General features: G+C 71.2%; 37 protein-coding genes (1 of these 37 only partly in view). 10 read left to right on the top strand and 27 right to left on the bottom strand.

Going from position 1 to position 40,727, the window contains the following annotated elements:
* Positions 1-618 precede the first annotated feature (618 nt).
* The 6 genes from rdgB to ACFYL4_RS19150 all read right to left on the bottom strand — a co-directional run bounded on the left by rdgB (position 619) and on the right by ACFYL4_RS19150 (position 5,080).
* The gene (gene rdgB / locus ACFYL4_RS19175) at positions 619-1,224 is read right to left on the bottom strand and encodes an RdgB/HAM1 family non-canonical purine NTP pyrophosphatase (protein WP_387519642.1); all 606 of its coding nucleotides are present in this window, start codon (positions 1,222-1,224) and stop codon (positions 619-621) included.
* A 14-nt stretch (positions 1,225-1,238) separates the two neighbouring features.
* Entirely contained in the window at positions 1,239-1,964 is a 726-nt protein-coding gene (gene rph, locus ACFYL4_RS19170) for a ribonuclease PH (RefSeq protein WP_357758362.1), read from the bottom strand.
* A gap of 205 nt (positions 1,965-2,169) precedes the next feature.
* Positions 2,170-2,916, bottom strand: a complete 747-nt coding sequence (locus tag ACFYL4_RS19165; protein ID WP_357758359.1) for an MBL fold metallo-hydrolase — start codon at positions 2,914-2,916, stop codon at positions 2,170-2,172.
* Between the two features lie 366 nt (positions 2,917-3,282).
* On the bottom strand, positions 3,283-4,230 hold the full coding sequence (locus ACFYL4_RS19160; protein ID WP_357758356.1) for a cysteine synthase: 948 nt from the start codon (positions 4,228-4,230) through the stop codon (positions 3,283-3,285).
* A gap of 7 nt (positions 4,231-4,237) precedes the next feature.
* Positions 4,238-4,516: a MoaD/ThiS family protein gene (locus ACFYL4_RS19155; protein WP_357758353.1), complete on the bottom strand. Its 279-nt coding sequence runs from the start codon at positions 4,514-4,516 to the stop codon at positions 4,238-4,240.
* A 141-nt stretch (positions 4,517-4,657) separates the two neighbouring features.
* Positions 4,658-5,080, bottom strand: a complete 423-nt coding sequence (locus ACFYL4_RS19150; RefSeq protein WP_357758350.1) for a M67 family metallopeptidase — start codon at positions 5,078-5,080, stop codon at positions 4,658-4,660.
* A 133-nt stretch (positions 5,081-5,213) separates the two neighbouring features.
* On the opposite strand from ACFYL4_RS19150, the gene ACFYL4_RS19145 reads away from it, so the two are divergent.
* Together ACFYL4_RS19145 and ACFYL4_RS19140 are read left to right on the top strand one after the other, a co-directional pair.
* Positions 5,214-6,515: a nicotinate phosphoribosyltransferase gene (locus ACFYL4_RS19145; RefSeq protein WP_357758346.1), complete on the top strand. Its 1,302-nt coding sequence runs from the start codon at positions 5,214-5,216 to the stop codon at positions 6,513-6,515.
* 95 nt (positions 6,516-6,610) lie between these two features.
* On the top strand, positions 6,611-7,183 hold the full coding sequence (locus ACFYL4_RS19140; RefSeq protein WP_387519629.1) for a nicotinamidase: 573 nt from the start codon (positions 6,611-6,613) through the stop codon (positions 7,181-7,183).
* A 115-nt stretch (positions 7,184-7,298) separates the two neighbouring features.
* Here the strand turns inward: ACFYL4_RS19140 and ACFYL4_RS19135 are convergent, their stop codons facing one another.
* The 8 genes from ACFYL4_RS19135 to ACFYL4_RS19100 form a co-directional block, all read right to left on the bottom strand.
* Positions 7,299-8,306: a tryptophan--tRNA ligase gene (locus tag ACFYL4_RS19135; protein ID WP_357758340.1), complete on the bottom strand. Its 1,008-nt coding sequence runs from the start codon at positions 8,304-8,306 to the stop codon at positions 7,299-7,301.
* Positions 8,307-8,402: 96 nt separating this feature from the next.
* Positions 8,403-9,431: a zinc metalloprotease gene (locus tag ACFYL4_RS19130; RefSeq protein ID WP_387519627.1), complete on the bottom strand. Its 1,029-nt coding sequence runs from the start codon at positions 9,429-9,431 to the stop codon at positions 8,403-8,405.
* Between the two features lie 104 nt (positions 9,432-9,535).
* Positions 9,536-11,254, bottom strand: a complete 1,719-nt coding sequence (locus tag ACFYL4_RS19125) for a DEAD/DEAH box helicase (protein WP_387519625.1) — start codon at positions 11,252-11,254, stop codon at positions 9,536-9,538.
* Positions 11,255-11,471: 217 nt separating this feature from the next.
* Positions 11,472-11,723: a hypothetical protein gene (locus tag ACFYL4_RS19120; RefSeq protein ID WP_357758334.1), complete on the bottom strand. Its 252-nt coding sequence runs from the start codon at positions 11,721-11,723 to the stop codon at positions 11,472-11,474.
* Positions 11,724-11,739: 16 nt separating this feature from the next.
* Positions 11,740-12,522 (bottom strand): class E sortase, encoded by a 783-nt coding sequence (locus ACFYL4_RS19115; protein WP_357758332.1) that lies wholly within the window; start codon positions 12,520-12,522, stop codon positions 11,740-11,742.
* 6 nt (positions 12,523-12,528) lie between these two features.
* Positions 12,529-13,500 (bottom strand): heme ABC transporter ATP-binding protein, encoded by a 972-nt coding sequence (locus tag ACFYL4_RS19110; RefSeq protein WP_357758329.1) that lies wholly within the window; start codon positions 13,498-13,500, stop codon positions 12,529-12,531.
* Positions 13,497-14,597 carry a FecCD family ABC transporter permease gene (locus tag ACFYL4_RS19105; RefSeq protein ID WP_387519622.1) on the bottom strand — a complete coding sequence of 367 codons (1,101 nt, stop codon included), beginning with the start codon at positions 14,595-14,597 and terminating at the stop codon, positions 13,497-13,499. Before ACFYL4_RS19105 ends, ACFYL4_RS19110 begins: the two co-directional genes overlap by 4 nt.
* Positions 14,594-15,685, bottom strand: coding sequence for a hemin ABC transporter substrate-binding protein (locus ACFYL4_RS19100; protein WP_387519621.1), 1,092 nt, complete (start codon positions 15,683-15,685; stop codon positions 14,594-14,596). The genes ACFYL4_RS19105 and ACFYL4_RS19100 overlap by 4 nt, the downstream gene beginning before the upstream one ends.
* 245 nt (positions 15,686-15,930) lie before the next feature.
* Here ACFYL4_RS19100 and ACFYL4_RS19095 point away from each other — a divergent pair, with 245 nt between their 5' ends.
* Both ACFYL4_RS19095 and ACFYL4_RS19090 read left to right on the top strand, forming a co-directional pair.
* Positions 15,931-17,358 (top strand): cell wall protein, encoded by a 1,428-nt coding sequence (locus ACFYL4_RS19095; protein WP_387519619.1) that lies wholly within the window; start codon positions 15,931-15,933, stop codon positions 17,356-17,358.
* A gap of 180 nt (positions 17,359-17,538) precedes the next feature.
* Positions 17,539-19,419 (top strand): HtaA domain-containing protein, encoded by a 1,881-nt coding sequence (locus ACFYL4_RS19090; protein ID WP_387519617.1) that lies wholly within the window; start codon positions 17,539-17,541, stop codon positions 19,417-19,419.
* A 97-nt stretch (positions 19,420-19,516) separates the two neighbouring features.
* Here ACFYL4_RS19090 and ACFYL4_RS19085 read toward each other — a convergent pair whose 3' ends face one another.
* The 7 genes from ACFYL4_RS19085 to ACFYL4_RS19055 form a co-directional block, all read right to left on the bottom strand.
* Complete coding sequence (locus ACFYL4_RS19085; protein WP_357758318.1) at positions 19,517-19,759, bottom strand: DUF3039 domain-containing protein; 243 nt, start codon at positions 19,757-19,759, stop codon at positions 19,517-19,519.
* A gap of 76 nt (positions 19,760-19,835) precedes the next feature.
* Positions 19,836-20,417 carry a YqgE/AlgH family protein gene (locus ACFYL4_RS19080; protein WP_387519615.1) on the bottom strand — a complete coding sequence of 194 codons (582 nt, stop codon included), beginning with the start codon at positions 20,415-20,417 and terminating at the stop codon, positions 19,836-19,838.
* A gap of 60 nt (positions 20,418-20,477) precedes the next feature.
* Entirely contained in the window at positions 20,478-21,875 is a 1,398-nt protein-coding gene (locus tag ACFYL4_RS19075) for an NAD-dependent malic enzyme (protein ID WP_357758312.1), read from the bottom strand.
* A 394-nt stretch (positions 21,876-22,269) separates the two neighbouring features.
* Complete coding sequence (locus ACFYL4_RS19070) at positions 22,270-22,971, bottom strand: cytidylate kinase-like family protein (protein WP_357758309.1); 702 nt, start codon at positions 22,969-22,971, stop codon at positions 22,270-22,272.
* A 197-nt stretch (positions 22,972-23,168) separates the two neighbouring features.
* Positions 23,169-24,119: a tetratricopeptide repeat protein gene (locus tag ACFYL4_RS19065; protein ID WP_357758306.1), complete on the bottom strand. Its 951-nt coding sequence runs from the start codon at positions 24,117-24,119 to the stop codon at positions 23,169-23,171.
* A gap of 77 nt (positions 24,120-24,196) precedes the next feature.
* The gene (locus ACFYL4_RS19060) at positions 24,197-25,924 is read right to left on the bottom strand and encodes a methylmalonyl-CoA mutase family protein (protein WP_357758303.1); all 1,728 of its coding nucleotides are present in this window, start codon (positions 25,922-25,924) and stop codon (positions 24,197-24,199) included.
* A 77-nt stretch (positions 25,925-26,001) separates the two neighbouring features.
* A complete protein-coding gene (locus ACFYL4_RS19055) occupies positions 26,002-26,523 on the bottom strand; it encodes a MarR family transcriptional regulator (protein WP_357758391.1) in 522 nt (173 codons plus the stop codon).
* 466 nt (positions 26,524-26,989) lie between these two features.
* On the opposite strand from ACFYL4_RS19055, the gene ACFYL4_RS19050 reads away from it, so the two are divergent.
* Both ACFYL4_RS19050 and ACFYL4_RS19045 read left to right on the top strand, forming a co-directional pair.
* Positions 26,990-28,939, top strand: a complete 1,950-nt coding sequence (locus ACFYL4_RS19050) for a glycosyl hydrolase family 18 protein (protein WP_387519612.1) — start codon at positions 26,990-26,992, stop codon at positions 28,937-28,939.
* Positions 28,940-29,279: 340 nt separating this feature from the next.
* Entirely contained in the window at positions 29,280-30,959 is a 1,680-nt protein-coding gene (locus ACFYL4_RS19045) for a glycosyl hydrolase family 18 protein (RefSeq protein WP_387519610.1), read from the top strand.
* Positions 30,960-31,200: 241 nt separating this feature from the next.
* Here the strand turns inward: ACFYL4_RS19045 and meaB are convergent, their stop codons facing one another.
* Together meaB and ACFYL4_RS19035 are read right to left on the bottom strand one after the other, a co-directional pair.
* Entirely contained in the window at positions 31,201-32,154 is a 954-nt protein-coding gene (meaB, locus tag ACFYL4_RS19040) for a methylmalonyl Co-A mutase-associated GTPase MeaB (protein WP_387519608.1), read from the bottom strand.
* Positions 32,155-32,266: 112 nt separating this feature from the next.
* Entirely contained in the window at positions 32,267-33,454 is a 1,188-nt protein-coding gene (locus tag ACFYL4_RS19035; RefSeq protein ID WP_357758292.1) for an acetyl-CoA C-acetyltransferase, read from the bottom strand.
* Positions 33,455-33,539: 85 nt separating this feature from the next.
* Here ACFYL4_RS19035 and mce point away from each other — a divergent pair, with 85 nt between their 5' ends.
* Complete coding sequence (gene mce, locus ACFYL4_RS19030) at positions 33,540-33,998, top strand: methylmalonyl-CoA epimerase (protein WP_357758289.1); 459 nt, start codon at positions 33,540-33,542, stop codon at positions 33,996-33,998.
* A gap of 432 nt (positions 33,999-34,430) precedes the next feature.
* The gene (locus ACFYL4_RS19025; RefSeq protein WP_357758286.1) at positions 34,431-35,720 is read left to right on the top strand and encodes a DivIVA domain-containing protein; all 1,290 of its coding nucleotides are present in this window, start codon (positions 34,431-34,433) and stop codon (positions 35,718-35,720) included.
* 343 nt (positions 35,721-36,063) lie between these two features.
* Here the strand turns inward: ACFYL4_RS19025 and ACFYL4_RS19020 are convergent, their stop codons facing one another.
* The 4 genes from ACFYL4_RS19020 to ACFYL4_RS19005 all read right to left on the bottom strand — a co-directional run bounded on the left by ACFYL4_RS19020 (position 36,064) and on the right by ACFYL4_RS19005 (position 39,732).
* Positions 36,064-36,798 (bottom strand): alpha/beta hydrolase, encoded by a 735-nt coding sequence (locus ACFYL4_RS19020; protein ID WP_387519605.1) that lies wholly within the window; start codon positions 36,796-36,798, stop codon positions 36,064-36,066.
* A gap of 17 nt (positions 36,799-36,815) precedes the next feature.
* Positions 36,816-37,145 (bottom strand): ATP/GTP-binding protein, encoded by a 330-nt coding sequence (locus tag ACFYL4_RS19015; RefSeq protein ID WP_357758280.1) that lies wholly within the window; start codon positions 37,143-37,145, stop codon positions 36,816-36,818.
* A 92-nt stretch (positions 37,146-37,237) separates the two neighbouring features.
* Positions 37,238-38,446: a 3-hydroxybutyryl-CoA dehydrogenase gene (locus tag ACFYL4_RS19010; protein WP_387519603.1), complete on the bottom strand. Its 1,209-nt coding sequence runs from the start codon at positions 38,444-38,446 to the stop codon at positions 37,238-37,240.
* Positions 38,447-38,502: 56 nt separating this feature from the next.
* Positions 38,503-39,732 (bottom strand): MFS transporter, encoded by a 1,230-nt coding sequence (locus ACFYL4_RS19005; RefSeq protein ID WP_357758274.1) that lies wholly within the window; start codon positions 39,730-39,732, stop codon positions 38,503-38,505.
* A gap of 94 nt (positions 39,733-39,826) precedes the next feature.
* Between ACFYL4_RS19005 and nucS the strand changes: the two genes are divergently transcribed.
* Together nucS and ACFYL4_RS18995 are read left to right on the top strand one after the other, a co-directional pair.
* The gene (gene nucS / locus ACFYL4_RS19000; RefSeq protein ID WP_357758271.1) at positions 39,827-40,504 is read left to right on the top strand and encodes an endonuclease NucS; all 678 of its coding nucleotides are present in this window, start codon (positions 39,827-39,829) and stop codon (positions 40,502-40,504) included.
* Positions 40,505-40,597: 93 nt separating this feature from the next.
* A protein-coding gene (locus tag ACFYL4_RS18995; protein ID WP_357758268.1) for an ABC transporter ATP-binding protein crosses the window boundary here: on the top strand, positions 40,598-40,727 show its 5' portion. The gene runs 737 nt beyond the window's last position; the window shows 130 of its 867 coding nt (coding positions 1-130); it begins with the start codon at positions 40,598-40,600; the stop codon falls past the right edge of the window.

The following is a 40,727-nucleotide window of genomic DNA, read 5'->3' as shown; positions in this document are numbered from 1 at the left end:
CAAGAAACAATCACTCTTCCCGTACAAGCGCCAGAGTCTGAACTCTGTCTGCTCTTCCGGAGAAGGCTTCTGCTTTTCCGCCGCTTTCGCGGCGTGTCCGCTTTATTGTGTCTTTACTTTATCAGGTGTTCCGCGCCCCGCCAAATCGGCGTTTTCGCTTTCCAGCTGATCCGGGGAAAGAATTCCCGGTGCTTTTCCTGGCCCGTGTTTCAGTGGGCCTTTCGAAGCAACTCCCTGAGCTTACCTGCTCCGAGCGACTGCTCGAACCACGATGCTGTGGAGAGGGTGTCGATGGTCGCGGCCCGGTTCCGAGTCGAGGCCTGGGCCCCGCTCGCCGTCCCGCAGCGACTCGGTGAGTCTAGGTAACTGGTCGGGAGACGTCAAATCGGCCCGGTCCCGGGGTCAGACCCGTGTGGTCCGGGCGTTCCGCGCGGTCGTGGAAGCCCCTGGTCTCGGGGTCTTCCTGCCTGCGCGGGACGGCGTCCATGTCCGTACAACGGTGATCGTGCCCGGGACGCCTGGGTTCAAACACGGGTCGCGGAACTTCCTGGAGGTACGTCCCCGTCGCGACCGGGGCGGGTACGGGAGATCCCGTACCCGCCCCGGTCGCGGTCTCCGCTAGACCATCTCCGCGAGTTCCTTCGCGAGCTGTCGGAAGGCGATCCCCCGGTGGCTGATCACGTTCTTCTCCTGGGGGGTCAGCTCCGCCGCCGTGCGGCTCTCCCCCTCGGGGACGAAGACCGGGTCGTAGCCGAACCCGTTCGTGCCCCGGCGCTCACCGACCAGGCGACCGCGCAGGATGCCTTCGGCGACCGCCTCGGTCCCGTCGGGCATCACGAGGACCGCGGCGCACACGAACTCCGCACCCCTGCGGTCCGGCGGCGTGTCCGCGAGCTGGTCCAGCACCAGGTCGAGGTTGGCCCGGTCCTGGTCCCCCTCACCGAAGCGCCCCGCCCAGCGGGCGGAGAGCACCCCGGGCATCCCCCGGAGTTCGTCCACGCTCAGGCCGGAGTCGTCCGCGACGGCGGGCAGACCCGTGTGTTCGGCGATGGCCCGGGCCTTGAGCAGCGCGTTGCCGATGAAGGAGGGCTCGGTCTCGGGCACCTCGGGCGCGTCCGGGAACGCGTCCAGGGCGAGGACCTCGGCCGTCACCCCGGCCTCGGCCAGGATCGCCCGCATCTCCGGCACCTTCTTCGCGTTGCGCGTCGCGAGGACGATCCTCACCGCGTCCGCGCCGCTCATTCCGACAGGGCCTTCTTCTGGAGGGCGGCCAGTTCCTCGCACCCGCCGGTGGCGAGGTCGAGCAGCTTGTCCAGCAGTTCGCGGTCGAAGGCGGCGCCCTGCCCCTCCGCAGTGCCCTGCACCTCCACGAACTTGCCGTCCCCGGTGAGCACGACGTTCATGTCGGTGTCGGCGACCGAGTCCTCCAGGTAGTTCAGGTCGAGCCGGGGCTGGCCCTGCACCACGCCGACGCTGACCGCCGCGACCGATCCGGTGAGCGGGTTGTTCTTGAGCTTGCGCCGCTTGCGCAGGTGCTTCATCGCGTCGGCCAGGGCCACGTACGCGCCGGTGACCGCCGCGGTGCGGGTGCCGCCGTCGGCCTGGAGCACGTCGCAGTCGAGGGTGATGGTGTGTTCGCCCATCGCCTTGAAGTCGACGACGGCGCGCAGGGAGCGGCCGATGAGGCGGGAGATCTCGTGGGTGCGGCCGCCGATCTTGCCGCGCACGGACTCGCGGGCGCCCCGGGTGTCCGTGGAGCGCGGGAGCATCGCGTACTCGGCGGTGACCCAGCCCTCGCCGGTACCCCGACGCCAGCGGGGCACACCGTCCTCGACGGTGGCCGCGCAGAGCACGCGGGTGTCCCCGAACTCGATGAGGGCGGAGCCCTCCGCGTGGCGGAGCCAGTTGCGGTGGATGTTCACAGGGCGGAGTTGGGTCGGAACGCGTCCGTCAGGTCGAGCCATGGACACGAGCGTATATCGGCGGGGTGTTCCCCGGTGCTGGAGTCCGGACCTACCGCACGTGGTGGGACCGGCACCACACGCGGCCCGCTGCCACGCACCGGTGAGGCCCCCGCGTCCCCCGGGCACCGTCCGTCCCGTGGTGGCACGGCCGCGATGGGTCACCCAGCGTGTCCGTGACCCGGCGTGTTTCGGACGGGGACGACCCTCAGATCTCCCGGACCTCGCCGCCCCGGGCCAACTCGATGGGGCCGTCGTAGGTGCTGCGGGCCTCGGCCATGGTGACCCCGTCGTCGTTCCACGGCACCAGGTGGGTCAGGAGCAGTTTGCGCGCCTTGGCCCTGGTGGCGTGGTCGCCCGCCTCGCTTCCCGTGAGGTGCATGTCCTTGGGGTGCTCGACGTGGTCGTGGAAGGCGGCCTCGCACAGGAACACGTCGGTGTCGCGGGCCAGGTCGACGAGGGAGTCGCAGGAGCCGGTGTCGCCGGAGTAGGCGAGACTCGACCCGCCGTGCTCCAGGCGGATGCCGAAGGCGTCGACGGGGTGGTTGACGCGGTCCACGCGCGCGGTCATGGGACCGATCCGGAACTCACCCGGGACGAGCTCGTGGAAGTCGAAGACCTCGGTCATGCCGGGGTCGGGGTCCAGACCGTAGATCTCCGCGAGCCGGTCCGCCACTCCCGGGGGGCCGTAGACGGGGATGGGCGACTTGGCTCCTCCGGGCGGGTACATCCGGGCGACCCAGTAGGCGCACATGTCCGCGCAGTGGTCGGTGTGCAGGTGGCTGAGGTAGACGGCGTCGACGGAGTACAGGTCGGCGTGGCGCTGGAGGGCGCCGAGGGCGCCGTTGCCGAGATCCAGCAGGAGCCGGAAGCCGTCCGCCTCCACCAGGTAACAGGAGGCCGGACTGTCCGGCCCGGGGAAGCTCCCGGAGGACCCGATAATCGTGAGTCGCACGTCGTCGTCGCCTTTTCGATCGGCCGCACTGCTTCCGTGGCCCCTTGGTGACGTGTGCGGGGTGAGCGGTGGGCGGCTGGTTCTGCGGATGTCCCGTTGTTACGGGTGTACCCCAATGGCCGCCCGGGTGGTACAAAATGTGTCCCGCATCTCAGGCGACGTGCATCACGTGTGAATTTTTCACACCGATTGACCAGATATGACCGTTTCACCGCTCCGGAGTTCGGGACAGGATCTGACCTGCGCCCGACCGCGCACGCGGAAGGCGGGACCGAGGGCGGGCGGACCGGAGGCCGGTCCCCCAGGGAACCGGCCTCCGCCAGACGACGCGGCCCCGCGCCCCGGGAACACGTCCCGGGGACGGGCTCACGCCCAGAGCTGACCGTCCAGGCGCTCCTCCGCCTCCTCCAAGGTGCCGTCGTAGGCTCCGGTGGAGAGGTACTTCCACCCGGCGTCGGCGATCACGAACGCGATGTCCGCGCGCTCCCCCGCCTGCTCCGCCTTGCGCGCCATACCGAGAGCGGCGTGGAGCGCGCCGCCGGTGGAGATACCGGCGAAGATGCCCTCCTTGTTGAGCAGCTCGCGGGTCCGGCGCAGCGCGGCGTCCGAGGGGACGGAGAACCGCGTGGTGAGCACGGACTCGTCGTAGAGCTCCGGGACGAAACCCTCGTCGAGGTTGCGCAACCCGTAGACCAGCTCGCCGTACCTCGGCTCGGCCGCCACGATCCGCACATCGGGCCTGTGCTCACGCAGGTACCGGCCCACCCCCATGAGGGTCCCGGTCGTGCCGAGCCCCGCCACGAAATGGGTGATCCCGGGGAGGTCCGCCAGCAGCTCGGGCCCGGTGGTCTCGTAGTGGGCCCGGGCGTTGGCGTGGTTGCCGTACTGGTACAGCATCACCCAGTCGGGGTGGGCCGCGGCCATCTCCTTGGCGACGCGCACCGCCTCGTTGGAGCCGCCCGCCGCGTCCGAGTAGTGAACCTCGGCCCCCCACATCGCGAGCAGCTTCTTGCGTTCCTCGGAGGTGTTCTCCGGCATGACGCAGACCATGCGGTAGCCGCGCAGCTTGGCGACCATGGCCAGCGAGATACCGGTGTTCCCCGACGTCGGCTCAAGGATGGTGCACCCCGGGGAGAGCAGCCCGTCCTTCTCGGCCTGCTCGATCATGAAGAACGCGGCGCGGTCCTTGATCGAGCCGGTGGGGTTGCGGTCCTCCAGCTTCGCCCACAGCCGGACCTCCGGCGAGGGCGAGAGCCGAGGCAGGCCGACCAGCGGCGTGCCTCCGAGGGAGTCGAGCAGGGAGTCGTAGCGCATGGCTTCCTCAGCGAGAGCCGCCCGCGACGGCGGGCAGAACGGTCACGTTGTCGCCGTCCGAGAGCTCGGCTTCGAGGCCGCCGACGAAACGGACGTCCTCGTCGTTCAGGTAGACGTTGATGAACCGGCGCAGCTTGCCGCCGTCGACCAGGCGCTCCGCGATGCCGGGGTACTGCTGGTCCAGGTCGGCGACCAGGGCGCTGAGGGTGTCGCCGGACCCCTGGACGACCTTCGCGTCGTTGGTCAGGTTGCGCAGGATGGTGGGGATGCGGACCTCGATGGCCATGAAGGTGACTCCGTAAACGGTCGTTGGTTGTGCGTTCAGGTCCAACAGGCGGTCCGGCGTCGGCATTCCGCGGACCGCCGTGCCCGGGCTCCCCGGGCGACGGCCACGGAGACGTCGTCCGTGACCGTGACGCGGGGGTTCCTACCGGTCGGTGCCGGCGCCGACGATCTCGACGGGTTCCTCGGTGACCTCGCCGTCAATGATGCGGAAGGACCGGAACTCGGCGGTGTCGGGCTCCCGGGTGGACACCAGGACGTAGTGCGCCTGCGGCCACTGGGCGTACGTGATGTCAGTACGCGACGGGTAGGCCTCGGTCGCGGTGTGGGAGTGGTAGATCACGACGAACTCCTCGTCGCGGTCCCACAGTTCGTCGTAGACCTTCTTGTACTCGGTCGAGTCGAACTCGTAGAACGTGGGCGAGCGCGCCGCGTTCAGCATCTCGATGACCCGCTCCGGACGGTCGGAGCCCTCGGGGCCCGCGACGACGCCACACGCCTCGTCGGGGTGGTCGCGGCGCGCGTGGGCGACGATCTGGTCGTGGATGGAGCGGTCGATCCTCAGCATGGCTCCAGGGTACCCATAACCGCTTCTCTACCAACCAAGTGGGTATTCATGCGTTCAACGTCACTCCGGACACCGCCCCGACGCAGGTGGGGCGCCCGTACCGGGACGGATCGGAACACGTAGGCTCGCCCCTATGAGCGAGGACAGCAGCAGCGCGCTGCTCACCGACCACTACGAACTGACGATGCTCCAGGGAGCCCTGCACAGCGGGGCCGCCGCACGCCGGTCGGTGTTCGAGATGTTCGCCCGGCGCCTGCCGGAGGGACGCCGCTACGGGATCGTCGCGGGGACCGGTCGTTTCCTGGACCTGCTGGAACGCTTCCGCTTCGGCGGCGCCGAACTGGACTTCCTCTCCGATCACGGTGTGGTGGACGAGACGACCCTGAACTGGCTCTCGGAGTACCGCTTCTCCGGGAACGTGTGGGGCTACGGCGAGGGAGAGGCCTACTTCCCGGGGTCGCCGATCCTGGTCGTGGAGGGCACCTTCGCCGAGTCCGTGATCCTGGAGACGCTCGCGCTGTCGGTGTACAACCACGACAGCGCGATCGCCTCCGCCGCGACCCGGATGACCGTGGCCGCCGGTGACCGGCCCCTCATCGAGATGGGCTCCCGGCGCACCCACGAGCGTTCCGCGGTCGCCGCGGCCCGCGCCGCCTACGTGGCGGGGTTCGCCACCTCCTCCAACCTGGAGGCGGGCCGCACCTACGGGGTGCCCACCGGCGGGACCGCCGCGCACGCGTTCACCCTGCTGCACGACAGCGAGCGGCAGGCCTTCCAGGCCCAGCTGGAGTCCATGGGACGGGGGACGACGCTCCTGGTCGACACCTTCGAGGTGGAGCGAGCCGTGCGCCACGCGGTGGAGCTCGCCGGTCCCGAGCTGGGGGCCGTCCGGATCGACTCCGGCGACCTGGGAGCGACCGCGGCGCGGGTGCGCGCGCAGCTGGACTCCCTCGGTGCCACCGAGACCCGCATCGTGGTCACCGGGGACCTGGACGAACACTCGATCCAGGCGCTGGCGGTGGCCCCGGTGGACGGGTACGGAGTGGGTACGTCCCTGGTGACGGGGTCGGGCGCGCCGACCGTGTCACTGGTGTACAAGCTGGTGGCGCGGGCGCGGGGCCTCGAACCGGACGCTCCGTTGGAGCCGGTCGCCAAGCGCTCGGTCGGCAAGCCGAGCCGAGGCGGCCGCAAGTGGGCGGTACGGCGGTTGGACGACAAGGGAATCGCGGTGGCCGAGGAGGTCTATCCGCACGAGCCGGTCGACCGGGTCGGCGTGCGGCCGCTGCTGCGGCCGCTGGTCACCGACGGCGAGGTGGTGGGGCACGAGAGCGTGCACGAGGCACGGGCCCGCAACCGCGCGACCGTGGCCGAGCTGCCCGAGCAGGCCCTGAGGATGTCCCGGGGGGACGTGGCACTGGCCACGGTCTTCCACTGACAGCGACCGGTTCGACCGGTCCGGGTGCGCGGCTCCCGTCCCGCGGAGGACCACCGAGCACCGTCCCGACGACAAGGAAGCGAGGTGCCGACGACATGACCAGGGCACTCATCGTGGTGGACCTGCAGAACGACTTCTGCGAGGGCGGCAGTCTGGGCGTGGACGGAGGGGCCCGTACGGCGGCCGCCGTCACCGAGCACGCTCGGGCGGGCGGCTACGACCACGTGGTGGCCACGCGTGACCACCACATCGACCCGGGAGCGCACTTCTCGGACACTCCCGACTTCGTGGACAGCTGGCCCCGGCACTGTGTGGCGGGGACGCCCGGCGCGGAGTTCCACCCCGGCTTCGACGCCTCCGTGGCGGAGGAGGTCTTCAGCAAGGGCCAGTACACCGCCGCCTACAGCGGTTTCGAGGGCACGGCCGGGGACGGGGAGACGACCCTGGCCTCCTGGCTGCGCGAGCGGAACGTGGACGAGGTGGACGTGGTGGGCATCGCCACCGACCACTGCGTGCGCGCGACCGCCCTCGACGCGGTCGGCGAGGGTTTCCGTACCCGGGTGCTGCTCGCTCTGACCGCCGGGGTGTCCGAGCCGACCGTCGACACGGCGGTGGAGCGGCTGCGCGAGGCCGGTGTGGCGTTGGAGGGCCGACCGGTCAGCGGCTGAGCCCGGTGTCCGCCCATGGCGGGCCGGAGCACGACGGCGGGGGCGGTGGTGACCTGGTCACCGCCGCCCCCGTACGTACGCGTCCGTGCCGGGTGGTCGCCCGGCGCGGGCACCCCTAGTCGATGCCGATCGCCGCGCGGACGTCGGCCAGGACCCTGCGAGCGCGCGAACGGGCGCGTTCGAGACCGGAGTCCAGGATCTCGTCGAGTTCGGTCTCCGAGGCCATGAGTTCCTCGTAGCGCTCGCGTTTGGGGCCGAGCTCGGTGTTGACCGCCTCGAAGAGCTCCTTCTTCAGGTCGCCCCAGCCCATGCCGCCCGCCTCCAGGCGCTGGCGCACGTCGGCCACCTTCTCGGCGTCGGCGAAGTGGGTGAGGAGCTGGAAGGGGATCGAGGAGTCCGGGTCCTTGGGGTCCTCGACCGGTGTGGAGTCCGTGGGGATGCGGTTGATCGCCTTGCGGAGCTTCTTCTCCGGCAGGAAGAGGGGGATGTGGTTGTCGTAGGACTTGCTCATCTTGCGGCCGTCGGTCCCCGGGAGGATGCTGGCCTCGCTGTCGTCGATGACGCCCTTGGGGAGAGGGAAGCTGTAGCGGTCCCCGTACCGGTGGTTGAAGTACCCGGCGATGTCGGCGGTGTACTCGATGTGCTGCGACTGGTCGCGGCCGACCGGCACCCGGTCGGCCGCCATGACGAGGATGTCGGCGGCCATCAGCACGGGGTAGTTGTACAGCCCCATGTTGACCCCGGCGTCGAGCTCGGTGAGGCCCGCCTCGCTGTTGCGGTCGCGCGCGGCCTTGTAGGCGTGCGCGCGGTTCATGAGCCCCTTGGGGGTGAGGGTGCTCAGGATCGTGGTGAGCTCGAAGGTCTCGGGGATGCTGGACTGCCGGTAGAAGACCGTGCGCTCGGGGTCCAGACCGCAGGCCAGCCAGGTGGCAGCGCCCGACCGGATGCTCTGGCGGAGCTCGTCCGCGTCCTTGATGATGTTGAGCGCGTGGTAGTCCGCGATGAAGTAGTAGGTGTCGTAGACCTCGGTCGCGGCGAGGGCGGGTTTGATCGCCCCGATGTAGTTGCCCAGGTGGAAGTCACCGGTGGGCTTGATCCCGGTCAGATAGGTGTTCGCTGCCATGCCCCCAGCCTATCGACGCACGGCACCCGGCGACCGTCCGCCGGAAGGACGGGGACGGCGCCCCGCGGGGCGGGGCGCCGTGTACACGGGAGCGGGTCAGACCCGGGCGGAGCCGCCCCGGAAGGCGTTCCAGTGCTCCACCATGCGCCGCGCCTGACCCTGAGTGAAGTGGGTCATGCAGGCGTCGTCGCTGTAGTTCATGAAGTTGGTGACGGGGTCGCGTCCGGGACGCTCGGGACAGGTGTCCCGGCCCTTGGGACAGCCCGCGGCGGCCTCGCGCTCGTACGGGGTGTCGTCCACGTAGTCCCCCGGTGGCTGGCAGCCGTTCTGGAAGGTGTGGAACAGGCCCAGCCAGTGCCCGACCTCGTGGGTGCCGGTGTGGCCCTCGTTGAAGCGTTCGCGCCCACCGCCGGGGAGGGCGTCGTAGGCGATGACGACACCGTCCCGTTCGGGGTCGTCCTGGTAGTCCTGGGGGAAGGTCGAGTAGCCGAGCAGACCGGAGTCGAGTTCGGTGGTGTAGACGTTCAGGGTCTCGGGTCCGCCCTGGCGCAGCTGCGACCGGATGGCGTCGCCGTGGCGGTTGAAGTCGTCGAACCAGGCGTCGTCGGCGCTGCGGGTGACGTCGGAGAGTTCGAACCGGAAGCCGGTGTCGGTCCCCTCGGAGCCGAGCGCGTAGTCGCCCTGGTAGGCCCGGTTGAGGACGTCGACCTGGTCACGGATCTGTTGGTCGGACACCGCCCCCCGGCCATCCGTGGCGGAGATCACGTGCACGGCCACCGGCACGGTGTACGGCGGAGCGAGTTCGCGGCCGCGTTGGGAGACCAGGGCGTCTCGGAGGCGTTCCTCGTACTCCGCGGCCTGTTCCGGGGTGATCTCCACCCCGGCGTCGGCCTGCGCCCCCGGGTCGGAGACCCGGGTCCCCGCGGCTCGGGCCGCGCTGTCGACCCCGGGGTCCCACCCGGGCGGGCAGTACGCGTCGGCGGCGGAGGGGGTCACCCCGCTCCGCTGTGGTTCGGGTTGGTCGGGCTCCGGCAGCGAACTCGCCACCAGACCGGTCATCGCGAGTGCGCACAGGGCCAGGCCGGACCAGGTCGCGGCTGAGCCTCCGCGCGGGCTTCGTCCCATCACCTCACGGACTGTAGCGACCCGTTTTCACAGTGTTGTGTGGACTTGCCCGACCTTGCGAAGTGTTTGCCCTCGCCGACCACGCGAGGGCCTCCCCCGAACCGCTACTTCTGGCCCACCGCCCAGGCCCTCAGCTTGGCGATGCGCTCACGGATCTGGGGCGGGGTCGCCTGTGCGACCGGCGGCCCCCCGCAGGCGCGGCGCAGCTCGTTGTGGATCACCCCGTGCGGCTTCCCGGTCCGGTGATGCCAGGCCCCCACCAGGTTGCTGAGGTCCTTGCGCAGTTCGGCGAGGACCTCGTGGGTGACCCCCTCATCCGGTTCGGCCCTCTCCTTGGCCTTGCGCTGGCTGGCGTGGATGTCGGCCTTGCGCTTGCGCAGCAGCTGGGAGACCTGGTCGGGGTCGAGCAGCCCGGGCAGCCCGAGGAAGTCCTCCTCCTCGCTGGACCCCGCCACGCCGCCGCCGTACTCCAGACCGTCGTACAGCGCCCGGTCGAACTCGGCGGCGGACTCCATCGTCTCGAAGGGGAGTTCCTCCCCCGCGTCGGGTGTGTCCTTCTTCCGGTTGGCCTCCTTGAGGAGGTCCTCCTCCGGGTACTCGTCGTCCGAGGGCTGCTTGTCCAGGACGTGGTCGCGCTCGCGCTCCATCTCCCCCGCGTACTCCAGCAGGGTCGGCACTGAGGGCAGGAACACCGACGCGACCTCGCCGCGCTTGCGGACCCGCACGAAGCGGCCGATGGCCTGCGCGAAGAACAGCGGGGTGCTGGTGGAGGTCGCGTACACGCCCACCATCAGCCGCGGCACGTCCACCCCCTCCGAGACCATCCGCACCGCGACCATCCACCGGTCGTCTCCCTTGGCGAACCGGGTGATCTTCTTGGACGCGGTCGGGTCGTCGGAGAGCACCACGGTGGCGCCCTTGCCGGTGATCTGGCGCAGGATGCGCGAGTAGGCGCGGGCGTTCTCGTGGTCGCTCGCGATGACCAGTCCGCCCGCGTCAGGGTGGGTCTTGCGCACCTCGGTCAGGCGGCGGTCCGCCGCCTGGAGGACCTTCTTGATCCAGTCGCCCTTGGGGTCGAGAGCGGCCCGCCACGCCTGCGACAGCGCGTCCTTGGTGAGGGGTTCGCCAAGCCGCGCGGCGAGCTCGTCGCCCGCCCGCGTACGCCAGCGCATCTCGCCGGAGTAGGCCATGAAGATGACCGGGCGGACCACCCCGTCCTCCAGGGCGGGGGCGTAACCGTAGCTGTAGTCCCACGAACAGCGGCGCACGCCCGCCCCGTCCTGGACGTAGTCCACGAACGGGATGGGGTTGATGTCCGAGCGGAAGGGGGTCCCGGTGAGCGAGAGCCGCCGTGTGGCCGGGTCGAAGGACTCCCGGACGGCGTCTCCCCACGACAGGGCGTCGCCCGCGTGGTGGACCTCGTCGAAGATGACCAGGGTCTTGCGCGCCTCGGTGCGGTTGCGGTGCAGCATCGGGTGCGCGGCCACCTGAGCGTAGGTGACGGCCACTCCGACGTACTGGCGGCCCAGCGCGCCCTGCCCGTTCCTGAAGTCGGGGTCGATGGCGATGCCGAACCGGGCGGCCGACTCGGCCCACTGCTTCTTGAGGTGCTCGGTGGGGCAGACGATGGTGACCGCTCGTACCACGTGCCGCTGGATGAGCTCGCTGGCCAGGGTGAGAGCGAAGGTGGTCTTGCCCGCACCGGGTGTGGCCACCGCGAGGAAGTCGCGTGGCTGCCTGCGGAAGTACTCCTCGAAGGCCTCTCGCTGCCAGGCGCGGAGGCCGCTCAGGCGGCTCTCCGTCGTGGTCTGCGTCACCGTCATTCGTTCCGTCCCCCGTTACTCACCTGCTTGAGGTTAGCGGCCGCCGGAGACCGTATCGGGAGCCCCGGCGGTGGCGCCGGGCACAGCGGGCACCCCGGGCGTGTCCGGCCCGGACCGGGACACCGCCCCGCGGACCGTGTCTCCCACGACGGAGCGGCACGGTGCTCGCCGCACCGCGCCGCTCCGTCCTTCGGTCCCCTACCGGCTCCCGAGCGGGCTACGAGCCCTCGTCGGCCTCGGCCGGTTCCTCCGGGGCGCCCTCGGCGCCGGACTCGGCGTCACCGGATGCCGGGGCCTCGGCGCCGATCCCGGTCGTGTCGACCGCGCCGTCGTTGAACGGCATGTGCGGTGAGAGCTCCGGGAACGCGTAGAACCACAGCAGGGCCGCGGCCCCCGCCAGCAGCCCCAGCGACAGGATGAACTTCGATACCCAGGGGCCGGGCAGGACACGCCAGATCAGACCGTACATTCGTGTGTCCCCTCTCCTAGGCGTCCGGTGCCATGTGGGCGATGCTGTCGGGCATGCCCTCGGACTTGGGTGTGGTCTCGGTCAGCTCGGCCCAGACGATGAGCCGGTGCGTGTTGTTGAGTTTGGGAGCGCACGTGGTGAGGGTGAGCAGCGCCCGGCCCGGCTCCTCCTCGGAGGCCTCCTCGAAGGGGTCCGGGTTGACCACCCAGAAGTCCTCGGGCAGAACGGTCTCCTCACGGAAGACCTCGTAGGTGTAGAAGTTCTCCCCGTCCTCCAGCACCATGACGTCGCCGTCGTCGAGCAGGTCCAGGTCCCAGAAGAGACCGGGGGTGCGGTGCGCGGCGACACCGTAGTTGCCGAGTTCGCCGGGCGAGCTGTCGTACTCCGTGTAGCGGCCGGGGCTGTAGCGGATGTCGTCGGGGGTGGTGCCGTTGACCACCACCCACTCCAGGTCCAGGCTCGGCACGTACAGACGGCTGTCGGCGCTGCCCGGGAGCGGCTCGGAGTCCGGTCCCCGTTCCTCCGCCGCGGCCCATGCGTCGTCCAGGCCGTCGGCCAGGCCCTGCTGCTCGCGGTCGGTCTCCCACTGGGAGCCGTACACCTCGTAGGCGGCGTAGAAGAGCATCAGCAGACCCGCCGTCAGGAGGATCTCGCCGAAGAGGCGGACGACGCCCCGGACCACGTCGCCGGGGGTGGTCCGGGGGCGCGCGCGGCGTCTGCGACCGCGTGCGCGCCGTTCGCGACCCCCGTCGGAGGGGTACGGCTCATCGTGGGACTGCCGTTCAGTTGTGGACACCAATACGACCTACTCCTGTGGACGCTTTCGTGTGCACCCGGGCGGCCGGAGGGGGACGACGAGCGGGACCCCCGTACGCGGATGCGGCAGAACTTCGACCTCGTGTCGGTACACAGCGCTGAGGAGCGACGAGCTGAACACGTCTGCGGGGGTTCCCCGCGCGGCGACCTGTCCTCCGGAGAGTACCGCCACACGATGGGCGTAGGCGGCCGCAAGCCCCAAATCGTGCAGGACCACGATAACCGCCCCACCGAGGGACGCGAGGTCACGCGCGACGGACAGCACGAGTTCCTGGTGGCGGATGTCCAGTGCCGCGGTCGGCTCGTCGAGGAGCAGCAGGCGGGTGTCCTGCGCGAGGACCCGGGCGAACATGACGCGGGCCCTCTCCCCACCCGAGAGCGTGGGGAAACGGCGGTGGGCCAGGTGCGCCACCCCCGTCCTCTCCATGGCGGCCCGGACGAGGCACTCGTCCTGGTCCGGGGTGCTCAGCCCGGCCCAGGGGGCGCGCCCCATCGCGACGAGTTCGGTGACGGAGAACGGGAAGCTGACGGCCGCCTCCTGCGGCAGGACGGCGCGGCGTAGGGCCAGTTCGGGCGGGCTCCACTCCGAAAGGGCACGACCGAGCAGGCGCACCGTCCCGGAGTCGCGGTCGCCCCGGGACTCCCCCGCGACGACGTCACCCGACAGCGCGGAGAGCAGGGTCGACTTGCCCGCTCCGTTCGGGCCGACCAGGGCCAGGAGCTCACCGGCACGGACGGTGAGGTCGATCCCGTCGAGCAGGGAGCGCCCGCCCCGGCGGACGGTGAGGCCCTCCGCGCGCACGACCACGGAGCCGGGTTCGGACGGTGCGGGTGAAGCCGGTGCGCGAGTGAGGGGGGCGACGGCCGCCGCCCAGCCCCGCGCGAGGACCGAACGCCGTGGGGCGTGCCCGGAGGGGGTGGCGGCACTGGTGCCGGGGGGACGCGTGGTGTCGGCGGTCACGACCACCCTCCCTGCTTGGCGCGGGTGCGGTAGAGGAGGAAGAAGAAGAACGGGCCGCCCAGGGCTGCGGTGACCACGCCGAGCGGGATCTCGGCGGGCGCGGCGACCGTGCGGGCCAGCAGGTCGGCCGCGAGCAGCAGCAGTCCGCCGCCGAGCGCGGAGGCGGGCAGCAGCACCCGGTGGCCGGGTCCGGTCATCATGCGGATGATGTGCGGGACCACGAGCCCCACGAAGGCGACGACACCGGCGAAGGCGACCGCCGCCGACGTGAGCAGCGCCATGGCGCCGATGAGCACCAGGCGCATCCGTTCGACGTCCACGCCCAGGTGGCGGGCGGGGCCCTCCCCGAGGGCGAGCAGGTCCAGGCGGCGGGCGTAGACCGGGATCACCGACAGTCCGAGGAGCAGGCAGGGCGTGATCGCCGCGACCTTGGACCAGGTGGCGGTGGAGACGCTGCCCAGCTGCCAGAACGTGATGGTCTGGATCTCGGAGTCCTGCGAGAAGTTGGTCATCAGACCGATCGCGGCACCGGCGATGGCGTTGACCGCGATACCGGTGAGCAGGAGGGTGACCACCTCGGTCCGGCCGTGTGAGCGCGCGAAGACGTACACGAACAGGGTCGTGGCCAGGCCGAACACGAAGGACGAGGCGATGACGGTCCAGTGGCCGAGCACGGTGGCGCCGGTGAAGATGACGACGATCGCGCCGACCGCCGCGCCGGCGGAGACACCGATCACCCCCGGTTCCGCGAGGGGGTTGCCGAAGACACCCTGCATGATGGCGCCCGCGCTGCCCAGGGCCGCGCCGACCATGACGGCGAGGGCGACGCGGGGCAGTCGCACGTCCCACAGGACGGTGTGGGCGATCTGGTCGGGTTCGGGACCGACGTCGAGACCGACCTCCTGGAGGAGTGACGCCGCCACCTGGACCGCTGGGATGGGGTAGGCGCCGATCCCGGCGGCCACGACGGTGACGGTCACGAGCGTGGCGGCGAGGACGCCGAGGAGGAGCCCGGAGCGCAGTCTGCGGGGGGCCAGGCCGCCGCCGTCCGACGGGCTCCCGGTCGCGGTGGCGGGTCGTCGGCCGAGCGCGGTCACGCGGTGCCCCCGTCGTCGGGGATCGCGGCCAGTTCCTCGGCCAGGGCCACGATGACCTGGGGGGTGCGCGGCCCGAAGTTGAGCAGGACGCCGTCCTCGAAGTCGATGACGGCCCCGTTCCGTCCGGCCGGGGTCTGGGCGACGCCGGGGATCTCGACCAGGCCCTCCACACCGCCCACCGACTCCAGGCCCTTGGTCATGACGAGCAGGACGTCCGGCTGGGCCTCAATGAGCGCTTCGGTCGTGATGGGTGTGAAGGGTGTGGTCAGACCCATCTCGACCCCGGCGTCCCGGGCCCCGATCTCGGAGAGCATGGCGTCCGCGCCCGATCCGGGCCCGCCGAGCAGGTAGACCCCGGCGGTGCCGCGCAGGTAGAGGAAGGCGACCAGGGGGTCGCCGCTGGCCTCCAGGGAGGTCTCGCGCACCCCGTCCATCTGCTCCCGAGTGCGTTCGACCAGTCGGGAACCGGCGGCGGGGACGCCGAGCGCCTCCGCGACCCGCTCGAAGCGGGGGTACATCTCGTCGAAGGACCAGGCCTCCTCGACGATGACGACGGGGACCCCGCTGCGCTGGACCTGTTCGATCACCTCGGGCGGTCCGGTCTGGGTGTCGGCCAGGACCACCGTGGGCCTCAGTGCGAGGACGGACTCGGCGGAGACGTCGTGGCCCTCGCTGACCACGGGCAGGTCGGCGGCCTCGTCGAAGGTGGCGGCGACGTCGCGGCCGACCACCCGGTCACCGAGGCCGAGGGTGAAGACGATCTCCGCGAGGCTCCCGGTGAGCGGGAGGACGCGGCTGGCGTCGGTGACCTCGACCTCCTCGTACTCCAGGGGGTCGGCGCTGGTGCGGTAGGGGTCGAGGACGACCGAGTCGACGGTGACGGGGAGTTCGGGGTCGGGGACGTCCGCCAGCATCTGGAGCCGGTTCTCCGCGAGTGCCGAGATGTCCTCGCCCGCCGACGCGTCCTCGGGGGCGGGGGACCCGGTACAGGAGGTCAGGGCGAGGGCGCAGGCCACGGCGAGCAGGACGGCGGCCGGTCCTGTTCCAGGGTGTCCGCGCAGGGGGAATCGGGGGACGGCGTGAGGCATGGCGGTCGCTTTCGATGTGATCCGTGTGCCGGGTGTCGCCGGGGAGCGGGGAAGCGACACGGCACTTTTCACGACAGGTCGTCATCTTCTTGACAACCATGGCGGCGTGGTGTTCCACTGTTCCAGCGCGGGATCAAGTTAGGTAAGGCTCACTTTGCCAAGGTAAGCATAACCTTAACTCCATTCCCCAGGACCCGCGGGCGCCGGACACCGTCCGACCGCCCGCACGAACGCGAAGGCCCCCGATGCAAGCAGCGGTATCCCTCCGTGGGTTCCTCCCCGCCCTGGCCGCCGTCGCCGCCGCGACGGTGCTGTCCACCGCCCTGCCCGCGACGGCGCTCACCGCCCCGTCCGAAGAACCCGTCCCGCCCCGGACCACCGCCGTCGACCGCACCGAGGGGCTCGATCCCCTGGGCGACTCCGTCACGGTGACCGGGATCGGGCACGACCCCGGCAGCCGGATCGAGATCACCACCCGGGCCGTGCCCGCCGAGGCCGCACCGGCCGCGGACTCCGACGAGAACGCCGTCCTGGACGACGAGAACGCGGTCCTGGTCGAGGTCGACGAGCACGGTCTGTTCGGCACGGATCTCGCGATCACGGCCGCGTTCGCCGCCGAGGCCGGACTCGACACGGCCGAGGACGCCTTCGAGATCGTCCTGACCGAGGTCGCCGGTGCTCCCACTCCCGAGGTGACCGCCCCGGAGGCACCCGCACCCTCCGCTCCCGGCTCCCCGGAACCCGGGGACGACACCGCCCCGGACACCCGGGACGTGGAGGGGACCGAGGTCGTCTCGGCGCGGCCCCGGAGCGCCCCCGTCATCGGTGTGGTCCCCGTAAGCTTCGCCGCGCCCGCCGCACCGTCGGCACCGCGCACCCCGCCCCAGGCTCCGGCTCCCGCCTCGGTCCCGGCGCCCGCGGCCCCCCAGGCCCAGTCCGCACCGCGGACCCTGCCCCGGACCCCGGGCAGCCCGACCCTGACGGTCTCCAGGACCAGCGGGCTCGATCCCTCCGGTGAGAAGGTGACCGTGACCGGTACGGGCTACGACACCTCCAAGGGCGTCTACGTCGCCCTGTGCGACACCGCGAACGCCAGCTCCACCCAGGCGCCCAGCCCGTGTATCGGCGGCGTGGACATGGAGGGCGAGGGCGGCTCCTCAGCCTGGGTCTCCAGCAACCCGCCGCCCTACGGCGAGGGCCTGGCCACCCCCTACACCGGTAGCGGTACCGACGGCGGGTTCACCGTCGAACTCACGGTCAAGGGGTCGGACGAGCACACCGACTGCCTCTCCGCAGCAACGGACTGCGCCGTCGTGACCCGCAACGACCACACCCGCTCCAGCGACCGGGGACAGGACGTCTTCGTCCCCGTGACGTTCGACGGCCAGACCGGCGACCCCGGAGCGACCGGCGGGAACGGCGGGAACGGCGGCGCGTCCGGAGACGGCGCGACCGGCCCCGGGAGCACCGGCGGCGGAACCGCGTCCTCCGGCTCCGGCGGCGCGGGGTCCGGTGGTGCCGCGGGAGGCGCCGGCGGTCCGCTCGCCACGACCGGCTCCTCCCTCGCAGGCCTGGTCCTGGCCGCCGCCGTGGCCGTCCTGGCCGGTGCGGTGGCGCTGTTCGCCGCGCGCCGCCGTGGCACCACCCCGGCCCCGCTCCCGACGACCACCTAGGCACGCTCCGGGTCGGGATCGGCCACCCGGCCTCCTCGGCCCGACCGACCACGTTTTCCCTCAGCGGTCCCACCAGCACCCGCTCAGCCCTCGGGCCCGCTGCCCCACTCCCCGCCCGGAACCGGTGCGCGACCGGAACCGGCACCCGTCCATCCCCCGAGTCGACAGGAACAGTCACCCATGAGCACAACCTCCACGAGAGCGGGAGGGACGGACGGGCTCCGTCGTTGCCTGCGCTCCCTCGTCTCCCTCACGGGAGCGGCCGCCCTCGGCGCCTCGCTCACCCTGGCGGCGGCACCGGCGCTGGCCGACGAGTCCCCCGTCTCCGTCACCCAGGGCTCCGCCACCTGGGGCGTCAAGCAGTCCTTCCGCAACTACGTGTCCAGTCCCATCGCCCACGGCGGCTACGAGGCGGTCGACGGCGCCACCCGCAACACCGACGGCACCCTGGACTTCCCCACCATCGGCGGCACCGTCTCCAAGGAGGACTCCTCCGGCGAGGTGAGCTTCTCCGGCGGTGTGGTCTTCACCGGCCACGACTACGGCCAGGGGCCCGTCCTGGAGATCCGCGTGGCAGATCCCCGCGTGGAGTTCGACGGCCAGGGCGCGGCCACCGTCCACGCGGACGTCACCAGCCGCGCGTTCGCGGGCGCCGACCCGTCACTGCCCCCGGGCGACCTCGTCGAGTACGGGGAGGTCGCGGTGGCGGAGCTGACCGGCGCCGAGATCGGTGTCGACGGTGACGTGATCACCTTCACCTCCGAGGCCGGGACCCTGCACGCCGACGCCGTGAAGCCCTTCGCCAGCTTCTACGCGGCGGGCGACCCCATGGACCCGCTGTCCTTCACCTCCGAGGTGGTCGAGGCCACCGACCCGACCGACCCCGAGGGGCCCGAGGAGCCCGTCCTCGACCCCGAGGTACGGGTCAGCCCGACCAGTGACCTCGACCCCGAGGGTCAGACCGTCCGCGTGGACGGCACCGGCTTCCGCCCCGGGGCGGGCGTGTACGTGGCGCTGACCGGCATCGCTCGGTCGGACACCGCGTATCCGCAGCACTGGTACGGGAGCGGCGTGTGGCTGCGTGAGGGAACCGCGCCCGACGCGGACGGCGCGTTCGGCACCGACCTCGACGTCGTCGGCGCCTTCGAGAAGGGCGGCACCGCCTACGACTGCCTGGAGGTCCAGTGCTACGTCGCGGTGTTCAACGACCGCAACGACCTGGACAACCGCGACCAGGACGTGTGGACCCCCGTCTCCTTCGCCACCGGTGACGACGGCGGGGGCGATGACGGCGACGACGGCGGCGAGACCCCCCAGGGTGACCTGACCGTGTACAACGGCCGCGCCGACTGGGGTGTGAAGGAGTCCTTCCGCACCTACATCGAGGGGAACATCGCCAAGGGCACCATCCGCACCGAGGACGGGGCCACCCGCAACGAGGACGACACGTTCGCCTTCACCGACGGCACGGGCAGCGTGAACCTGGAGGAGGAGGTCGCGGAGATCGACTTCGCCGGCAGCGTGCTGTTCGAGGGCCACGTCTACGGCGGCGCCGATCCGCTGCTGCACATGACCGTCACCGACCCCCGGGTGGAGATCGACGGTGACACGGGGACCCTCTACGCGGACGTGGTGAGCAAGTCCCTCACGGACGAGGAGCTCGTCACCTACGACGACGTGGCCTTCGCCGACCTGGACCTGTCCGGCGTCGGACACGAGCTGGACGAGGGCGTGCTGTCCTGGGGCCCGATCCCGGCCACCCTGACCGCCGACGGCGTCCCCGCTTTCGCCGACTTCTACGGCGCGGGCGAGGCGCTCGACCCGATCACCCTCACCGTGAGCGTCGACAAGGACGTGACCGTCCCCGGCGGCGGTAACGGGGGCGGCGTACCGGAGCCGACCCCGAACCCCACCCCCGGGCCCGGTGAGGGCGGCGGCAAGCCGGGCCTGCCCAACACCGGTGTGGCCCTGACCGGTCTCCTGGTCGCGGCCGTCGTCGCGACGGCCGCGGGCGGCACCGCGCTGGTCGCCACCCGCCGTCGGGCGGGCGCAGCGGCCTGATCCACGGGGGCTCCCGCCCCCCGGACGGCACGAAGGGCCCTGGCTCACCCCATGGGGGTGGGTCAGGGCCCTTCCGCGTACCGGCCACGAAGGGCCGTCACTTCATCATGTCCTCGTACGCCTTCTTGCAGTCGGGGCACACGGGGAACTTCTTCGGGTCCCGGTTGGGCACCCAGACCTTGCCGCACAGCGCGATCACCGGGTCGCCGGTCACCGCGCTCTGGGTGATCTTGTCCTTCTGCACGTAGTGGGCGAACCGTTCCCGGTCCCCGTCGTCGTGCGAGATGTCCGGCCTGGTCTCGCTGTCCGGCAGAACCTTGTTCAGGACATCCATCGACATCGTCCTCACACCTTTCAACGTCCGTCTACCACGGTATCGGGTGACGCGCCCCACTTCGAAGCCCTGGGAAAACCGGTCAGTTCAGGGTCGGATCGTCAGGATAGGTGGACAACAGGGCCAACCGGCCGCCCTGCCGGCGCAGCACCCGCGACCACAGGGTCTCGGGTTCGTCCCCGAAGAGGTCGCGGGCGTGGGCGTCCACCACGTACCACGCGCCCTCCTCGACCTCCCCCGCCAGCTGACCGGCGCCCCAGCCCGCGTATCCGGCGAACACACGCAGGGCTCCCAGCTCCATGCCCAGGTCGTCGGTGGGGGCCTCCAGGTCCACCATCCCGACCCCGGCCAGCTCCGGTCCGGTTCCCACCCCCTCCAAGGGGGTCCATCCCGACACCGCCAGCTCCGGGGACGCGATCCCGAGAGCGATCCCCGAGTCGGTGCCCACCGGCCCGCCGGAGAACATCACCGAGGGGGAGCTCGTGTAGGGCCCCCAGTCCGTCACCACCTCGTCCACGGGGAGGCCGAGGGGGCGGTTGAGGATCACTCCCAGGCTGCCGTCCGCGGCGTCGTCCACGACGAACACCACCGAACGGCGGAAGGAGTCCTCCTGGAGGAGGGGGGCGGCCACCAGCAGGCGCCCGGTCAGAGTCGACTGGTCCATGGTCCACACCTACCCGGAAAACCGGCCCCGTGGTCGCCCCTCGCCGGATGGAGCGAACCGCTACTCGGCGGCGCCGCGCTGGGCGACCTCGCGCACGGCGGTGGCCACGTGGGTGGACAGGTCCGAGTGGAACACGCTCGGAATGATGTAGTTCGGGCCCAGCTCGTCCTCGCTGACCACGTCGGCGAGGGCCTCGGCGGCGGCGACCATCATGTCGGAGGTGACGTGGTGGCTCTGGGCGTCCAGCAGCCCCCGGAAGAAGCCGGGAAAGACCAGGACGTTGTTGATCTGGTTCGGGTAGTCGCTGCGGCCGGTGGCCACCACGCCCGCGTGCAGGTGCGCGACCTCGGGGTCGACCTCGGGGTCGGGGTTGGCCAGCGCGAAGATGATCGAGTCCTCGTTCATCTCGGCGATGTCCTCGCCACCGAGCAGGTTGGGGGCGGAGACGCCGATGAAGACGTCGGCCCCGGCCACGGAGCCCTTGAGGTCGCCGCTGTAGCCGTCCTGGTTGGTGTTCTCCGCGATCCAGCGCAGGTTGCTGTCCAGGTTGTCACGGCCCGCGTGCACGGCCCCGTGGACGTCGCTGACGATGATGTCGCGCGCGCCGGCGTGCATGAGCAGCTTGAGGATGGCGGTACCGGCCGCGCCCGCGCCGGACATGGCGATACGGACCTCGGAGAGCTTCTTGTCGACGACGCGCAGCGCGTTGCGCAGGGCCGCCAGGACGACGATCGCGGTGCCGTGCTGGTCGTCGTGGAAGACGGGGATGTCGAGGAGCTCGCGCAGGCGGGCCTCGACCTCGAAACAGCGCGGCGCGGAGATGTCCTCCAGGTTGATGCCGCCGAAGCCGGGGGCGAGCAGCTGGACGGTGCGGACGATCTCGTCGACGTCCTGGGTGTCCAGGGCGATGGGCCACGCGTCGATGTCGGCGAAGCGTTTGAACAGGGCGGCCTTGCCCTCCATGACGGGCATGGCGGCCTCGGGGCCGATGTTGCCCAGGCCGAGCACGGCCGAGCCGTCGGTGACCACGGCGACGCTGTTGCGCTTGATGGTCAGGCGGCGGGCGTCGTCCTTGTTGGCGGCGATGGCCTGGGAGACGCGGGCGACACCGGGGGTGTAGGCCATGGAGAGCTCGTCGCGGTTGCGCAGCGGCACCTTGGACTTCATCTCGATCTTGCCGCCGAGGTGCATGAGGAAGGTGCGGTCGCTCACCTTGTGGACCACGACGCCCTCGACGCCGCCGAGGGCGTCGACGATGGCCTGGGCGTGATCGGTGTCGCGGGCGGCGCAGGTGACGTCGATGCGGATGCGCTCGTGCCCAGCGGCCGCCACGTCCAGGGCGGTGATCATGCCGCCGACCTGCTCCACCGCGTTGGTGAGGCTGCCGACCGCGCTGCCTCCGGCGTCCAGTTCGAGGCGGACGGTGATGGAGTACGAAACGCTGGGAAGGGTGGCCACGTATTGCTCCTTGGCTTTTGCTGATGTCATGCGTCCGCGGGGCACACCGGCGGCCCCTCCCGTGGACGTACGGACCGACGTCGGGTCTCCTCCACCGGGGGTCGGGCGAACGGCCTGCACTCCGTGGCCGGCCCGGTGAGGGCTCGTCGGCGCCTGCGCGCCGACGGACACTGGTCCGTGACGGTTGCGCGTCCCGCCGTGGAACACCCGGTCATCGGGCGTCCGCGCGGGTCTCGGCTGCCGGGCGGGGGCGGTACATGGAAGCCCGCAACCGAGTCGCCTCACCTTACCCGAGTCAAGCGGGTAACGTCAGCACAAGGCGACAATTAACGCCTTCGGAAAAAATCGCATTAATTCCGACCTTCCGCGGGGCGCCTTCCCCGTGAACGCCGCCCTACCCCCGGGCGCGGTCGGTCGCGGCGCGCACCACCACGTCCGCGCAGGCGTCGGTGGACAGGGCCGTGGAGTCGACCACCAGGTGGTAGAGACCGGGGTCGGCCGGATCGGTCCGGTAGAAGCGGCGCACGTAGGCGGCACGGGCCCGGTCGTTGTCGTCCAACAGGCGGAGCGTGGGCGCGTCGGGCCCCCAGCCGCGACCGCCGAACTCCCCCCGGTCGCCGGTCTCCCACAGACTCCTCGCCCGGCTCAGACGCGCCTCGCGGTCGCCGTCCAACCGCACGTGGAGTGCTCCCGGATGACCGGCCAGGACCACGGCGGCGGCACGCCCCAGCACCACGCCCCCCGTGCGGGCGACGTCGCGGATGACGCGTTCGGTCTGTTCCACGAACTCGTGGTCGTAGAGGAGGCGCCCCTCCCCGTTGGTGGTCCCGACGAAGCCGGAGTCCACGCTGCCGAGCGTGACCGTGGGCAGGCGCGCGGCGCTGGCGAGGAGCCGCTCGAAACCTCCGGGGGCGCGGTCGTCGCGCTGGAGCGCCTCGTCCAGGGAACAGCCGATCTCGGCCGCCACCGCGCTGGGCACCGCCCGGTCCAGGAAGGGAACGTGGAGGCGGGCGGCGACGGCGGGGCCGATCACGCTGCCGCCCGCGCCGAAGGTCGCCGAGACCGTGACCACCGGGGCCGCGTCGTTGGTCGCCATGGGACACCTGCCGCACGTCGGACGGAAGTTCTCCCCAGCTTCTACCCCGTGACCGGCGGGCTATCCCGCCGTCTTCACCTCAGCAAATATGCACCATTTTGCCGCTCCTTGTGACACACCGGGAGAAAACACACCAAAAGGAAAATCGGCCCCGGATCGACGGGGGTGTCCGTCGATCCGGGGCCGGTCCTGGTGGTCTAGAACAGCGCCGAGGTGAGCTTGCGGCGGGCCGCGTTCACCCGGGGGTCGCCCGCGGGGAGGATGTCGAACAGGGAGAGCAGGTGCGCGCGCACCCGGTTCCGGTCCTCGTCCGAGGTGCGCCGGACCGTCTCCACGAGCCGGTCGAAGGCGGCCTCGTAGTCGCCGCCGTACAGGTCGATGTCGGCCACGGTGATCTGGGCGTCCACGTTCGAGGGGTCGGAGTCCGCTGTCTCCCGCACGGCGGGGCCGTCCACGTCCTGGAGGCGTCCGACCAGCCTGATCTGGGCGATCTGGGCCTTGAGGTCGGCGTTCCTCGGGTCCTCCTCCAAGGCCTTCTCGAAGACACCGGCCGCGCCCTCGAAGTCGCCCCGGTCCAGGAACTCCCTGGCCCGCGCGGCGACCGGGTCCGACGCCGGAGCCTCCTCCTCGGGCTCTTCCTCCCGCACCGCGGAGGGATCGCCGTCCACCGTGCCGGGGTGGTCGGGCGGCAGCATCCCCTGCTGGGCGAGCGCGCCGAACACCTGGGTCAGGGCGTCGCGCAGCTGCTCCTCGGTGGCCGGACCCTGCATCAGGGGCATGACCTGCCCCTGGACCGCGATGATGATCGTGGGGGTGCCGGACACGCGGAGCGCCTGCACCAGCTGCGGGCTGGCGTCGCTGTCGATCTTGGCCAGGAGCCAGTTCCCGCCGGAGCCCAGGGAGAGCCGGTCGAGGACCGCCTCGACCTGCTTGGACTGCTCGGACCAGCTCGCCAGCACCGCCATCACGACCGGGGCGTCCAGTGACCGCTCCAGCACCTGCTGGAAGTTGGACTCGTCGGCGTTGACGGAGTAGGGGTTGGTTCGACCGGCCGACTCGTCGGCGCGCTGCTTGGCCTCACGCTCCAAGGCCGCCTTGCGCGCCCCGAGGTCAACCGCACTGTTCGGTGAAAAGTCCGAAGGCTGCATGTTCCCTATCCTGCCGTATCCCGGAGCGCTCCGAGGACTCCCCGCCCCACCCGGGGACGGGGAGGGAACAGGCGCGGTCAGAACTGCGGGTCCTCCGTGTAGTCCCCGAACTCCTCCCCCATCGTGGCGCAGATCTCGCCCAGGGTGGCCTCGGCACGGGCGGCGTCCATGATCAGCGGGACGAGGTTGCCGTCCTCGGCCCGGACGCCCTCCAGGAGACGGGCGAGGGCGCGGTCGACGGCGGTCTGGTCGCGGGCGGCGCGGCGTTCGGCGAGGGCGCGCTTCTGCTCGTGTTCGACCTCGTGGCTGATCTTGAGGATGTCGAGTTCGCCGGAGACGGTGTCGGTGTGGCAGTTGACGCCGACGATGCGCTTGTCGCCCTTCTCCAGGGCCTGCTGGTACTGGAAGGCGGACTCGGCGATCTCGGAGCTGAAGTAGCCGTTGCCGATCCCGGCGAGGATGCCCGAGGTCATCGGTCCGATGGCGTGCTCGGCGTCCTCTCCCCCGCCCATGCGGAGGATCTGCTCGAAGATCCGTTCGGCCTCGGCCTCGATCTCGTCGGTGAGGGCCTCCACGTACCAGGAGCCGCCGAGCGGGTCGGCGACGTTGACGACACCGGTCTCCTCCATGAGGACCTGTTGGGTGCGCAGGGCGATCTCGGCGGACTGCTCGGTGGGCAGGGCCAGGGTCTCGTCGAGGGCGTTGGTGTGCAGCGAGTTGGTGCCGCCGAGCACCGCGGAGAGCGCCTCGACGGCGGTGCGCACCACGTTGTTGTAGGGCTGCTGCGCGGTGAGGGACACCCCCGCGGTCTGGGTGTGGAAGCGCAGCCACTGGGCCTTCTCGGTCTTCGCGCCGTAGGTGTCGCGAATCCAGCGGGCCCAGATGCGGCGGGCCGCGCGGAACTTGGCGATCTCCTCGAAGAAGTCGATGTGGGCGTCGAAGAAGAAGGACAGCCCGGGGGCGAAGCGGTCGATGTCCAGGCCCCTGGAGAGCCCCAGTTCCACGTAGCCGAACCCGTCGGCCAGCGTGTAGGCGAGCTCCTGCGCGGCCGTGGCTCCGGCCTCGCGGATGTGGTAGCCGGAGACGGAGAGCGGTTTGAAGGCGGGGATGTGCTCCGCGCAGTACTCCATCAGGTCGCCGATGAGGCGCAGGTGGGGTTCGGGCGGGTACAGCCACTCCTTCTGGGCGATGTACTCCTTGAAGATGTCGGTCTGGAGCGTGCCGTTGAGGCCGCCGATGTCGACGCCCTGGCGTTCGGCCGCGACGAGGTACATGCAGAAGGCGGGGACGGCGGGGCCGCTGATGGTCATGGACGTGGTGGTCTCGCCGAGGGGGATGCCGTCGAAGAGCAGGTCCATGTCGGCGACGGAGTCGACGGCCACGCCGCAGTGCCCGACCTCGCCGAGGGCGTGCGGTGAGTCGGAGTCGTGCCCCATCAGGGTGGGCATGTCGAAGGCGACCGAGAGGCCCCCGCCGCCCTGGGCGAGGATCATCTTGTAGCGCTCGTTGGTCTGGGTGGCGTTGCCGAACCCGGCGAACTGGCGGATGGTCCAGGCGCGGCCCCGGTAGCCGGTCGGGTAGAGCCCGCGGGTGTAGGGGTACTCTCCGGGCCAGCCGACGCGCTCGAAGCCGGGGACCTCGGCGCCGGGCCGGGGTCCGTAGACGGGTTCCAGGGGCCGTCCGGACAGCGAGGTGAAGTCGGCGTCGCGCTTGCGTGCGGAGTCGTAGCGGCGCTGCCAGCGGTCGCGTCCGGCCTCGATCTCCTGGGCCCCGCCGTCGGTGGGGCCTCCTGTGGTGTTCGCCATACGCAAATAGTAGGACGTCCAACTAAATATGTACAGACGGGGCGCCCGCGGCGCGCGGCGTCGGACGCGACGGCCCGTCAGTGCCGCTCGGCCGCCCCCGCGACCGGAGCCGGGAAGTCACCGAAGTCCACGCGGAGCCGGGTGAGCAGCTGGTGCACGCCCCACAGTTCCTCGTCGGAGTAGCAGCCGAGCCCGAAGTCCATGGCGAGGAGCGCCCGCGTGGCCTCCTCGGTGACCTCGCGACCGGACTCGGTGATCTCCGCCAGCACGCCCCGGCCGTCGCTCGGGTTGGGGCGGCGGAGCACCAGGCCCTGCCCCTCCAGCCGGTCGATGGTGTTGGTGACACTGGTGGGGTGCACCATCAGACGCTCACCGATCTTGCCCAGCGGCAGTGAACCGGTGGCGCTGAAGGTGAGCAGGACCAGCGCCTCGTAGCGGGCGAAGGTCAGACCGAACGGCTTGAGCGTGCCGTCCAGCTCGCCGATGAGGATCTGCTGCGCGCGCATGAGGGAGGTGACCGCCGCCATGGCGGGCGAGGCACCCCACCTCTGACTCCAGTTGTCGTGAGCGCGCTCGATCGGGTCGAACGGAAGGTTCAAAGGGTTTCCCACGCCGTCACTCTAGGCCGTACACCACGCCCCTCCGACCCCCGCGAAGGCGCCGGGCCCACCGGTGCGGAACCCCGCGCCGCACACCTCGCACCCGGACGGCCCACGACCGACGGGAAAGGACAAGGGGGGTTACCTGACCGGAACGGGACACGCGGACCGCTCGGCACTGGTCCGGTACCCCAACTTGGAAAAGCCGGTCGGCGGCGAGGAGAACGCGCCCTCCCGCCACGAGAGGCGAAAGGAGTCCGCGCACTCTCATTGACTCCGCGAAAACCATTAGTTAACTTTCCTAAAAAATGGTTTCCCCACCTCAGAGGCGCTATGGCCCGTTCGCCACCGTCCATGGAACCACCGCTCGAACTCGACACGCCCCTCCGCAAGGACTCCCTTCTCCAACGGAGCCCCGCCCCCGCGGTCCTCCGGCCTCCCCCTCCCCCCAAGAGGAGACCCCTCCGTGAGAACACCTCTGAGAAACCGGCTCGCCGCGTTGGCCGCGGCTCTGCTGGTCGCGCCCCTCGCCCTCTCCCCCGCACCGGCGGCCGCCGCCCCGGGGGACGTGACCGTCACCTACGTCGAGACGTCCCGGTGGGACAGCGGCTACGGCGGACAGATCACCATCCAGAACGAGACCGCGAGCGACCTCACCGACTGGACCGTCGGCTTCGACACCCCGGCCGGGGTCCGGATCACCAGCGTGTGGAACGCCGTCCACACCGTGAACGGCGACACGCACACCCTCACCCCGCCGTCCTGGGGTGCCACGATCCCCGCGAACGGCTCCTACCAGATCGGCTTCAACGGCACTCACGGCGGCGGCGGGACCGCACCCGTCAACTGCACGGTGAACGGCGCCCCCTGTTCCGGCGGAGGTGCCGAGCCCGACACGGAGCCGCCCTCCGCACCGGGCGGCCTCACCGTCGGCGAGGTCACCTCGAACACCGTCGTCCTCTCCTGGGACGCGGCCACGGACGACGTCGCCGTCGCGGGCTACGAGATCCTCTCCGACGGTCAGGTCGTGCGCTCGGTCGGGGCCGAGTCCCTCACCGCCACGGTCGGCGGCCTCACTCCCCTGACCCGGTACGACTTCACCGTCCGGGCCTTCGACACCTCCAACAACCGCGGCCCGGAGAGCGCGGCGGTCACCGCCACCACGGTGGAGGGGTCGGGCACCTCGCCGACCGGTGAGCGCCGCGTCGCCTACTTCACCCAGTGGGGCATCTACGACCGGGGCTATCTGGTGCGCAACCTGGAGACCTCCGGCACGGCCGAGAACCTCACCCACATCAACTACTCGTTCGGCAACGTCAACGCCAACGGCGAGTGCTTCATGGCGAACCAGCTCGGTCAGGGCGACGCCTGGGCCGACTACGGCCGCTCGTTCCGCGCGGACGAGAGCGTGGACGGCGTCGCCGACACCTGGGACCAGGACCTGCGGGGCAACTTCAACCAGCTGCGCAAGCTCAAGGAGCGGTACCCCGACCTCAAGGTGCACATCTCCCTCGGTGGCTGGACCTGGTCCGAGCACTTCTCCGACGCGGCCCTGACCCCCGAATCGCGGGAGCGGATGGTCAGCTCCTGCGTCGACCAGTTCCTGCGCGGCAACCTGCCCCTGTTCGACGGGGCGGGCGGGCCGGGCGCGGCGGCCGGCGTCTTCGACGGCATCGACCTCGACTGGGAGTGGCCCGGCAGCGAGGGCCACGAGCACAACGTCGTGCGGCCCGAGGACCGGGAGAACTTCACCGCCCTCGTCCGGGAGTTCCGCGACCAGCTCGACACCCTGGGGACCGAGACCGGGCGGCACTACGAGTTGACCGCGTTCCTGCCCGCCGACCCGGAGAAGGTCGAGGCGGGGTTCCAGATGGACCTGCTCATGCCCGACTTCGACTTCGTCACGGTGCAGGGGTACGACTTCCACGGCGCCTGGGAGAACGCCACCGCGCACCAGTCCAACACGGTGTTCGACACCGACGACCCGAGCCCGCGTCGGTTCTCCAGCGAGATCGCCGTCCAGGAGTACGTCAGTCGGGGGGTCGACCCGGCCGACATGGTCCTCGGGCTGCCCTTCTACAGCCGTGGCTGGACGGGCGTCGCCCCCGGGCCGAACGGGGACGGTCTCTTCCAGAGCGCGACGGGTCCGGCACCGGGTACCTACGAGCAGGGCATCGACGACTGGAAGGTGATCAAGGACCTGCCGGGCTTCACCCTGCACAGGGACGACGCGCTGGGCACGGCCTGGCTCTACGACGGCACCACCTTCTGGACCTACGACGACGAGATCGCACTGGCCCAGAAGACCGACTGGGCCCAGGCCCAGGGCTTGGGCGGGGTGATGATCTGGTCCATCGACGGTGACGACGCGAACGGCTCGCTGATGGCGGCGGTGGACGCCGCGCTGACCTCGTAGCCCCTTCGTCGCGCCCCTCCGCCCACAGCGGAACCAGGAGCCCCGGCCACCCCCGGCCGGGGCTCTTTCTCATTTCGCGCACCCGGTGTCAAGGCATGCGCGTGGCCACAAGGGGACACTTCCCGTCTCCTGCGACTGGTCCGGCCCGCCAGCTCGACAGATCCGCCGATCGGGCCGGTCGCGACCGCCGGAATCCGGAGCCGGTCCGCGAAAACTTGGCGACAGGGCGTTGACTCGGCCCGTAATTATTAGTTAAGTTTCCTAAAAATTTATCCCCCCACGTCAGGGCCGCGGGAAGTCCTCCACACCCTGACACCCTCCCCCCAGGAGACCTCGCGACGTGAGCTCACGACGACTCAGAAGCCACCTCACCGTGGCGGCCGCCGCCGCGCTGGTGGCGCCACTCGCTCTCTTCGTCCCACCCGCGTCCGCCGAACCGGCCGGACAGGCCCACCCCTCGGACCTTCGGGTGACCTACGTCGAGTCGGCCCGGTGGAACACCGGCTACACCGGTGAGATCACCGTCCACAACACCTCCGGGGCGGACCTGACCGACTGGACCCTGGAGTTCGACCTCCCCGAGGGCAGCGACGTCCACCAGCTGTGGAACGCCACGCTCACGGGCTCCGCCAGCACCGGGTACACCGTGACACCGCCGCACTGGGGCGCGGCGATCCCGGCTGGCGGCACCTACCAGTTCGGGTTCAACGGCGTTCACACCGGCGGCAACAGCCACCTCCTCGACTGCACCGTCAACGGGTCGCCCTGCGCCGGAGAACCCGACGAGGGCCCCCGGCACGGCGACCTCAGCGTCGCCTACTTCACCCAGTGGGGGGTCGAGGAACGCGACTACCCGGTGCGCGCCCTCGTGGACTCCGGCAGCGCCGGAAGGCTCACCCACATCAACTACGCGTTCGGCAACGTCGGCCCCGACGGCGAGTGCTTCATGACCAACGAGCCCGAACAGGGCGACGCGCGCGCCGACTACGGACGGGCGGTCCCCGCCTCCGAGAGCGTCGACGGCGCCGCGGACGGACCCCAGCAGCCCCTGCGCGGCAACTTCAACCAGCTGCGCAAGCTCAAGGAGCAGTACCCCAACCTCGCCATCAACATCTCCCTCGGCGGATGGAACTGGTCCCGGCACTTCTCGGACGCCGCGCTCACCCCCGAGTCCCGCGAACGGCTCGTCAGCTCCTGCGTCGACCTGTACCTGAGGGGGAACCTCCCCGTCATCGACGGCGCGGGCGGCGAGGGAGTCGGCTACGGCGTCTTCGACGGCATCGACCTCGACTGGGAGTGGCCCGCCTCCGACGGCAACCCGCACAACGTCGTGCGGCCCGAGGACCGGGAGAACTTCACCGCCCTCGTCCAGGAGTTCCGCGACCAGCTCGACGAGCTCGGCGCGGAGACCGGCCGCCACTACGAGATCAGCTCGTTCATGCCCGCCGGACCCTGGCGCATCGACACCGGCTTCGAGCTGGACGAGATCATGCCCAACATGGACTTCATCACCGTCCAGGGCTACGACTACCACGGCACCTGGGAGTCGGTCACCAACCACCAGTCCAACCTGGCCCCGGACCCGCGCGACCCGGGTGACGTCATCTCCACCCAGACCACCGTCCAGGCCTACCTCGACCGGGGCGTCGACCCCGGGAAGATCGTCCTGGGCGTGCCCTTCTACGGGCAGGGCTGGACCGGCGTGGAACCCGGCCCCGAGGGCGACGGGCTCTTCCAACCCGCCGCGGGCCCGGCGCCCGGCACCTACGCCGACGGCACCGAGGAGTACCGCAACCTCAAGGAGCTGCCCGGGTACGAGCTGTTCCGCGACGACGACCTCGGAACGGCCTGGCTCTATGACGGCGAGACCTTCTGGACGTTCGACGACGAGACCTCCATGACCCAGAAGACCGACTGGGTGACGGAGAACGGGCTCGGCGGCGTCATGATCTGGTCCATCGACGGCGACGATGCCGAGGGCGGCCTCATGGCCGCCATCGACGCGGCGCTCGGCGGGTAGGACCGAAGGCCCCCGCCTCCGGCCCCGGCCGGAGGCGGGCACCAGCGGCGTCGGTGCTCTGATCCGGGGAGCACCGCCGCCAGGCCGGGGCAGACCGACGTGCGACGGTCCGCCCCGGCCGCTCCCCTTCCGGGGCGGCCGCTACCCGCCCCGCCGGAAACGGTCGGGCCGGGCTCCCGTACTCCCCCGAGGAGAACCACGGGAACCGGCGACGGCGCGGGCCGTTCGGCGCGGACGGCCGCTACCCGCCCGCGCCGATCTGCGCCATCAGCAGGTCGGCGGCGGCGTACGGGTCGCGTTCACCGTCCGCCACCTGCCGGGCCAGCTCCTCCAGCCCGTGCTCGGAACCCACCCCGCCCATCCGGGCGCGCAGCAGGTCCAGCACGATCGCCTCCACCTCGTCCCGGGCACGCCGGCGCCGACGCGCCCCCAGTTCCCCGGACTTCTCCAGGTGCGCGCTGTGCTCCTCCACCCGCCCCCAGAGCTCGTCGACGCCCTCGTCCCGGGCCGCCACCGTCATGGCGATCGGCGGCTTCCACTCGTCGTCGGAGCGGTCCTTCATCGCGACCATCTGGCGGAGCTCGCGCAGGGTCGCCTTGGCGCCGTCGCGGTCGGCCTTGTTCACCGCGAACACGTCCGCGACCTCGAGGACACCGGCCTTGGCGGCCTGGACCCCGTCACCCATGCCGGGGGCGCTCAGCACCACCGTCGTGTCCGCCAGACCGGCGATCTCCACCTCGGCCTGCCCCACACCGACCGTCTCCACCAGGATCACGTCGAACCCGGCCGCGTCGAGCACCCGCAGCGCGTGCGGGGTCGCCCACGACAACCCGCCCAGGTGCCCCCGGTTGGCCATCGAGCGGATGTACACGCCCGGGTCGGTGGCGTGCTCCTGCATCCGCACCCGGTCACCCAGCAGCGCGCCCCCGGTGAACGGCGACGAGGGGTCCACCGCCAGGACCGCGACCGTCAGGTCCCGGGCCCGCACCGCGCGCACCACCGCGTTGGTGGTGGTGGACTTGCCGACCCCGGGGGAACCGGTGAACCCGACCACGCGGGCCCGGCCGGTGTGGGGGGCCAACCCCGCCATGACCTCGCGCAGTCCCGGAGCACCGTTCTCGACCAGGGTGATGGCGCGGGCCAGCGCCCGGCGGTCACCCCCGCGAACCCGTTCGACCAGCTGGGGGGCGTTCATACGACTCCTCGACTTCGACCAGCGGACGTGTGTGGGGGCGGGGGCCCGACGCCCCCGCCCCGTACGATCTCACCCTGGTCCGGTCCGCGCACGGACCGGACGCGCGCTCTCGCTACTCCCCGGGCACCGTGAACAGGAGGGCGTCGCCCTGGCCGCCGCCACCGCACAGGGCGGCCGCGCCGAGCCCGCCGCCGCGACGACGCAGCTCGTGGACCAGGTGTAGGGCGATGCGGGCACCGGAGGCACCGATCGGGTGGCCGAGCGCGATGGCGCCGCCGTTGACGTTGACGATGTCCTCGGAGACGCCGAGGTCCTTGGTGGACTGGATACCGACCGCGGCGAAGGCCTCGTTGATCTCGACCAGGTCGAGGTCGGCGACCTCCTTGCCCGCCTTGGCCAGGGCGTGCCTGATGGCGTTGGAGGGCTGCGAGTGCAGGGAGTTGTCCGGACCGGCGACGTTCCCGTGCGCGCCGATCTCGGCGAGGATCGGGACACCGAGCTCCTCCGCCTTGGCGCGGCTCATGACGACCACCGCGGCGGCGCCGTCGGAGATCTGGGAGGAGGAACCCGCCGTGATGGTGCCGTCGCTGTCGAAGGCCGGACGCAGACGGCCCAGGCTCTCGACGGTCGTGTCGGCCCGGACGCCCTCGTCGTGCCGGAAGACGACCGGGTCGCCCTTGCGCTGCGGGATCTCGACCGGGACGATCTCCGCGTCGAACAGGCCCTGCTCGGCGGCGGCGGCCGCGCGCTGGTGGGAACGGGCCGCGAAGGCGTCCTGCTCGGGGCGCTCGATCCCGAGTTTGCCGTTGTGGCGCTCGGTGGAGGCCCCCATCGAGTCACCCTCGAAGGCGTCGGTCAGACCGTCGTGCGCGGTGGCGTCCAACACCTCCACGGAGCCGTACTTGTAGCCCTTTCGGGACTTGGGCAGGAGGTGGGGGGCGTTGGTCATCGATTCCATGCCGCCCGCGACCACGACGTCGAACTCGCCCGCGCGGATCAGCTGGTCCGCAAGGGCGATGGCGTCCAGCCCGGAGAGGCAGACCTTGTTGATGGTCACGGACGGGACGTCCATGGGGATGCCCGCCTTGACGGCGGCCTGCCGCGAGGGGATCTGGCCGGCGCCCGCCTGGAGCACCTGCCCCATGACCACGTACTCGACCTGGTCGCCGCCGATCCCCGCGCGCTCCAGCGCGGCCTTGATCGCGAGGCCGCCCAGGTCGACGGCGGAGAATCCGGCGAGGGAGCCGAGGAGACGGCCGGTCGGGGTGCGGGCCCCACCGACGATGACGGAACCGGGCATCTTAAACGGCCTCCAAGTGATGGGCGTCGCAGCTGGTCTGCAACGATACCCACACAGGTCCCAGCGACGTTCGGGAGGTTCGCCAGTGAGTGACGCACCCAGCCCCACCGGCCCGTTCTCAGGTCTGACCCGGTTGGACCACGTGGGGATCGCGTGCCGCGACCTCGACGCGTCCGTCGAGTTCTACCGGACCACCTACGGCTTCGAGGTGGAGCACGAGGAGGTCAACGAGGAGCAGGGCGTCCGCGAGGCGATGCTCCGGATCAACGGCACGGACGACGGCGGCGCCACCTATCTGCAACTCCTGGAACCGACCCGGGCGGACTCCCCCGTGGCGCGGTTCCTGGAGCGCAACGGTGAGGGCGTGCACCACGTCGCGTTCGGTACCGGGGACGTGGCGCGGAGCGCGGAGGGGATCGGCGGACGCGGGGTGCGCGTCCTGGACCCCGAGCCGCGCGCCGGAACCGCCGGGTCGCGCATCGTGTTCCTCCACCCGAAGGACTGCGGCGGCGTCCTCACCGAGTTGGTGCAGAGCGCCCACTAGCGTCATGCTGAGGGAGACGGGCGGTCGATTCACGTCACGGGGAAGTTCCGGTCTCATCACGTCTTGGGACCCCGTGGCGCGGTTGACCTGAGCCCCCACCGGAAGTTACCCGAAACCCCCTTCCCAGCGGTGCCACGCTTGATAAAGTCGGCTAGCTGCCGGATGTGCTTTTCTTCCGGCGTTGGTCCACCTCTTGCAGTCCGGTCGGTGAACCGGGACGGTCGTGACCGGGAGCGCACCGCACCCGGACGTCCGTCGGAGGCGGTCGGGGTCACTGCGGGAGCTCGGGTACCCGCCGCACCGGTCCGTCCGCGTCCCGGATTCACGCGCCCCGGGCGACAACCCGTCCACCGGGGGCACACAGCAGCCGCCCTCCCGCCGCCCCCGGCAGTTTGCACGTAGCCGTCTCGCACCCGTTCAGGATTCCGCCACATGTCGTCAAACAACATTGACACCCAGCTCAACAACATCTTCGACGAGGACAACACCCCGCCAGAGTTCGACGTGGTGCTGCGTGGCTTCGACCGTAACCAGGTGCAGGACTACCTGGACGGGCTGCGCAACGAGGTCAAGCAGTCCAACAAGCAGCTCGAAAAGGCCAAGTCCGAGCTGAACGCGAAGAACCGCCAGCTCCAGGAGCGCGAGCGCCCCTCCTACTCGGGCCTGGGCTCGCGGATCGAGGAACTGCTGCGCCTGGCCGAGGAACAGGCCAACGAGCTGGTCCAGAGCGCCCAGATCGACGCCAACGACATCCGCTCGGCCGCCCAGATCGAGGCCGCCGAGATGCGCGCCGCCGCCGAGTCCGAGGCCACCGAGGTCCGCACGCTGGCCCAGCGCGAGGCCGACGAGCAGCGCCAGGCCGCCGAGTCCGAGGCCGAGGAGATCAGCACCACCGCCCGCCGCGAGGCCGACGAGCTGGCCTCGACCACCGAGCGCGAGGTGCAGAAGAAGCGTTCGGCCGTCGACCACGAGATCGCCGAGAAGCGCGCCACCTTCGAGGGTGAGATCGCCAAGCTGCGCACCACCACCGAGCGTGAGTGCGCCCAGGCCCGCGCCGCCGCCAAGCGGGAGCGCGACGAGACGATCCAGTCGGCCAAGAGCCAGGCCGAGGAGCTGCGCAAGAACGCCGAGCGGGCCTACGCCGAGTCCGAGGCGCGTCGTACCGAGACCGAGGACCAGTTCGAGCTCCAGCTGGCCGACCGCCGCGCCGAGGCCGAGCGCCAGGACGCCGAGCGCCTGGCGGCCGCCCAGGCCGCCACGCAGAAGATGGTCAACGAGGCCGAGGAGCGCGCCTCCAGCGCCGAGCAGCGGGCCACCAAGGCCAGCCAGCAGGCCGAGCAGACCCGCCGTGACGCCGAGAACCACGCCAAGCAGCTGGTCAGCAACGCGAAGAAGAACGCAGGCCAGATCGAGGCCGAGGCCAAGTCGAAGGCCGAGCACCAGCTCAGCGACGCCAAGTCCGAGGCCAACCGGATCATGACGGCCGCCAGGAAGGAGGTCGACGAGCTCAACCGCCAGCGGGACAGCATCCAGTCGCACCTCCAGCAGCTGCGTCAGCTGCTCGGTGGCGGCGGTGCCCCCGCGGCTCCGGCCGCTCCGGCCGCGCCCGCCCCCGCCGCGATCCCGCAGGAGGCCGCCCCGGCCGCCCCCGTGGCCGAGGAGCCGAAGCAGCCCGCCCACTCCGGCAAGGGCTCCGACGACGAGGACTGGTGGCAGGAGTAACGACCGGCCCCGGCCGCGTCGTCACGTAGCGACGAAGGGCCCGGTCCCGGGGGTTCACCCCCCGGGGCCGGGCCCTCAGTCGTTCGGGCGCCGACGAGGACGAAGAACAACCGGCCACCCGGGCACCCGAACACACACCGAAACGAAGCCGAAGCCCGAACCACCACCCCCCACCACAAGGGGGGTGCGGTCGTTCGGACGCCGCCAGGGTTCTGCAAGACGAGACAAGCCGCCAGCGAGGAACGAGCCAGGCGCCGACGAGGATGAAGAACAGCTGGCTACTCGGGCCCCCGAACACGGGCCGAAGCGAAGCGGAGGCCCAAAGGAATACCGCGGCCCAAAACTACACAGCGTCCTTCTCCCACGGCCCGTCCCATTCGGTGGGCAGCGGGTACGCGGCGGGGTTGACGCGCTTGACGATCTCGTCGAGGACGCGACGCACGTAGGGTTCGCCAACCCACAGGTGCTTGGCGCCGTCGACTCCGATGATCTCGGCCTGGGTGAGGGGGGCGAAGCGTGCTCGCGCCTCGTCGGGGCGCAGGTAGTCGTCGTGTTCGGGAACCAGGGCGACGACGGGTTTGCCGGACTCCGCCCACACGCGCATGTCGGACTCGTCGGCGCGGTGCAGGGGCGGCGACAGCAGCAGTGTGCCCCGCACCTGGGGGTCGCATCCCCACTTGAGGGCGAGCTCGGTGCCGAACGACCAGCCGAGCAGCCAGGGGGCGGGCAGGTCCTCGAACTCGGTGAACTCGATGGCGGCCATCACGTCGTGCCGTTCGGTCTCGCCCTCACCGAACACGCCTTCGCTGGTCCCGTGGCGGGAGGTGGTGCCGCGTGTGTTGAAGCGCAGCACGGCGACGTCGGCCAGGGCGGGCAACCGGAAGGACGCCTTGCGCAGGACGTGGCTGTCCATCATGCCCTCGGCGGTGGGCAGGGGGTGCAGGCAGACGAGGGTGGCGACGGGCCTGCGCCTCTCGGGGGGCAGGGCCAGTTCGCCGACCAGCTCCAGACCGTCGGCGGTGTGCAGGGCGATGGGCCGACGGGCGGCGGGCAGCACCGTGGTGGCGCGGATCTGCATGGGTCCTCTTCGTGAGTTCAGTGTCTGGGGGCCCGGGGCGAGCGTCGCGAGCGCCGGTCCCAGCAGGAGGAGTGCCAGTGCCGCCGGTCGTCACCGTCGCCGTAGGGGCGCCAGGCGACGACGTGGGGCATCCCGGCGGGGATCTCCTGGGCGCAGCCGGGGCAGCGGTAGACCTTGGTCGCGGCCGCCCCGCTGATCCGACGGGTGACCCACTCGCCGTCGGGGCCGGTCTCCCGGCGCTGTCCGCCGGTGACGCGCAGCATGAGGGCGTCCTCGTCCGGGGGACCTCCGGGGTCGCTCTTGCCCCGGGCGGTCTTTCGGCGGGGGGTGTTACGGCGCGGGCTCACCCTTCCAGGGTAGAAGAGGACACGCAGTGGCCGCCGTCACACCCGTGGCGTGACGGCGGCCGGTGGAACCGGGGACCCTGCGGCGGTCGCCCCTAGTGGCAGGCGCAGCCGCCGTGCGAGGGGCCCTCCTCGGCGTCGGGCAGCAGGTCCATGAGGAGCGGCGCGGGCACCGCGATGGTGGTGAGCCCGTACTCCGCCATGGCCACGAGGGTGGTGATGACGGACTCCGCGCCGCGCTCCTCCAGGAGCTCGGTGGGGCCCTTCGGGTAGCCGCAGCCGAACCGCATCGCGGTGTCGACGTCCTTGGCGGAGGCGTAGCCGTCGCCGACCATGCGCATGGCGTCGTCGATCTGCGGCGCGAGGAGCATCTCGCCGAGGTCGAGGGTCTCCTCCTCGCGGACCATCTCGGCGAGGCGGCTGGTCCGGGGACGCTCGGGCGTCTGGTCGCCGGAAGAGTAGAAGCCCTCACCGGCCTTGCGGCCGAGGCGGCCCGCCGCGACCATGCGGCGCAGGAGCGGGGCGGCGGCGTACCGAGGGTCGCGGAACTCGTCCCACAGGACGTCCATGACGGCCAGGCACACGTCCAGACCGACGAGGTCGGCGAGGGTGAGCGGCCCCATGGGCAGGCCGGCGGCCTTCTTGACGGACTCGTCGATCTCCTCGCGGGTGGCGACTCCCCGCTCGTAGAGCCGTACGGCGTCGTTGATGTAGGGCACCAACAGGGCGTTGGCGACGAACCCGGCGCGGTCGGCGACCGCGACCGGGGTCTTGCCGACGCGCTTGGCGACCTCGGTGACGACGTCGACGGTCTCGGGGCTGGTGGAGACGGTGGTGACGACCTCGGCCAGCTTCATGACCGGGGCAGGGTTGAAGAAGTGCAGTCCGACGACCTTCTCGGGCCGGTCGGTGAGCGCGGCGATCTCGGTGACCGACAGCGAGGAGGTGTTGGTCGCCAGGATCGTGCCGGGCGGGCAGATCCGGTCGAGGTCGCCGAACACGTCACGCTTGACGCCCATGCGTTCGGGGACGGCCTCGACGACGAAGTCGGCGTCCGAGAGGTCCTCCCGGGACGTACTGAAGGTAAGGCGCGCGTCGATCTCCGCGCGCTCCTCCTCGGTGATCTTGTCCTTGCTCACCGCGCGTGAGAGGGACCTGTCCACGTGGCCGCGGCCGCGGTCGAGGGCGGCCTGGTCGATCTCGACCCCGACGACGTTGAACCCGGCTCTGGCGAACACCTCAGCGATGCCCGCACCCATCGTGCCCAGTCCTACGACGCCGACCTTGTCAAATTCCTGCACCATGGGCCCCACCCTAGACCTCCGGGGTGCCCCGTCCGCGCAGGGGGACCAGAACTTTACTACCGCCGAGTAACGCCACCTGGCCGGACCGGCACCACGGCGATGGCCAGCGCCGAGAAGACGGCGCTGACCGCGAACACGGAGGGGAGTCCGGCGAACGTGATCACCGCCGCCATCAACACGGGGGTGAGGGTGGTGCTCACCGACTGGAGCCAGTTCTGCACGGCCAGCGCCCGACCCGCCCAGGCTGTTCCGGCGATCTCGGCGACCGACAGGAAGGTGAGGCCGTTGTGCCACATGGTGAGGACGAGGCAGAGCAGGACGAGCGGGACCGCCGCCTCGGCCCACAGGTTCGGCAGCGCGGTCAGCAGGACGAGCGCCACCCCGGAGACCACCGCCAGCCACCGGACCGGGCGGGTGCGGTCGCCGGTCCGGTCCGACCGGGCCCCGAGCAGCAACCGCCCGACCGCGCCGGGGATCTGCGCGGCCGCGACCACCGCTCCCGCGGCGGGCGGGCTCCACCCCTGTTCCTGGACCAGGTAGATGACGGTGTACACCATGAGGGTGACCTGCGGGACCCCCAGGAGCATGCTCGCGCCGTGCACCCGCCAGATGTCCCACCTGCGGTAGGGGGACTCCGCCCGGGCCGGTTCGGCGGGGGTGATCGCGCCATCGTCGGGCACGGGTGCGCCCGGTCCCGCCGGCGGGTCGCGCCGCGCCGGACCGCCCGGGGGCGCGGAGGCCATCGACAGCACCAGCGGCACGGCGACCAGCGCGAGTGCGGCCGGAAGCGTCATCGCCCCGACGAACCCCCACGCGTCCGCCGCCCGGGGCAGCACCAGAGCCGCCAGGCCCACGCCCAGGGGCAGCGCGGACTGCCTGACGCCCATGGCCAGTCCGCGTTCGGCGGGCGCGAACCAGGTCATGACCAGGCGCCCGCTGGCCGCGTTGACCGGACCGCCGACCGCTCCGGCCAGCAGCAGGACCGCGGCCGCGCCCCACAGGCCCGTCACCGTCCACAACAGCCCGAGCGCGCCCGCCGTGAGGAGCAGGCTCAGCGCCATCGTCACCCGCTCCCCCGCGCGGTCGATCACCACCCCCCAGACCAGGAGGGTCAGCAACAGACCGAACGAGGGCAGCCCGGCCAGCATCCCGGCCTGGGCGGTGGAGACTCCGAACGCCTCACGGAGCTGCGGCAGCACGACCGGCACGCCGAACATCACCGAGACACTGGCCACCTGGGCCACCATGCTGACGGACAGGATCACCCAACGGTTGCGCACGAGCATCCCGCCAGCCTAGGGAGTCCCGTCGCCGCCCCCGCTCCCGCTCCGCTCCCGAAGCGGGTTCGCGAACGCGGCGAAGGCGGTAACGTGACGTCCCGTGCGTCTCGTCATCGCGCGGTGCAGCGTCGACTACGTCGGCCGACTCACCGCCCACCTGCCCATGGCTCCCCGCCTGATCCTCATCAAGGCCGACGGGAGCGTGTCCATCCACGCCGACGACCGGGCGTTCAAACCCCTGAACTGGATGAACCCTCCGTGCAAGCTCCGCGAGGAGCCGGTCGAGGACGGTCCCGACGTGTGGACGGTCACGCACAGCAAGTCCGGTGAGAAGCTCGTGCTGACCATCGAGGAGGTCCTGCACGACTCCTCGCACGAGCTCGGCAAGGACCCCGGGCTCCAGAAGGACGGCGTGGAGGCCCACCTCCAGGAACTGCTCGCCGAGCACATCACCACGCTGGGCGAGGGCTACACGCTGATCCGCCGCGAGTACCCCACCGCCATCGGCCCCGTGGACATCCTCTGCCGCGACGGGCGGAGCAACACCGTCGCGGTGGAGCTCAAGCGGCGTGGGGACATCGACGGCGTGGAGCAGCTGACCCGCTACCTCGAACTCCTCAACCGGGACCCGTCCCTGGCTCCGGTGACCGGTGTGTTCGCCGCCCAGGAGATCAAGCCCCAGGCCAAGGTGCTGGCCGAGGACCGGGGCATCTCCTGCGTGGTCCTCGACTACGACGAGCTGCGCGGCATCGAGCCCGACACCCTCCGACTGTTCTGACGCCTCGGACCGTCCGCTGTCCTCCGTTCGGAGGACAGCGGACGGTCCCTCCGGCGGACACCCCGCGCGCCGCGTCCGCGCGAGGCTGGGGGCATGAGCGGAACAGTCATCGAGGTCGAGGGCCTCACCAAACGGTACGGCGACAACCACGCCGTCGCGGGGATCGACCTGAGCGTGCCCCGAGGGGAGGTCTTCTCCCTGCTCGGGCCGAACGGCGCGGGCA

Origin of the sequence: Nocardiopsis sp. NPDC006938, from assembly GCF_042869555.1 — a bacterium.
Taxonomy (GTDB): Bacteria; Actinomycetota; Actinomycetes; order Streptosporangiales; family Streptosporangiaceae; genus Nocardiopsis.
This window is presented reverse-complemented; position numbering and strand designations above follow the sequence as displayed.

Bases quoted from the DNA above. Each gene is read 5' to 3' on its own strand.
- rph (WP_357758362.1), bottom strand. From the start codon at position 1,964: ATGGCTCGACCTGACGGACGCGTTCCGACCCAACTCCGCCCTGTGAAC.
- ACFYL4_RS19160 (WP_357758356.1), bottom strand. From the start codon at position 4,230: ATGCGCTACGACTCCCTGCTCGACTCCCTCGGAGGCACGCCGCTGGTC.
- ACFYL4_RS19155 (WP_357758353.1), bottom strand. From the start codon at position 4,516: ATGGCCATCGAGGTCCGCATCCCCACCATCCTGCGCAACCTGACCAAC.
- ACFYL4_RS19150 (WP_357758350.1), bottom strand. From the start codon at position 5,080: ATGCTGAGGATCGACCGCTCCATCCACGACCAGATCGTCGCCCACGCG.
- ACFYL4_RS19145 (WP_357758346.1), top strand. From the start codon at position 5,214: ATGAGCGAGGACAGCAGCAGCGCGCTGCTCACCGACCACTACGAACTG.
- ACFYL4_RS19140 (WP_387519629.1), top strand. From the start codon at position 6,611: ATGACCAGGGCACTCATCGTGGTGGACCTGCAGAACGACTTCTGCGAG.
- ACFYL4_RS19135 (WP_357758340.1), bottom strand. From the start codon at position 8,306: ATGGCAGCGAACACCTATCTGACCGGGATCAAGCCCACCGGTGACTTC.
- ACFYL4_RS19130 (WP_387519627.1), bottom strand. From the start codon at position 9,431: ATGGGACGAAGCCCGCGCGGAGGCTCAGCCGCGACCTGGTCCGGCCTG.
- ACFYL4_RS19125 (WP_387519625.1), bottom strand. From the start codon at position 11,254: ATGACGGTGACGCAGACCACGACGGAGAGCCGCCTGAGCGGCCTCCGC.
- ACFYL4_RS19120 (WP_357758334.1), bottom strand. From the start codon at position 11,723: ATGTACGGTCTGATCTGGCGTGTCCTGCCCGGCCCCTGGGTATCGAAG.
- ACFYL4_RS19100 (WP_387519621.1), bottom strand. From the start codon at position 15,685: ATGCCTCACGCCGTCCCCCGATTCCCCCTGCGCGGACACCCTGGAACA.
- ACFYL4_RS19095 (WP_387519619.1), top strand. From the start codon at position 15,931: ATGCAAGCAGCGGTATCCCTCCGTGGGTTCCTCCCCGCCCTGGCCGCC.
- ACFYL4_RS19090 (WP_387519617.1), top strand. From the start codon at position 17,539: ATGAGCACAACCTCCACGAGAGCGGGAGGGACGGACGGGCTCCGTCGT.
- ACFYL4_RS19085 (WP_357758318.1), bottom strand. From the start codon at position 19,759: ATGTCGATGGATGTCCTGAACAAGGTTCTGCCGGACAGCGAGACCAGG.
- ACFYL4_RS19080 (WP_387519615.1), bottom strand. From the start codon at position 20,417: ATGGACCAGTCGACTCTGACCGGGCGCCTGCTGGTGGCCGCCCCCCTC.
- ACFYL4_RS19070 (WP_357758309.1), bottom strand. From the start codon at position 22,971: ATGGCGACCAACGACGCGGCCCCGGTGGTCACGGTCTCGGCGACCTTC.
- ACFYL4_RS19065 (WP_357758306.1), bottom strand. From the start codon at position 24,119: ATGCAGCCTTCGGACTTTTCACCGAACAGTGCGGTTGACCTCGGGGCG.
- ACFYL4_RS19060 (WP_357758303.1), bottom strand. From the start codon at position 25,924: ATGGCGAACACCACAGGAGGCCCCACCGACGGCGGGGCCCAGGAGATC.
- meaB (WP_387519608.1), bottom strand. From the start codon at position 32,154: ATGAACGCCCCCCAGCTGGTCGAACGGGTTCGCGGGGGTGACCGCCGG.
- ACFYL4_RS19035 (WP_357758292.1), bottom strand. From the start codon at position 33,454: ATGCCCGGTTCCGTCATCGTCGGTGGGGCCCGCACCCCGACCGGCCGT.
- ACFYL4_RS19025 (WP_357758286.1), top strand. From the start codon at position 34,431: ATGTCGTCAAACAACATTGACACCCAGCTCAACAACATCTTCGACGAG.
- ACFYL4_RS19020 (WP_387519605.1), bottom strand. From the start codon at position 36,798: ATGCAGATCCGCGCCACCACGGTGCTGCCCGCCGCCCGTCGGCCCATC.
- ACFYL4_RS19010 (WP_387519603.1), bottom strand. From the start codon at position 38,446: ATGGTGCAGGAATTTGACAAGGTCGGCGTCGTAGGACTGGGCACGATG.
- ACFYL4_RS19005 (WP_357758274.1), bottom strand. From the start codon at position 39,732: ATGCTCGTGCGCAACCGTTGGGTGATCCTGTCCGTCAGCATGGTGGCC.